Annotated in this window: 48 protein-coding genes and 1 tRNA gene (2 of these 49 cut by a window edge); 26 read left to right on the forward strand and 23 right to left on the reverse strand. The window is 66.8% G+C overall.

Annotation, left to right across the window (positions count from 1 at the left end):
- On the forward strand, window positions 1-436 hold the 3' portion of the coding sequence (locus ACFFF7_RS10860; protein ID WP_379481373.1) for a Fur family transcriptional regulator. Its footprint begins 32 nt before the window's first position; only the last 436 of its 468 coding nucleotides appear in the window; the start codon falls outside the window, past its left edge; the stop codon is at window positions 434-436.
- Between the two features lie 61 nt (window positions 437-497).
- Here ACFFF7_RS10860 and ACFFF7_RS10865 read toward each other — a convergent pair whose 3' ends face one another.
- Window positions 498-884, reverse strand: coding sequence for a VOC family protein (locus ACFFF7_RS10865; RefSeq protein ID WP_379481374.1), 387 nt, complete (start codon window positions 882-884; stop codon window positions 498-500).
- Window positions 885-970: 86 nt separating this feature from the next.
- Here ACFFF7_RS10865 and dxs point away from each other — a divergent pair, with 86 nt between their 5' ends.
- On the forward strand, window positions 971-2,893 hold the full coding sequence (gene dxs / locus ACFFF7_RS10870) for a 1-deoxy-D-xylulose-5-phosphate synthase (protein WP_379481375.1): 1,923 nt from the start codon (window positions 971-973) through the stop codon (window positions 2,891-2,893).
- A 1-nt stretch (window position 2,894) separates the two neighbouring features.
- Here dxs and ACFFF7_RS10875 read toward each other — a convergent pair whose 3' ends face one another.
- The 4 genes from ACFFF7_RS10875 to ACFFF7_RS10890 all read right to left on the reverse strand — a co-directional run bounded on the left by ACFFF7_RS10875 (window position 2,895) and on the right by ACFFF7_RS10890 (window position 8,016).
- On the reverse strand, window positions 2,895-3,578 hold the full coding sequence (locus ACFFF7_RS10875) for an NnrU family protein (protein WP_379481376.1): 684 nt from the start codon (window positions 3,576-3,578) through the stop codon (window positions 2,895-2,897).
- 81 nt (window positions 3,579-3,659) lie between these two features.
- The gene (locus ACFFF7_RS10880; protein WP_379481377.1) at window positions 3,660-4,961 is read right to left on the reverse strand and encodes an amidohydrolase family protein; all 1,302 of its coding nucleotides are present in this window, start codon (window positions 4,959-4,961) and stop codon (window positions 3,660-3,662) included.
- Complete coding sequence (locus tag ACFFF7_RS10885) at window positions 4,958-6,370, reverse strand: amidohydrolase (RefSeq protein ID WP_379481378.1); 1,413 nt, start codon at window positions 6,368-6,370, stop codon at window positions 4,958-4,960. Before ACFFF7_RS10885 ends, ACFFF7_RS10880 begins: the two co-directional genes overlap by 4 nt.
- Before the next feature lie 26 nt (window positions 6,371-6,396).
- The gene (locus ACFFF7_RS10890; protein WP_379481379.1) at window positions 6,397-8,016 is read right to left on the reverse strand and encodes a peptide MFS transporter; all 1,620 of its coding nucleotides are present in this window, start codon (window positions 8,014-8,016) and stop codon (window positions 6,397-6,399) included.
- Between the two features lie 177 nt (window positions 8,017-8,193).
- Here ACFFF7_RS10890 and ACFFF7_RS10895 point away from each other — a divergent pair, with 177 nt between their 5' ends.
- The 6 genes from ACFFF7_RS10895 to ACFFF7_RS10920 all read left to right on the forward strand — a co-directional run bounded on the left by ACFFF7_RS10895 (window position 8,194) and on the right by ACFFF7_RS10920 (window position 13,003).
- The gene (locus ACFFF7_RS10895; protein WP_379481380.1) at window positions 8,194-8,538 is read left to right on the forward strand and encodes a GntR family transcriptional regulator; all 345 of its coding nucleotides are present in this window, start codon (window positions 8,194-8,196) and stop codon (window positions 8,536-8,538) included.
- Window positions 8,539-8,678: 140 nt separating this feature from the next.
- Window positions 8,679-8,960 carry an integration host factor subunit beta gene (locus tag ACFFF7_RS10900; RefSeq protein WP_379481381.1) on the forward strand — a complete coding sequence of 94 codons (282 nt, stop codon included), beginning with the start codon at window positions 8,679-8,681 and terminating at the stop codon, window positions 8,958-8,960.
- A gap of 74 nt (window positions 8,961-9,034) precedes the next feature.
- Window positions 9,035-9,119 (forward strand) — tRNA-Leu (locus ACFFF7_RS10905).
- Between the two features lie 97 nt (window positions 9,120-9,216).
- Window positions 9,217-10,812, forward strand: a complete 1,596-nt coding sequence (locus tag ACFFF7_RS10910) for an NAD(P)/FAD-dependent oxidoreductase (protein WP_379481382.1) — start codon at window positions 9,217-9,219, stop codon at window positions 10,810-10,812.
- Window positions 10,813-10,826: 14 nt separating this feature from the next.
- Window positions 10,827-11,234, forward strand: coding sequence for a GtrA family protein (locus tag ACFFF7_RS10915; protein WP_379481383.1), 408 nt, complete (start codon window positions 10,827-10,829; stop codon window positions 11,232-11,234).
- Window positions 11,231-13,003, forward strand: a complete 1,773-nt coding sequence (locus ACFFF7_RS10920) for a hypothetical protein (RefSeq protein ID WP_379481384.1) — start codon at window positions 11,231-11,233, stop codon at window positions 13,001-13,003. The genes ACFFF7_RS10915 and ACFFF7_RS10920 overlap by 4 nt, the downstream gene beginning before the upstream one ends.
- Window positions 13,004-13,008: 5 nt before the next feature.
- On the opposite strand, the gene ACFFF7_RS10925 is transcribed toward ACFFF7_RS10920, so the two are convergent.
- The 3 genes from ACFFF7_RS10925 to ACFFF7_RS10935 all read right to left on the reverse strand — a co-directional run bounded on the left by ACFFF7_RS10925 (window position 13,009) and on the right by ACFFF7_RS10935 (window position 16,693).
- Window positions 13,009-14,346: a cytochrome P450 gene (locus ACFFF7_RS10925; RefSeq protein WP_379481385.1), complete on the reverse strand. Its 1,338-nt coding sequence runs from the start codon at window positions 14,344-14,346 to the stop codon at window positions 13,009-13,011.
- Between the two features lie 107 nt (window positions 14,347-14,453).
- Complete coding sequence (locus tag ACFFF7_RS10930) at window positions 14,454-15,728, reverse strand: ABC transporter permease (RefSeq protein ID WP_379481386.1); 1,275 nt, start codon at window positions 15,726-15,728, stop codon at window positions 14,454-14,456.
- Window positions 15,725-16,693: an ABC transporter ATP-binding protein gene (locus ACFFF7_RS10935; protein ID WP_379481387.1), complete on the reverse strand. Its 969-nt coding sequence runs from the start codon at window positions 16,691-16,693 to the stop codon at window positions 15,725-15,727. Before ACFFF7_RS10935 ends, ACFFF7_RS10930 begins: the two co-directional genes overlap by 4 nt.
- A 68-nt stretch (window positions 16,694-16,761) precedes the next feature.
- On the opposite strand from ACFFF7_RS10935, the gene queG reads away from it, so the two are divergent.
- Window positions 16,762-17,832, forward strand: a complete 1,071-nt coding sequence (queG, locus tag ACFFF7_RS10940) for a tRNA epoxyqueuosine(34) reductase QueG (protein ID WP_379481388.1) — start codon at window positions 16,762-16,764, stop codon at window positions 17,830-17,832.
- Here the strand turns inward: queG and ACFFF7_RS10945 are convergent.
- The 7 genes from ACFFF7_RS10945 to ACFFF7_RS10975 form a co-directional block, all read right to left on the reverse strand.
- Window positions 17,829-22,511 carry an NAD-glutamate dehydrogenase domain-containing protein gene (locus tag ACFFF7_RS10945; RefSeq protein ID WP_379481389.1) on the reverse strand — a complete coding sequence of 1,561 codons (4,683 nt, stop codon included), beginning with the start codon at window positions 22,509-22,511 and terminating at the stop codon, window positions 17,829-17,831. The genes queG and ACFFF7_RS10945 overlap by 4 nt on opposite strands.
- 131 nt (window positions 22,512-22,642) lie before the next feature.
- Window positions 22,643-23,632, reverse strand: a complete 990-nt coding sequence (locus ACFFF7_RS10950) for an LLM class flavin-dependent oxidoreductase (protein WP_379481390.1) — start codon at window positions 23,630-23,632, stop codon at window positions 22,643-22,645.
- Entirely contained in the window at window positions 23,629-24,477 is an 849-nt protein-coding gene (locus ACFFF7_RS10955; protein WP_379481391.1) for a tetratricopeptide repeat protein, read from the reverse strand. Before ACFFF7_RS10955 ends, ACFFF7_RS10950 begins: the two co-directional genes overlap by 4 nt.
- 11 nt (window positions 24,478-24,488) lie before the next feature.
- Window positions 24,489-25,220: an alpha/beta fold hydrolase gene (locus ACFFF7_RS10960; protein WP_379481392.1), complete on the reverse strand. Its 732-nt coding sequence runs from the start codon at window positions 25,218-25,220 to the stop codon at window positions 24,489-24,491.
- A 52-nt stretch (window positions 25,221-25,272) separates the two neighbouring features.
- Window positions 25,273-26,190 (reverse strand): alpha/beta fold hydrolase, encoded by a 918-nt coding sequence (locus ACFFF7_RS10965; RefSeq protein WP_379481393.1) that lies wholly within the window; start codon window positions 26,188-26,190, stop codon window positions 25,273-25,275.
- 25 nt (window positions 26,191-26,215) lie between these two features.
- Window positions 26,216-26,407: a helix-turn-helix transcriptional regulator gene (locus ACFFF7_RS10970; RefSeq protein ID WP_379481394.1), complete on the reverse strand. Its 192-nt coding sequence runs from the start codon at window positions 26,405-26,407 to the stop codon at window positions 26,216-26,218.
- Window positions 26,404-26,826 carry a hypothetical protein gene (locus ACFFF7_RS10975; RefSeq protein WP_379481395.1) on the reverse strand — a complete coding sequence of 141 codons (423 nt, stop codon included), beginning with the start codon at window positions 26,824-26,826 and terminating at the stop codon, window positions 26,404-26,406. Before ACFFF7_RS10975 ends, ACFFF7_RS10970 begins: the two co-directional genes overlap by 4 nt.
- A gap of 155 nt (window positions 26,827-26,981) precedes the next feature.
- Here ACFFF7_RS10975 and ACFFF7_RS10980 point away from each other — a divergent pair, with 155 nt between their 5' ends.
- The 4 genes from ACFFF7_RS10980 to ACFFF7_RS10995 all read left to right on the forward strand — a co-directional run bounded on the left by ACFFF7_RS10980 (window position 26,982) and on the right by ACFFF7_RS10995 (window position 32,024).
- Entirely contained in the window at window positions 26,982-28,628 is a 1,647-nt protein-coding gene (locus ACFFF7_RS10980; RefSeq protein WP_379481396.1) for an alkaline phosphatase D family protein, read from the forward strand.
- A 233-nt stretch (window positions 28,629-28,861) separates the two neighbouring features.
- On the forward strand, window positions 28,862-30,865 hold the full coding sequence (gene thrS / locus ACFFF7_RS10985) for a threonine--tRNA ligase (protein WP_379481397.1): 2,004 nt from the start codon (window positions 28,862-28,864) through the stop codon (window positions 30,863-30,865).
- Window positions 30,866-30,895: 30 nt separating this feature from the next.
- Entirely contained in the window at window positions 30,896-31,246 is a 351-nt protein-coding gene (locus ACFFF7_RS10990; protein ID WP_379481398.1) for a hypothetical protein, read from the forward strand.
- 82 nt (window positions 31,247-31,328) lie between these two features.
- Window positions 31,329-32,024, forward strand: a complete 696-nt coding sequence (locus tag ACFFF7_RS10995; RefSeq protein WP_379481850.1) for a TSUP family transporter — start codon at window positions 31,329-31,331, stop codon at window positions 32,022-32,024.
- On the opposite strand, the gene ACFFF7_RS11000 is transcribed toward ACFFF7_RS10995, so the two are convergent.
- Window positions 32,021-32,197 carry a hypothetical protein gene (locus ACFFF7_RS11000; RefSeq protein WP_379481399.1) on the reverse strand — a complete coding sequence of 59 codons (177 nt, stop codon included), beginning with the start codon at window positions 32,195-32,197 and terminating at the stop codon, window positions 32,021-32,023. The genes ACFFF7_RS10995 and ACFFF7_RS11000 overlap by 4 nt on opposite strands.
- A 110-nt stretch (window positions 32,198-32,307) precedes the next feature.
- Window positions 32,308-33,903, reverse strand: a complete 1,596-nt coding sequence (locus ACFFF7_RS11005) for an isocitrate lyase (protein WP_379481400.1) — start codon at window positions 33,901-33,903, stop codon at window positions 32,308-32,310.
- A 149-nt stretch (window positions 33,904-34,052) separates the two neighbouring features.
- Here ACFFF7_RS11005 and ACFFF7_RS11010 point away from each other — a divergent pair, with 149 nt between their 5' ends.
- The 9 genes from ACFFF7_RS11010 (at window position 34,053) to glgX (ending at window position 48,099) form a co-directional block, all read left to right on the forward strand.
- Entirely contained in the window at window positions 34,053-35,453 is a 1,401-nt protein-coding gene (locus ACFFF7_RS11010) for a helix-turn-helix domain-containing protein (protein WP_379481401.1), read from the forward strand.
- A 33-nt stretch (window positions 35,454-35,486) separates the two neighbouring features.
- A complete protein-coding gene (locus ACFFF7_RS11015; RefSeq protein WP_379481402.1) occupies window positions 35,487-36,023 on the forward strand; it encodes a molybdopterin-binding protein in 537 nt (178 codons plus the stop codon).
- Window positions 36,020-37,204, forward strand: a complete 1,185-nt coding sequence (locus tag ACFFF7_RS11020; protein ID WP_379481403.1) for a molybdopterin molybdotransferase MoeA — start codon at window positions 36,020-36,022, stop codon at window positions 37,202-37,204. Before ACFFF7_RS11015 ends, ACFFF7_RS11020 begins: the two co-directional genes overlap by 4 nt.
- A 161-nt stretch (window positions 37,205-37,365) precedes the next feature.
- Window positions 37,366-39,780, forward strand: coding sequence for a glycogen/starch/alpha-glucan phosphorylase (locus ACFFF7_RS11025; RefSeq protein WP_379481404.1), 2,415 nt, complete (start codon window positions 37,366-37,368; stop codon window positions 39,778-39,780).
- The gene (gene glgB, locus ACFFF7_RS11030; protein ID WP_379481405.1) at window positions 39,777-41,945 is read left to right on the forward strand and encodes a 1,4-alpha-glucan branching protein GlgB; all 2,169 of its coding nucleotides are present in this window, start codon (window positions 39,777-39,779) and stop codon (window positions 41,943-41,945) included. Before ACFFF7_RS11025 ends, glgB begins: the two co-directional genes overlap by 4 nt.
- Window positions 41,946-41,979: 34 nt before the next feature.
- Window positions 41,980-43,242, forward strand: coding sequence for a glucose-1-phosphate adenylyltransferase (gene glgC / locus ACFFF7_RS11035; RefSeq protein ID WP_379481406.1), 1,263 nt, complete (start codon window positions 41,980-41,982; stop codon window positions 43,240-43,242).
- On the forward strand, window positions 43,239-44,690 hold the full coding sequence (gene glgA, locus ACFFF7_RS11040; RefSeq protein ID WP_379481407.1) for a glycogen synthase GlgA: 1,452 nt from the start codon (window positions 43,239-43,241) through the stop codon (window positions 44,688-44,690). The genes glgC and glgA overlap by 4 nt, the downstream gene beginning before the upstream one ends.
- Complete coding sequence (locus ACFFF7_RS11045) at window positions 44,687-46,321, forward strand: alpha-D-glucose phosphate-specific phosphoglucomutase (protein WP_379481408.1); 1,635 nt, start codon at window positions 44,687-44,689, stop codon at window positions 46,319-46,321. The genes glgA and ACFFF7_RS11045 overlap by 4 nt, the downstream gene beginning before the upstream one ends.
- The gene (glgX, locus tag ACFFF7_RS11050) at window positions 46,318-48,099 is read left to right on the forward strand and encodes a glycogen debranching protein GlgX (RefSeq protein WP_379481409.1); all 1,782 of its coding nucleotides are present in this window, start codon (window positions 46,318-46,320) and stop codon (window positions 48,097-48,099) included. The genes ACFFF7_RS11045 and glgX overlap by 4 nt, the downstream gene beginning before the upstream one ends.
- Window positions 48,100-48,155: 56 nt before the next feature.
- Here glgX and ACFFF7_RS11055 read toward each other — a convergent pair whose 3' ends face one another.
- Window positions 48,156-48,935 carry a CsgG/HfaB family protein gene (locus ACFFF7_RS11055; protein WP_379481410.1) on the reverse strand — a complete coding sequence of 260 codons (780 nt, stop codon included), beginning with the start codon at window positions 48,933-48,935 and terminating at the stop codon, window positions 48,156-48,158.
- A gap of 128 nt (window positions 48,936-49,063) precedes the next feature.
- Entirely contained in the window at window positions 49,064-49,912 is an 849-nt protein-coding gene (panC, locus tag ACFFF7_RS11060) for a pantoate--beta-alanine ligase (RefSeq protein WP_379481851.1), read from the reverse strand.
- Between the two features lie 103 nt (window positions 49,913-50,015).
- Here panC and ACFFF7_RS11065 point away from each other — a divergent pair, with 103 nt between their 5' ends.
- From ACFFF7_RS11065 to pgmG, 3 genes are read left to right on the forward strand one after another with little or no spacing between them, the layout of a single operon-like run.
- Window positions 50,016-50,840 carry a division plane positioning ATPase MipZ gene (locus ACFFF7_RS11065; RefSeq protein ID WP_379481411.1) on the forward strand — a complete coding sequence of 275 codons (825 nt, stop codon included), beginning with the start codon at window positions 50,016-50,018 and terminating at the stop codon, window positions 50,838-50,840.
- A gap of 8 nt (window positions 50,841-50,848) precedes the next feature.
- Window positions 50,849-51,142 carry a molecular chaperone DnaJ gene (locus ACFFF7_RS11070; protein ID WP_379481412.1) on the forward strand — a complete coding sequence of 98 codons (294 nt, stop codon included), beginning with the start codon at window positions 50,849-50,851 and terminating at the stop codon, window positions 51,140-51,142.
- Window positions 51,139-52,530 (forward strand): phosphoglucomutase/phosphomannomutase PgmG, encoded by a 1,392-nt coding sequence (pgmG, locus tag ACFFF7_RS11075; RefSeq protein WP_379481413.1) that lies wholly within the window; start codon window positions 51,139-51,141, stop codon window positions 52,528-52,530. Before ACFFF7_RS11070 ends, pgmG begins: the two co-directional genes overlap by 4 nt.
- Here the strand turns inward: pgmG and ACFFF7_RS11080 are convergent.
- Both ACFFF7_RS11080 and ACFFF7_RS11085 read right to left on the reverse strand, forming a co-directional pair.
- Window positions 52,527-53,798: an MgtC/SapB family protein gene (locus ACFFF7_RS11080; RefSeq protein WP_379481414.1), complete on the reverse strand. Its 1,272-nt coding sequence runs from the start codon at window positions 53,796-53,798 to the stop codon at window positions 52,527-52,529. The two genes, pgmG and ACFFF7_RS11080, sit on opposite strands and share 4 nt — an antisense overlap.
- Window positions 53,799-53,841: 43 nt before the next feature.
- Complete coding sequence (locus ACFFF7_RS11085; RefSeq protein WP_379481415.1) at window positions 53,842-54,066, reverse strand: hypothetical protein; 225 nt, start codon at window positions 54,064-54,066, stop codon at window positions 53,842-53,844.
- A 156-nt stretch (window positions 54,067-54,222) separates the two neighbouring features.
- Between ACFFF7_RS11085 and ACFFF7_RS11090 the strand changes: the two genes are divergently transcribed.
- Window positions 54,223-56,679: a ligase-associated DNA damage response DEXH box helicase gene (locus ACFFF7_RS11090; RefSeq protein ID WP_379481852.1), complete on the forward strand. Its 2,457-nt coding sequence runs from the start codon at window positions 54,223-54,225 to the stop codon at window positions 56,677-56,679.
- Between the two features lie 62 nt (window positions 56,680-56,741).
- Here ACFFF7_RS11090 and ACFFF7_RS11095 read toward each other — a convergent pair whose 3' ends face one another.
- Complete coding sequence (locus ACFFF7_RS11095) at window positions 56,742-57,197, reverse strand: ExbD/TolR family protein (RefSeq protein WP_379481416.1); 456 nt, start codon at window positions 57,195-57,197, stop codon at window positions 56,742-56,744.
- A gap of 35 nt (window positions 57,198-57,232) precedes the next feature.
- A protein-coding gene (locus ACFFF7_RS11100) for an ExbD/TolR family protein (protein WP_379481417.1) crosses the window boundary here: on the reverse strand, window positions 57,233-57,671 show its 3' portion. The gene runs 98 nt beyond the window's last position; only the last 439 of its 537 coding nucleotides appear in the window; its start codon lies off the right edge, out of view; the stop codon is at window positions 57,233-57,235.

Consider the following 57,671-nt stretch of genomic DNA (forward strand, 5'->3'; position numbering starts at 1 on the left):
CGGCGAAAGCCTGATCGAGGCGGCGCGGTCCGAGCTTGTCGATGCGGGCGAGCAGTGGACCGACATGCGCGGCGAAGTCTTCCAGGTCCTGATGGACCAGCCGCGCCCCGCCTCGGCCTATGACATTGCCGAGGATGTGTCCAAGGCGCGGGGCAAGCGCGTTGCCGCCAATTCGGTTTACCGCATCCTCGACCTGTTCGTGAAAACCAATCTGGCCCGCCGGGTCGAAAGCGCCAATGCCTATGTCGCCAACCCGCATCCAGGCTGCCGCCACGATTGCATTTTCCTGATCTGCGACAGCTGCGGCAAGGCCACCCACATCGACGACGACAAGCTGACCGGCGCGCTGGTCGACGCCGCCCACAAGGCCGGCTTCGCCGACATCCGCCCGGTGGTCGAGCTGCGCGGTCTGTGTGGTGACTGTTCGGAGTCCTGATTGGTACGCGATCGCCTCCGCGATTGGCGTTGCTAGGACAGGCCGTGTGGCCTGTCCGCACTCAACCAAATTGCGTCAGACTGAGCAGGTTGCCGTCGGGGTCGGGAAACCAGGCCACGGCCGATCCGCCTTGGGGCGCGCGCCAGATGCCCGCGGCGTCCTGACTGTAACCTTCATAGATCTTGAATGCGACACCCTTGGCCCTCAGCGCAGCCACGGTGGCGGCAATGTCGGCGACGTGCCAGCCCAGCACCGTGTGCCCCGGCGCCTGATAGCCCTCGACCGTCGTCAGGCGCATGGGGGTGCGATTGCCAAGATCGAAAGTCACGGCATGGTCGTCCTCGCCCAGTACGCGCAGGCCCAGGACATCGGCGTAAAATGCTTTCGATTGCGCCCGGTCGGCGGTGATCACGAAGCAAAGCGGCGCGGCAGCGGCAGGCAGGCTCATCGGGCAAGTTCCTTTTGGTGCAGGAGGGTACGGGCGTGCGCCGGACTCAATCGACAGCGCTGTAGCAAGTGTGTAATGCACTGGCCATGAGCCAATCTCCGGCAACCCCGCTGCTCGATACGGTCGACACCCCCGAAGACCTCCGCCGCCTTGCCCCCGGACAGCTGCGCCAGCTGGCCGATGAACTGCGCGCCGAAACCATCGCCGCGGTCGGGCAGACCGGCGGCCACCTGGGATCGGGTCTGGGCGTGGTCGAACTGACGGTTGCGATCCACTATGTCTTCAACACCCCGGCGGACCGGCTGGTGTGGGACGTCGGCCATCAGGCCTATCCGCACAAGATCATCACCGGGCGGCGCAGCCGGATGACCACGCTGCGACAGGGCGGCGGCCTGTCGGGCTTCACCAAGCGCAGCGAAAGCGAATACGATCCGTTCGGCACCGCCCACAGTTCGACCTCGATCTCGGCGGCGCTGGGCTTTGCCGTGGCCAACCAGTTGGCAGGCACTCCGGGCAAGGGCATTGCCGTGATCGGCGACGGCGCGATGAGCGCGGGCATGGCCTATGAGGCGATGAACAACGCCAAGCAGGCGGGCAACCGCCTGGTCGTGATCCTCAACGACAATGACATGTCGATTGCCCCGCCGGTCGGCGGTCTGTCCGCCTATCTCGCCAAGCTGGTGTCCTCGCGGCCGTTCCTGAGCTTGCGCGACATTGCCCGGCGTCTGTCGCGCAAGTTGCCCGAGCCGCTGCACAAGGCAGCCAAGAAGACCGACGAATTTGCCCGCGGCATGGCGATGGGCGGGACTCTGTTCGAGGAGCTGGGCTTCTACTACGTCGGTCCGATCGACGGGCACAATCTGGATCAGCTGGTGCCGATCCTGGAAAACGTCCGCGACGCTGCCGAAGGCCCGTGCCTGATCCATGTCGTAACGCAAAAAGGCAAGGGTTACGGCCCAGCCGAAGCAGCGGCCGACAAGTACCACGGGGTACAGAAGTTCGACGTTATCACCGGCCAGCAGGTCAAGGCCGCACCCGGCGCTCCGTCCTACCAGAACGTCTTCGGCGAAACGCTGGCCAAATTGGCCGACAGCGACCCGACGATCTGCGCAATCACCGCGGCGATGCCGAGTGGCACCGGTGTCGACAAGTTCGCCAAGGCCCACCCCACCCGCGCCTTCGACGTCGGGATTGCCGAACAGCACGCGGTGACCTTTGCCGCCGGGCTGGCTGCGCAGGGGATGCGCCCGTTCTGCGCGATCTATTCGACTTTCCTCCAGCGCGCCTATGACCAGGTGGTCCACGACGTTGCGATCCAGAACCTGCCGGTCCGCTTCGCGATCGACCGCGCCGGGCTGGTCGGGGCCGACGGCGCGACCCATGCCGGCAGCTTCGACGTGACCTATCTGGCCAGCCTGCCCAATTTCGTGGTGATGGCCGCGGCGGACGAGGCCGAGCTGGTCCACATGACCTATACCGCCGCCTGCCACGACAGCGGCCCGATAGCCTTCCGTTATCCTCGCGGCAACGGCACCGGGGTAGCGCTGCCCGAAGTGCCGGAGCGGCTCGCGATCGGCAAGGGCCGGGTGGTCAGGCACGGCACCAAGGTCGCGATCCTGTCATTGGGCACGCGGCTGGCCGAAGCGCTCAAGGCCGCCGATCAGCTCGAGGCCAAGGGGCTGTCGACCACGGTCGCCGACCTGCGCTTCGTCAAGCCGCTCGACAACGATCTGATCCGCCAGTTGATGACTACCCACGAAGTCGTGCTGACGGTCGAGGAAGGCAGCATCGGCGGGCTCGGCGCCCATGTCCTGACCATGGCCAGCGACGAAGGCCTGACCGATGCCGGCCTCAAGATCCGCACCCTGCGCCTGCCCGACCGCTTCCAGGACCAGGACGCGCCGGACAAGCAGTACGATGCGGCTGGCCTAAACGCCCCGCACATCGTCGACGCCGTGCTGAAAGCGCTGCGGCACAACTCGGCGGGGGTTGAGGAAGCTAGGGCTTAGGTCAGCCCACCCACCGCCACACCCCCGCGGCCATGCCGATCAGCCAGCCGTGCGCCCAGGTTGCAGCCAGCCATAGGGCGAGGCCGCCCAGCCACGGCACCGCGCCGGCCTGGGCCAGCGCGCCAAGCCGGGGCCAGTAACTGGTCTTGCTTTCCCATTCGCGCCACGCCGGGCCCATCAGCGCTTCCTTCTTGCCGTCCTGCATCCGCGCGCCGACCAGCGCGAGCACGCCGATCGCGATGCTCAGCACGATTACCCGCGGGGTGGGGCTTACCGCCACGTGGGCAACGCTCCACAGCGCGAAGGACCACATCATCGGGTGGCGGGTGACGTGGAACACCCCGTGTGGGCCCTTGGCGGCAAGTTCTGCCGCGCCCGGCGCGGGCAGCGCGGGATTGCCCAGGAACGATCCGATCAGCAGAACCGAAGCGATCAGCATGATCAGCGTCGCCAGCGCACAGGCCAGGTCTGCTTGCCCGTTCCACGCGGGAACGCCCGGATCGGCGGCGCGGAACGCGAAAACGACCCACGCGAACGTGGCCAGGGCGACCAGCGAATAGAGACCCTGGAAGCCCATCGGCCCCGCCGCTTTGACCAGCGGCGCGCGCAAAGGATGCGACATTGCGAAATGCGTGCCGACGAACAGTGCATTCGCGGCGATCAGACAGCCGATGCTCGGGTCCATGCCAGATCTCCCCATGTTAACAACGTTAACACAAGTAGCAGATTGCAACCGGCTGGCAAGCGCCGGATTAAGGCCGGGCTGCTACCAGTCGTAGGCCTTGGGCAGCGATCCCTCCTGCGGTTCGGCATAACGCTCGCGCAGGCGGGTCTGGTGGCTGCGCAGCGGCTGTTCAGTCCCGTCGATCCACACCCTGACCACGCCGGAGCGCGCCTCGAGCGGGTCGCCGTCCCAGATCACCACGTCGCCGGCGCGCCCCGGACGCAGCGAACCCAACCGGTCGCCCATGCCCATCGCCTCGGCCGGGCCCGAGCTGATCGCGGCGAAGGCCTTGTCCCAGCTCAGCCCGCTGGCGCGCGGCAGGCGGGTCAGCGCAACCAGGTTGCCGGCATATTGCGTCACGACCGGTGAGTTTCCGCTGTAGGCGCCAAGCGCAACCTTGACCCCGGCGGCAGCCATCCGACCGACATTAGACTGGGTCGCGCCAAGCTGCTCGAAGCGCGCGGGCAGATCGTTCAGCGGGGTGGCCAGCACCGGGACGCCCGCGGCGGCGAGGTCCTGCGCTGCGAGCCAGCCTTCGCTCGCCCCGACGATGACCAGCCGCAGCAGCGGAAAGTCGCCCTTGAGACTCAGCGCCATGCGGATGTCGGCGGCACGCTCGACATGGACGTAGAGCGGCTGCTTGCCGGTGACGACCGGGATCAGCGCGGCCGCATCGCGGCGGGTCAGCAGCGCATCGTTGCGCCGCGCGCCGGCCGGGGCGGCGGCAATCTCGCGCGCTTCGTCGAGTGCATTTTTCAGCACGGCATAGGCCGCCACCCGGCTGCCGCCCGCAAGCCGCGCGCCATCCTCGCCCAGTTCGACGTACTGGAACGCGCGCGCCACGGTCACCGGCCGGGAATCGCTGCCAAGGTCGATCACCGCGCCCTGGCCCTCGAAGATCGCCCCGGTGCCAAGCGGCGCGACCGCGGCGCGGGTCACCCCATTGGCGCGGGCGTTGACTATCGGCTGGGCGGCAGGGTTGATCGCCGCCGAGACATCGAGCGCGGCGTTGAAAGTGGCCTTGTCGGCCTGGGTATCGTTGCTCTCGTCGACCGCGCTGACATCGACCAGGCCCAGATCGGTCACCGCGACGACCAGTCCCGGGGTGACCCATTTGCCAGCGGCATCGACAACCGGCACGCCCGGCGGCACGGCGACGCCGGCTCCGGCGGCCACAACCTTGCCGCCGCGGATCAGCACGGTGCCATTCTCGATCGGGGCGGAGCCATCGCCGATCACTACGCGGCCGCCGGTGATCGCCATGTCTTGCGCGTGGGCGGCAAGCGGGACATCGGTTCCGACGAGCAGCGCAGCCAGCGCGCGCAATGCGGTGCGGGCCGTCACTTGACCTCTCCTTCACCGGGCTGGCCCAGCTCGAAATCGCTGACAGGGCGGCGCTTGGGATCGTTCGCATCATAAAGCAGCGCGCCGTCGACCCAGACCTTTTCGGGACGGCTGTAAGTCGAGAGCGGATTGCCGTTCCACAGCACCACGTCGCCCATCTTGCCTGCTTCCAGGCTACCGGTGTCTTTATCGACGCCGATCGCCTTGGCGGCGTTGAGGGTGAACCAGCGCACCACTTCCTCATCGGGGATCGCAATTCCGGCACGGCGCGCCGAACCCTGCGCCTTGGCGGCTTCCTGGTTGAGCCGCTGGATGCCGTTCTCGTCATCCGAATGGATCACCACGCAGGCCCCGGCCTTGTACAGCAGCCCGGCGTTTTCGGGCACTGCGTCATAGCTTTCCATCTTGAAGCCCCACCAATCGGCCCAAATTGCCGCGCAGACGTCGTTCTCTTTGAGCAGTTCGCCAATCTTGTAAGCCTCGACCGCGTGGTGAAAGGCGGCGACCTTGTACCCGGCTTCCTTGGCCATATCGAGCACCTGGGCCATTTCGTCGGCGCGGTAGCAGTGGTTCTGGACCCTGATATCGCCGTCGAGCACCCCGGCGAGGGTTTCCATGGCGAGGTCGCGTTCCTCCAGCTTGCCGGCGTCGCGCTTGGCGCGGTATTCCTTGGCCTTGATCCAGATCGCGCGGTCGACCGCGAAGTTGCCCATCCGGGTCGAAGGCATCTGCCCCTTTTCGCCATAGACCCGCTTGGGGTTCTCGCCGCAGGCCATTTTCATGCCATAGGGCGCGCCGGGAAACTTCATCCCCTGGACGGTGCGGGCATAGACGTTCTTGAGCACCACCGAGCGTCCGCCGATCAGGTTGCCCGATCCGGGCAGGATCTGCAGGCTGGTCACCCCGCCGTTGGTCAGCGCGCGCGAAAAGCCGGGATCCTGCGGCCAGACTGAATGTTCGGCCCAGACCTCGGGCGTGGTCGGGCTGGTCATTTCGTTGCCGTCGCTGTGCGCCTCGACTGCCGGACTGGCATAGACGCCGAGGTGGCTGTGGACGTCGATCACTCCCGGGGTGACGAACTTGCCGCTACCATCGATCCGCACGGCATCCGGTGGCACGTCCATGTCGGCGAGCGCCCCGGACACCCCGGCCAGCTTGCCGTCCTTGATCAGAACATTGCCGCTCTCGATCCGGCCGCCCTTGCCGTCGAACACGGTGGCGCCGGTGATCAGCGTGGTACGACCGGGATAGGGCTTGTAGGTCGACGGGAAGGGGTTCTTGTCGAAATCGCGCGCGGCCTTCACCGCGGCGCTTTCGTCCTTCTTCTTGTCCTTGGCGATCAGCGGCGCGCCGCTCCCCAAAACAAGGGCCAGCGCCAGTCCGCCGGCCCCTATTGCCCTTAGCCCCATGTCGTTTTTCCCCTGTGGTGTGTGACCTATGCGCGCGGCAGCGACCCTGTCGCGGCTTCACCTTCGCCGCCGCCATAGGTGTGGTCTTCCGGCGGGGTGCGGTCTTCCAGAGTATCGAGGTGCATCCACTTCTTGACGAAGGGCGAAACCAGCAGGACCAGCACGCTGATGCCGATCGCCACCCAGCCGATCTTGGAATAGATCGCCAGGGTCACTTCCTTCGACATCTCGCCGCTTTCGCCGCCGGTCGCTTCGCCGATCTTGCCGGCGACGAAGTTGCCGACCGCGGTCATGTAGAACCACGCCCCCATGACGAAGCTGGCGAGGTGGAGCGGGGCGAGCCGCGCCATCGCCGACAGCCCGACCGGCGACAGGCACAGTTCCGCCGTGGTGTGGAGCAGGTAGATCAGGAACACGAACAGCACCGGGGTCATCGCCGCGGCACCGACCGAATTGGCCCCCCAAACGAAGACCAGGAAGCCCAGCCCGACCTGGGTCAGCGCCAGTCCGAACTTGGCCGGGGCCGATGGTTCCAGCCCCTTGCGGCCAAGCCATTGCCAAAGCGCGGCAAAGACCGGGGCGAACAGCACGATGTAGATCGGGTTGATCGACTGGAACAGGCTGGTCGGCACCCCGCCCTTGTCGACATACTTGTCGGTGAACAGGTTGAGGCTGCCCCCGGCCTGTTCGAACAGGCCCCAGAACAGCGGGTTGAGCGCGATCAGGAACAGCATCGCGAAAATCCGTTCGCGCGGCTCCTTTGGCAGCTTGAACGCCTCGAACAGGGTGTAGCCGAGCATGGCCAGACCGCTGACGATCAGCAGGTTCTGGATCACGTCCTGATACTGGATCAGCAGCCAGATCACCGCCACCGCGCCGACGCCGACGCCGTAGAGCGTGACTTCGCGCTGGCGGGTCAGCGGCTGGGGTGCTTCACCCCGGCCGCGCAGCGAGGGGCGCCCGGCGATGAAGATCAGGAGGCCGACGACCATGCCGATCCCCGCCAGCCCGAAGCCATAGGCCCAGCCCAGCGTCTCGCCCAGATAGCCGACCAGGATCGTCCCCAGCGCGGCCCCGACATTCACCCCCATGTAGAAGATCGTGTAGGCCGCATCGCGGCGCACGTCGGTCATCTTGTAGAGCTGGCCGACGATCACCGAGATATTGGCCTTGAGGAAGCCCGAGCCGACAATGATGAAGGCCAGCGCCGCCCAGAACACGTTGATCGTCGGATCGCCCTGCCCGCCGCTGCCTTCGACCGCCATCAGGCCGTGGCCAAGCGCGAGCAGCACGCCGCCGAAGATCACCGCTTTGCGCTGACCAAGGTAGCGGTCGGCGACAATCCCGCCGAGCACCGGGGTGATATAGACCAGCGCGCCGTAAGCGCCGTAGATCAGGTTGGCCTTGCCGTCGGAAAACAGCCAGTGCTTGGTCAGGTAGAGCACCAGCAGCGCGCGCATCCCGTAATAGGAAAAGCGTTCCCACATTTCGGCATAGAACAATACGAACAGGCCGCGCGGGTGGCCGACCACCTCTTCGCTGCGGCGCATGGCAATCATTCCGCCGATGGCCAGGAAGGCGAACAGCGCCAGCGCGCCGATTGCCGCGATCCAGTCGCCCTCGGTCCAGAGTGACATGTCTTTCATTTGCGATCCCTTGTCCCGGAAATGCGGCCCGCAGGCAGGCTGCAAATTATGACAAAACTCTACCGATGATTTTCCACCTGTGAAGCGAAATTTGCCGCGCCTTTTCGATTGTTGCGATTGTCGGGTCGCGGCGCGATGCAGCTTGCCTGCCGCGCTGTATTATGGCAGTCATTCACCATGGCACCCACCGGCAAACCCGTTTACCTCAAGCTGCGCGATCTGATCGCCGCCGCGATCATCGATGGCACCTATCCCGAAGGGGCGATGCTGCCGTCGGTGCGCGCCTTTGCCGCCGATCAGGGGGCCAATCCGCTGACCGTGGCCAAGGCCTATCAGCAATTCCAGCTTGACGGGCTGGTCGAAGTCCAGCGCGGGGTCGGGATGTACGTGGCGCGCGGTGCCGCCGAGCGCCTGCGCAGCAGCGAGCGCGAATCGTTCCTCGCGCAGGAATGGCCGGTTGTGCGGGCACGGATCGACAGACTGGGTCTGTCACTCGCCGAACTGCTTGGGGAAAACGCCTAGCCTTCAGGGTTATGGATTGCACACCTGGATATGCTCTGACATAGTCCTGCCCGCAGTGCCGCTTGCACCGGGTCGAAAGCTGTGCCGCGCTTTTGCGAACCAACAGGGCCGGGTCGTCAACGATCCGGGGAAGGCGTGCGATGATCAGATCCGAATTGCTCCAGGCACTTGCCAAGGAGAACCCCGGCCTTCGTGCCGAAGAAATCGAAAAAGTCGTGAACGTCTTCTTCGACGAGATCGCCCAGCGTCTCGCCAAAGGCGGGCGTGTTGAACTGCGCGGCTTCGGCTCGTTCTCGACCCGCCAGCGCGATCCGCGCAAGGGCCGCAACCCGCGTACCGGCGACAGTGTCGATGTGCCGGGCAAAAGCGTGCCCTATTTCAAGCCCGGCAAGGAAATGCGCGCGCGTTTGAATAGCGATTGATTGGTACGGACAGGCCATCCGGCCGGTGTTGCCAGCCAATCGCGGAGGCGATAGGCGCACCAGACACCCATCACGCGGACGTGGCGGAATGGTAGACGCCGGGGACTTAAAATCCCCTGAGCCTTGCTCGTGTGGGTTCGAGTCCCACCGTCCGCACCACGAAAGGCAGGCTGAAGCGCCAAATCGTGCGGTGTGTTAACCATCTGTTTGCCAATTTCCTTCACTCCTGCCCTCGATTACAGACGGGGGCACACGCGTGGTTACTTCATTTTCGGGTTCGGGCGCCGCAGGGCCGCAGGTTGACGTGGCGATCATCGGTGCCGGGCCGGCCGGCCTGACCGCCGGCTACTTGCTGACCAAGGCCGGATTGTCGGTGGCGATCATCGAAAAGGACGCCACCTATGTCGGCGGGATCAGCCGTACGGTTGAGCATGAGGGCTACCGCTTCGACATCGGCGGCCACCGCTTCTTTTCCAAGTCGCAGCAGGTCGTCGACCTTTGGAACGAGATTCTGCCCGACGACTTCATCCAGCGCCCACGGATGAGCCGCATCTATTACGAGGGCAAATTCTATTCGTACCCGCTGCGCGCCTTCGAGGCGCTGTGGAACCTCGGAATTATCCGCTCGACCCTGTGCATGGCGAGCTTCGCCAAGGCGCAGGTATTCCCCAACAAGCAGGTCAAGAGCTTTGAGGACTGGACCGTCAACCAGTTCGGCTGGAAGCTCTATTCGATCTTCTTCAAGACCTACACCGAGAAGGTCTGGGGCATGCCCTGCGACGAAATGAGCGCCGACTGGGCCGCCCAGCGGATCAAGGGCCTGTCACTGTGGGGCGCCGTCGTCGACGGGCTGAAGCGCAGCCTGGGGCTGAACAAGCGTCCCAACGACGGCCAGGAAGTAAAGACCCTGCTCGAAACCTTCCGCTATCCGCGCCAGGGCCCCGGGATGATGTGGGATGCTGCACGCGACAAGATCCTGGCCACTGGCAAGGGGCAAGTGCTGATGGGCCATGCGCTCAAGCAATTGGCCGGCGACGGACAGGGCGGCTGGCGCATGACCGCGACCGGGCCCGATGGCGACGTGGTGATCAATGCCCGCCACGCGATCAGCTCGGCCCCGATGCGCGAACTGGCCGCGCGGCTGCACCCGCTGCCCGACACCAGCCTCAACGCCAAGGAACTGCGCTACCGCGACTTCCTGACCGTGGCGCTCAAAATCCGGTCCGATGACCTGTTCCCCGACAACTGGATCTATATTCACGACAGCAAGGTCAAGGTCGGCCGGATTCAGAACTTCCGTTCGTGGTCGCCCGAAATGGTCCCCGATCCCTCGGTCGCCTGTGTCGGCCTCGAATATTTCTGCTTCGAAGGCGACGGCTTGTGGTCGATGTCCGATGACGATCTGATAGCGCTTGCCACCCGCGAAACCGCCCAGCTGGGTCTGGTTTCGGCCGATCAGGTGATCGGCGGCGCCGTCGTCCGCCAGGAAAAAGCCTATCCGGTCTATGACGAGGACTACGCCAGCCATGTCGCAGCAATGCGTCAGGAGCTGGAAGCAACCTATCCCACGCTGCATCTGGTCGGGCGCAATGGCATGCACCGTTATAACAACCAAGATCACGCGATGATGACCGCAATGCTGACGGTCGAGAACATCAAGGCGGGTTCGCGGATCTATGACACCTGGTGCGTCAACGAGGATGCCGAGTATCACGAAGCCGGCGACGAGGGAGCCGAGCGCGTGCTGCCCGCAACGCCGCGCCGCGAGGTGAGCGAGGATCAGGCTGCCGCGCTGGCATCGGTCCGCGACGTGCCCGAACGGATTGTCCCGGCCAAGCGCGACGCTGCCTGACCGGACAGACCGCCATGCTGCGCCGCGCCGCCGACATTGTCCTGGTCCGCTACTTCATCGCCAGCCTGCTGGCGTTGGGGGTGGACATGGTGACCTTCCTGACCCTGCTCCATTTCGGCACCGCGCCGACGCTGGCGGCAAGCGCCGGCTATTCGCTTGGCATTGTCGCGCACTGGTTGCTGTCAAGCCGCGCGGTGTTCACCGATGGCTTGGCAGCCCCCGGTCCTGAGCGGACCCGGCAAAAAGTGCTGTTCCTGCTTTCGGCGATGTTCGGGGTTGGCGTCACCACCGGCATCGTCGGCGCCGCCGATTTTCTGGGCGCCGACCCGCGCCTGGGCAAGTTGGTCGCGATTGCGGTTAGCTTCACGGTGAACTGGCTGCTGCGCCGCGGACTGGTGTTTCGCGCCAGCGCGCGGGCATGAGGGCGCCGACAGTGCCGGCACCGGCCGGGCTGCTGCGCCGCGTTCTGCCGTTCTGGCTGGGCTTTGCAGCGCTCTATCTGCTCTATCGCTGGCCCTATGTCGCGGCGCTGCGCCAGGGCGATCCCGATGATACCCTGCGCCTGGTCCAGGTCCGCGATCTGCTGGCAGGGCAAGGCTGGTTCGATTTGCACCAGTACCGAGTGAACCCGCCGCAGGGCGTGGTAATGCACTGGTCGAGGCTGGTCGACCTGCCGCTTGCGGCGGTGGAATTGCTGCTGCGCCCGCTGCTCGGCGCGGCGCTTGCCGAACAGGCGGCAACAGTGATCGTCCCGCTGCTGACCTTCGGCGCGATCCTCTATCTGCTGGCAGTGCTGTCCCGGCGTCTGTTCGATGACCGGCTGATCGGCTACGCGGCGCTGCTTGCCGGAACCTCGTTTCCGATTGTCACCCAGATCCTCCCGACCCGCGTCGACCACCATGGCTGGCAGATCGTCGCCGCGGTGGCGGCGCTGCTCGGCCTGACCGATCCCGACGCGCGGCGCGGCGGCTGGATCGCCGGCGTGGCACTGGCCCTGGGCATGACGATCAGCCTGGAACTGTTGCCGCTGGCCGCGCTGTTCGGCGCGGTGCTGGCGCTCGACTGGCTGCGCCGTCCGGGCGAAAGCGAACGCTTCCTCGGTTTCATGTCGGCCTTGGCGCTGACCGCGATCGCCTGCTTCGCGCTGACCCGCGGGCCCGATCTGACCAATTACTGCGATACGATTTCGCCCGCCTATCTGGCCAGCCTGGCCATCGCCGCGGTCGGCAGCGTGCTGACCGCGCGCTTCGCCGGGCAAAAGCCCTTTGCCATTGCTGCCGGACTGGGCGTGAGCAGCATCGTCGCCGGGATCACGCTGATCACAATTGCCCCGCTGTGCCGTGCAGGACCATTCGCCGCGCTCGATCCGCTGCTTCGGACGATGTGGGCGAGCAACGTGCTGGAAGCGATGCCGGTGTGGGCACTCGACAATCCGGCCAAGGCGCAGTGGATCGTCCCGCCGCTGGCCGGACTGGTCGCCACCTTTCTGCTGTGGCGCAGCGGCGGCGCGGAGGACCGGCGGCGCTGGTTTGCCTATGGGCTGGTGCTGTGCGGCAGTCTGGTGCTGGGATCGCTGGTGCTGCGTTCGATGGCCTTTGCCATCGCCTTTGCCCTGGTTCCGCTGGCGTGGCTGGTGCGCAAGCTGGCGGCGCAGCTGGAATCCGCGCCGGGCCTGCCGCGCAAGGCGGGCATCGCCGCGCTGCTGCTGGTTCTGGTCATGCCGGCCATGCCGGTCTATTTCGCCGACTCGCTGCTCGGCACCGCGGAGGAGGCGGACAGCGGTGAGGCCGGCGCCACCGGAACCGGCGGCGACAATGCCATGACCGCGGTCCGCGCGCTCGCCGCCTTGCCGCGCGGCACCGTCTTCGCCCCGCTCGACCAGGGGCCGCTGCTCTTGCTCAACACCCGTCACAGCGTCGTTGCCACCGGTCACCATCGCGGCGCTCCGGCGATGCATGACGTGATGACCGCATTCCTGGTCGATCCGCCGGTCGCCCGGACGATCCTCGCCCGGCACGGGGTGCGCTATGTGTTCATGGCGCCCGCCGGCAATGAGGTCGGCGTTTATCGCTCTATGGCGCCGCACGGCTTCGCCGCGCAGCTAAGCACTGGTCAGGTGCCCGACTGGCTGGTCCCGGTGGCTATGCCAAAGGACAGCGGTGTGCTGACCTTCGAAGTGCGGCAGCCTTAGCTGTCTCAGAACTTCTCGATCGTGGTTTCCAGCTTGCGGAAGCCGTGGACGAAATTGGCGCGCACACGCTGGACGTCACCGGTGACCCGCACCCGCATCCGCCGCTTGTGCATTTCTTCCATCAGGATCTTGAGCTGCAGTTCGGCCAGCCGCGCCCCGACGCAGCGATGGATGCCGTAACCGAAGGCCAGATGGCGGCGCGCGTTCTCGCGGTTGAGGATCAGCTTGTCGGGATTGTCGAACACCGTCTCGTCGCGGTTGGCCGAGATGTACCACAGGATCAGCTTGTCGCCCTGCTTGATCTGATGGCCGAACAGGTCGGCATCGGCGGTGGCGGTGCGGCGCATATGGGCCAGCGGCGTGGCATAGCGGATGCATTCCTGCACCCCGTTGGGGATCACCGAGGGATCCTTTTCGAACAGCTCGCGCTGGTCGGGGAACTTGTCGAGCGCGTGGACGATGCTCGACATGGTGTTGCGCGTGGTGTCGTTGCCGCCGACGATCAGCAGCACCAGGTTGCCCATGAACTCCTGCGGGCTCATCTGGTTCATCGCGTCGGAATGGATCATCATCGAGATCAGGTCGCGGCTGGGCGCGGCGTTCATCCGCTCACCCCACAGGCGGCTGAAATAGTGCGCCATCTGCTGCAGGTTCTCGAAGCGCATGTCTTCCAGCCCGCGGGCCAGGCCCAGTTCGACATCGCCGGCCCAGTCCGACCAGAAGGTCAGCAGGCGGCGGTCTTCCCACGGAAAGCCGAACAGGATCGCGAGCATGCCGGTGGTCAGCTCGATCGAGACCTTGTCGACCCAGTCGAACTGCTCGCCGAACGGCAAGCCGTCGAGCGTGGCGGCGGTGCGCGCGCGCACTTCCTTTTCGAGGAAGGAAATCTCCCCCGGGGTGAAAGCCGGGGCGACGGTGCGGCGCTGGCCGGTATGTTCGGGCCGGTCCATCGCGATGAACATCGGCAGGCGGCGTTCCTCAAGCTGTTCCTGGGTCGCCTCTGGCGGCGGATCGCCGATCGTGATGCCGCCGTGCTGCCATGACGAGGAGAACAGCTCGGGCAGCGATTCGACATGCTGGATCGTCTTGACCGTGGTCACGTTCCAGTAGGCGCCATAGGGGCTGTCGGTGACCTTGTTGATCGGCGCCTGCGCCCGCATCTCGGCAAAGATCGGCTGCCAGCGGTCCTCGACATAGATGTCGCTGCGGCTGACATCACACTTTTCCGTGTGTTTCGGCAGCTCCTGCCCGTGCTCCTTCAGCCAGGCTTCAAACGCCTCGGTCGCGGTGGGCGAACGGCGATAGGTGAAGGCTTGATCTGGCGCGGTTGCTTGGGTGGCCATGTTTGTTCCTCTCGGCACGCGTCGTGGCGCGATGCGTTTCTCCTAGAGACTTATCCCGCCGAACTTACCTTCGTGTCAATAGAAGTGCGAGCGTCGACGCGTAACGGTCAGCCGGGTAGCGCGCGATCCGCCACTCCGGCTACCGCAGCTGCCGGACGGTGCCACCAGCGGCGCCGCCCGCCGCTTCCCTGCGGACCGCTCTTCATTACCCAGGTGCGGAACAACCGCGCGCCGATGCGGACCAGAAGTGCGACGCACAGCACTTGCCAGCCAATCGCCAGGGCGTGGGTCCACAACCTCGGATCCTGTGCGGCGCGGGCGATCATGGTCAGCGGCGAGCTGAACGGAACGATCGCTGCCATCAGTTCGACCACGCTGCCCGGCTTGGCCACGGCATAGCTGGCGAAGAAGAAATTGAGGATCTGCAGCAGCGAGATCGGCATCGACCACATCTGCACTTCGCGGATCGTCGTGGCGATCGAACCGATCGTCAGGAACAAGGAGCCGAGCAGCAGATAGGCGAGCGAGAAATAGATCACGCCCAGCCCCAGGAACAGCGGCCAGCCAACCGCCGGGGGCGGGAAATCATTCAGCGAATGTCCGCCGCCGAACCAGATCACCCCGCCGAACAGCCCCCAGACCAGCAGTCCGGCCCATGACAGCGCCAGCATCGAGAACAGCTTGCCCAGAAACACCGCGTCGAGCGCGATCGCGGCGGCCAGCACTTCGATAATCTTGTTGCCCTTTTCCTCGACCAGGTTGGACAGGACCATCCCCGCCAGCAGCATGGTCAGCAGGAACAGCACGACCTGGCCCAGCTGCGCGGTGACCACGTGGCCTTGCCGGGTGTCGGCGGTGGTGGTCTGGGCCAGCTTGCCCAGCGTCACCGCCGGATAGGTTGTGGGCCCCTGGCCGGTCGCTTCGGCGGCGATCAGCTCGACCTGGCCTTGCCAGTTCTCGATCCGTCCGGGCGGACCGGTCAGCACCGGCGCCGCGGGCGTGCCGCTGACGATCGCGCCCAGGTTGGCCGAAGGATTGCGCATCGCCGCAGCCGGGTCGAAGCTTTCGCCGGGTTTGAGCCGCTTGACCTCAACCAGATCGGGGATGGCACCGCCCAGTTTCCCTGCCAGTTCGTGGCGGGCACGGGTCATCGCGATCACGTCGAATTCGCTCATCGCGATGCCTAGCTTGGGCCGCTCGACATTCTGCTGGACCCGCGCGCCGATCCCCCCGGCCAGGCCGCCGACCATCAGCGTGAACAGCGGACCGAGCAGGAAGAAGATGAAGCTGCGCGAAAACAGGCTGGCGACGAAATCGCGCCGCGCGATGATATAGGCGGCCGCCAGGGTCGAAAGGCGTCCGGTCTGGGGCGGGGTGCTCATCGGCCGGGCTCCTCGGGGCTGTCCTGTTCGAGCGCGCGCGCCGCCGCTTCGCCGGCAATGGCGACGAAGGCATCGTGCAGTCCGGCGCGTTCGATCGACAGTGAGAGGATCCCCGCCTCGCCCTCGATCAGCGCGCGCAGCAGCGGTTCGATCCCGCTTTCGGGCAGGCTGAAGTTCCAGAACGCACCCTCGTGCCGCGCATCGCCGGGCAGGGCGCTGCGCCACGGACCGTCGTTGGCCCGCGTCTCGAGCCGGACCTGCGGACGGATGCGGTCACGCGCCACGTCGACCGGCCCGGCGAAAGGCACCCGGCCTCCGGCGATGATCGCCACTTCGTCGCATAGTCGTTCGGCATGGGCGATGACGTGGGTCGAAAATATTACCGTCGTCCCCTGCGCCGCCAGGCCGCGGATCATCTTTTCCAGCTTGCCCTGGTTAAGCGCGTCGAGGCCTGAGAACGGCTCGTCGAACACCACCAGCCGCGGATTGTGGACCAGCGTGCCAAGCAGCTGGACCTGCTGAGCCATACCCTTGGACAGCTGGCGGATCTGACGGTCGACGGCATAGCCCAGCCCGTGTTCTTCCAGCAGCGCCTTGCCGCGCTTGCGCCCTTCGGCCAGCGGCAAGCCGCGCAGCGCGCCAAGAAAGGCGATCGCTTCATAGGCCTTCATCGCCGGGTAGAGCCCGCGCTCTTCGGGCAGATAGCCGATGGTATGGGCCACTTCGTGCGGGCGGTCATGGCCGAGCACGCGGCGCACGCCGGCGTCGGGATCGATGATCCCCAGCAGCATGCGCAGCGTCGTGGTCTTGCCCGCGCCATTGGGACCAAGGATGCCGTAGATCGCGCCTTCGGGCACAGCCAGGTCGACACCGTCGACTGCGGTGATCCCGTCGAACCGCTTGACCAGTCCGCGTGCTTCGATCGCGAGCGGACGCCCGGCAGCATCGCCCGCGTTGCTCGTCATCGGACCTTCCCCTAGCTTCATCATCACGGCGCACTATGGAGTGCAGGTGAACAGGAGCAACAGGAAGTTTGGTTAATTCCGCGTCAGCCACTGCGCTCAAGCATGATCTGGCGGCCGAAGCGGCCCGGCTGGGCTTTGCCGCGTGTGGCATCGCAGTCGCTAGCGAAGATCCGGAGCGCGCTGCGCGGCTGCAGACCTGGCTGGATGCCGGGATGCACGGCGACATGGCGTGGATGGAGGCGCGCGCCCATCACCGCCGCAGTCCCGAAGGCCTGTGGGACGAAGCAAGAAGCGTGATCGCCCTGGGGATGAGCTATGCCCCCGCGCTCGATCCGCTGGCGCTGGAGGGGCAGGGCGATCGCGCTCGCATCTCGGTCTACGCCCAGGGCCAGGACTATCACGACACGGTCAAGAAGGCGCTCAAGGCGCTGGCCCGCTGGCTGGTCGCCGCGGCGGCAATGCGCGGGCTGGGCGAGATCGGGGTCAAGGTCTTCGTCGATACCGCGCCGGTCATGGAAAAGCCGCTGGGCCAGGCGGCTGGGCTGGGCTGGCAGGGCAAGCACAGCAACCTGGTCAGCCGCGATCATGGCTCGTGGCTATTCCTCGGGTCGATTTATACGACGCTTGCACTTGATCCCGACGAGCCCGAGACCGACCACTGCGGTTCGTGCACCGCGTGCCAGCAGGCCTGCCCGACCGACGCCTTCCCCAGCCCCTACGTGGTCGATGCGCGGCGCTGCATTTCGTACCTGACAATCGAGCTGAAGGACGCGATACCGCCGGAATTCCGCAAAGCGCTGGGCAACCGCATCTATGGCTGCGACGATTGTCTGGCGGTGTGCCCGTGGAACAAGTTCGCCGATACCGCGCACCGGATGAAGGCGTTCCTTCCCCGCGCCGAGCTGACCGCGCCGCGCCTCGCCGAGCTGCTGACGCTCGACGATGCCGGGTTTCGCCGGCTGTTCTCGGGCTCCCCGATCAAGCGGATCGGCCGCAACCGGTTCGTGCGCAATTGCCTCTACGCTGCGGGCAACAGCGCGGAGGTGTCGCTTGTGCCACAAGTCACGGCCTTGATCGAAGACCCCGATCCCGTCGTGGCCGAAGCCGCAGCCTGGGCCTTGGCGGAGCTTTCCGCTTAGCGTGCCAGCAGGTTGCGCGCCTGGCTGGCGAGCTGGGCGAGCATCGCCGGAGACACCGGCGCGGCGGCTTGGGCGCGCGCGACGACGGTGCGGAACTGGCGGATGGCCCCGGCCTGCACCTCGGTCCAGCGCGCGACGGCACCGGCAGGATCGCCCTTGCGGCCCATCGCCCGGCGTAGGAAGTCGAGCCGCATCTGCTGGAAGTCGCGCGCCAGGCCATTGACCAGCAGGCGCTCCCACGGGTCCGATGGACTCATCCGCGCAGCGGTGACCTGCGCCCAGTCGAGCCCGAGATCGGCGCCAAGCCGGGTGAAGGCCTGGGTAATCGCGCGGGCGGCAACCCCGCAGTCGGCGGCGAGGCGGGCCAGGCCGATCGTCCCGTCAAGGTCGAACAGCTTGGCGACCATGGCGGCCACGGCTTCGGGCGCGCCGGCGGCGACCAGATCGGCGCGCATCCGGGCCGACTGGGTCTTGGCCTCGCTCGCCAACAGCGCCTCGGTATCGTGCGACAGCGCGGTGACTCCGCTGGCGAACTGGTGGATCAGCTTCGACGGCGCAGTCGTCCCGCCGCCGGCGCGCAGCATGTCGGCCATGTGATCGGTCATGATCGCTGCGGCGCGGTCGAACAGCAGGATCCGCGCGCCTTCGGGCATGGCGGTGGTTTCGATCGCCTGCCACACCGAGTCCATGCCAAACAACTGCTCGACCGCGACGAAGGCGGCGGTGACCTGGGCCAGGGTCGCGCCTTCCTCTTCGGCCAGCTCGAAGGGATGGACCAGCCCCAGGCGGTTGACCAGGCGGTTGCAGAGCCGCGTCGCGATGATCTCGCGGCGCAGGCGGTGGTGCAGGATATCGCGCTTGAACTTCGTGCGCATCGCCACCGGGAACTTGGCGATCACTTCGTCGGCCAGCCCCGGATCGTCGACGACGTTCGAATGCTCAAGCGCGTCCTGCAGCGCCAGCTTGGCGCTGGACAGCAGCACGGCGAGCTCGGGCCGGGTCAGTCCGTGGCCGTCCATCGCCCGGCGCAGCAGGGCGTCGTTCTCGGCCAGGCCTTCGGTCTTGCGATCGAGATGGCCCGAACTTTCCAGCGATTCGGTCAGCCGCAGGTGCGACCCCATCGCGCTGCTGCCCCCGGCCTGGGCGATCGACAGCGCCAATGCCTGCAGCCGGTTGTCCTCGAGCACGATGTCGGACACATCGTCGGTCATTGCTTCGAGCAGCTTGACCCGCGCCGCTTCGCTCAGCCGCCCGGCACGCTTGGCGCTGGCCAGTGCGATCTTGATGTTGACCTCATTGTCGCTGCAATCGACCCCGGCGGAATTGTCGATGAAGTCGGTGTTGATCCGGCCTCCGTTCAAGGCAAACTCGATCCGCCCGGCCTGGGTGCAGCCCAGATTGGCGCCCTCGCCGATCACCCGTGCGCGCAAATCCTCGCCGTTGATGCGTAAGGCATCGTTGGCGGGATCGCCGACCTGGACGTTGTTCTCGGCCGAGGATTTCACATAGGTGCCGATCCCGCCGAACCACAGCAGGTCGATCTCGGCCTTGAGGATCGCGGTGATCAGGCTGTCGGGATCGATGCTGGCCTGCTCGAGCCCGAGCATGGCCTGCACTTCCGGCGACAACGGAATGTCTTTCAGACTGCGGGCGAAGACTCCGCCGCCTTTCGAGATCAGCTTCTTGTTGTAATCGTCCCAGCTCGATCGCGGCAGCGCGAACATCCGCGCGCGTTCCTGCCAGCTCTTGGCCGCATCGGGCGCGGGATCGAGGAAGATGTGGCGGTGATCGAAGGCCGCAACCAACTTGATCGCCTTGGACAGCAGCATGCCGTTGCCGAAGACATCGCCCGACATGTCGCCGCAGCCGGCGACGCGGACCGGATCGGCCTGCACATCGACGCCCATTTCCAGGAAGTGGCGCTGCACCGAAAGCCACGCGCCCTTGGCGGTGATGCCCATCGCCTTGTGGTCATAGCCTTTGGACCCGCCGCTGGCGAAGGCGTCATCCAGCCAGAAATCGATGTCTTCGGCCAGGCCATTGGCGGTGTCGGAATAGGTCGCCGTGCCCTTGTCGGCGGCCACCACGAAATAAGGATCCTCGCCGTCGCGGATCACCACCTTGGCCGGGTGGACCACCTTGGTCCCGACGATGTTGTCGGTGATCGACAGCAGGGTGCGGATGAAGACCTTGTAGCTTTCCTTGCCTTCAGCCAGCCAGCCGTCGCGGTCGGCGCGCGGATCGGGCAGCTGCTTGGGATAGAACCCGCCCTTGGCTCCGGTGGGGACGATGACGGCGTTCTTGACGCGCTGGGCCTTCATCAGGCCGAGCACCTCGGTGCGGAAGTCGTCGCGCCGGTCGGACCAGCGCAGCCCGCCGCGGGCGACCGGCCCGGCGCGCAGGTGGATGCCTTCGACCCGGCGCGAATAGACGAAGATCTCGCGCCACGGCAGCGGTTTGGGCAGGCCCGGGATCAGCGCGGAATCGAGTTTGAAGGCCAGCGCTTCGGCCCCGGCGGGGGCGAAGGCATTGGTCCGCAGCGTGGCTTCGACCACGGCGCGGTACTGGCGCAGCAGGCGGTCGTCGTTGATTGCGGAGACCTGGGCCAGGCCGTCGCGAATCGTCGCCTGGGCATGGGTCTCACCCTTGGCGCGGTCGCCGCGGAAGGCGGGATCGTGGCGGGCGACGAACAGCTCGACCAGCCCCTTGGTGACCACCGGGGCGTGCTGCAAGGCATCGACAACCGTGGCGATCGAGAAGTTGACTCCGGCCTGGCGCAGATAGCGGTACAGTGCGCGCAGCCAGTTGGCTTCCTCGGCACGGAGCGGGACTGCGGTGATCAGCCGGTTGAACGGATCGTCCTCGGCGGCGCCATTGAGGACGTCGGCCACGGCGGCCTCGATCGCTTCGGACCGCGCCATCAGCGCGGCAGGTTCCAGTCCGCCAGGCAAGGCAAGGATGAAATCGTGGATCGTTCCCAGCCGTCCTTCGTCGAGATCGGTCGGGACGTCCTCGATCACCCGGAAGCCGAAGTTTTCCAGCGCCGGGACCACGTCGGACAGCGCCAGCGCTCCGTGCCGCTGGTACAGCTTCATCCGCAGCTGGCCCGGGCCATCGCCAGCCATCTGGTGCAGCCGCGTCGCGCGGTGCGGCCCGGCTTCACCGTCACCGGCGACCCGCCGCAGGCGCGCAATGTCGAGCGCGGCTTCGGCTGCGCCGTATTCGGTGCGATAGGCCAGCGGAAACGCCTCGGCATGACGTAGCGCGATGGCGGCGGCGCGGCTCGGCTCCTCGCTTGACGCGATCTCGCTCTCAACCGCTTCGGCCCAGCCGCGCAGCATGGCCTGCAATTCGGCATCCAGCCCGGACTCGTCGGGAATGTGCGCCACTTCGGGTAGGTCGAGCACGAAGCGCAGCAGCGCCAGGCTGCCTTCGATCTCGGTGCTCCAGTCCAGCACCGGGGCATTGCATGCCTCGACCAGGCGGGCCTGGATGCGCAGCCGGGTGCCGGTCGACATTGTATCGCGCGGCAACCAGACAAAGGCAAAGAGGTGCCGCATCAGCGGCGCCGAGACCAGTGCCAGCTTGGGCCGGGGGCGGTCGGTCAGGCTCATCGCCATGGTCGCGACGCGCTCGATATCGGCGTCGGTAAAGCTGATCAGGACATCATGTGGCAGCGCGGTGAGGGCATGGACCAGTGCCTTGCCGGCGTGGCCCTGCGGGGAAAAGCCGAAGCGCTTGCCCAGGTCGGCCAGCTGCGAGCGCAACCGCGGCACCTGCATCGGCGGCGCGGCCAGCGCGGCGCTGGTCCAGATCCCGGCGTGGACCGACAGCGCACTGACGCGGCCCTTTTCGATCACCGGCAGGATGAACAGATCGAGTGGGGTCTGGCGGTGTACCGTGCTGGTCACGTTGGACTTGACCACCAGCGGGACGTGGCCGCCCTTGCGGGCACTGTCGAACCAGGCGAAGGCGCGGTCATAGGACTTGGGGCCGAGCAGTGCCTTGGCGCTCTTGCGGCAGATTCCCAGGGCGTCGCTCTGGCTGCCATCGCGGTGGCGGGTGACGTGGCCCAGCTGGGTCAGCATGCCGTCCTTGAACCAGCGCAGCAGCGCCGCGCCTTCGCTATCGCTGCAGGCATCGGCATCGGCGGCCATCGCGTCCTGCAGGCGCGGCCAGTCGGCCACCGCAGCGCGGACATCGGCCAGGGTCGCGGACAGCGCCTGCTCGATCTGGCGGCGGAGCCGGGCATCGCCGCGCTGCACTTCCATATAGACCATCGATTCGCGCTTCTCGCCGGCGGCATCGCCGTCGATGATTGCGGTCAGACGCCCGTCGCCGTCGCGGCGGACCGGGACCACCGGGTGGATCAGGCGGTCGATCGCCAGGCCGTGAGCGGCAATCGCCGCGGCAATCGAATCGACCAGGAAGGGCATGTCGTCGTTGATCGCGGCGATCCGCATGAAGCGTTCGCTGGCACTGCCTGAAACCGATTCGAGCAGGATCGCCGGATCGCTGCCCTTGCGCTGCAATGCCGCGGTCAGGACGAAGTCGGCGGCGCGGTCAAGTTCGCCTGCGGCGAAGGGCGCATCGCCCGGCAACATCGACGCGGACAGGCGCTCCGCCATGGCCTTGGCAAGGCCAGCCGGGATGCCGTTGCTGGCGGTTTTCGATTGCATCGCAAGTGCTCCTCAGGCAGCCGCGGCCACCTCATCCTGCTTGTTAGATTGTTGCTGTCTTATGCAGCAATTTTACGTGACGTGCAATTCGACCCTAGGAGCAACTAGTCACCACTGCAACCGGTTAGCCCCTAGGGAATCATGCCCAGGGCTTTCGCAGTCAGCGCCAGCGACCGCCGTCTGGCGGCGGGATCGTAGGTCGCGCCCGAGACAATCAGCTCGTCGGCGCGGGTCCGTTCGATCACCTTGGCAATGCCATCGGCTACGGTTCGGGGGGCGCCGATCGCGCTGACCTGGCGCATGTGTTCCAGCATGGCGAGCGCGCTGGGCGGCAGGGTCTGGCGATAGCCCGGCACCGGCGGTTTGAACTTGCCCGGCGTCCCGCTGCGCAATGCGACAAAGCTCTGGTCCATCGACGTGCAGAGCAGCGCCGCCTCTTCGTCGCTGTCGGCGGCAATGACGTTCATCGCCACCATGACGTGCGGCTTGTCGAGCGTCGGCGAGGGGCGGAACTGGCGGCGGTAGACCTCCAGCGCCTGGTCAAGCAGGTCCGGCGCGAAGTGCGAGGCGAAGGCATAGGGCAGGCCTAGCGCAGCGGCGAGCTGCGCGCCGAAGGTGCTCGATCCCAGCATCCACAGCTCGGGCCGGGCGCCGTATCCCGGCGTGGCGCGCAGGCCGATGTCGGGCTCGCCGGTCAGCAGTGCGCGCAGCTCGACCACGTCCTGGGGGAACATCTCGGACACCCGGCCAAGATCGCGGCGCAGCGCCTGGCCAATGCGCGGGTCGGCACCCGGGGCACGGCCAAGGCCCAGGTCGACCCGCCCGGGAAACAGCGCGTCAAGCGTTCCGAACTGTTCGGCAATGACGAAGGGGTTGTGATTGGGCAGCATGATCCCGCCCGAACCGATGCGGATCGTCGCGGTGGCATGGCCGACATGGGCCAGCACCACGGCGGTCGCCCCGCCAGCCACCCCGTCCATCGCATGATGTTCGGCCACCCAGAACCGCTTGTAGCCCGCCGCTTCGGCCGCCCGGGCCAGCAGCGCGGTCTCGGCCAGCGCTTCGGCCGGGCCGGAGCCTTCGCGGACGGGAACCAGGTCGAGGACGGAAAGCGCGATCACCGGGACGATGGTGCGGCGTCAGGCCCCAGTTGGTCAAGGTATTGCTTGGCGGTTTTTGCACTGTCGCTGCCCGGCGCGGCGGCAATCACCGATTGCCAGCTGCGCCGCGCCGCGGCGTCGCGCCCGCCGAGCACGGCGATGACCCCCGCTTCAAGCCCGACCTCGGGGTCGAGCGGGGTGATCGCCGCGGCCTTTTCGATATAGCCCTGGGCCTCGCCCAGCTTGCCCTGGCGACGCAGCAGCGTGGCCGAGAGCAGCCAGCCGACCGCGTTCTCCGGCGCACCGGCGCGGGCTTCGGTCAGGGCGGCGGCGGCCTCGTTGTCGCGCTTGAGGGCGACCAGCGCGCGGGCCCGGTCGATTGCCACTTCGGCGGCGAGGTGGGCATCGCCCGCGCCCAGCGCTTCGCCGTGCGCGGTGTCGAGCAGGGCCAGGGCCCGGTCCGGTCCACCTTCGACCAGCGCAGCATTGGCGGCCATCGCCCCCAGCCGCGCGCGGTCGGCGCGCTCGTTCGCGGGGGTATCGTCACGGGCAGCCGTAAAGGCAGCCTCGGCGTCATTCCACCGCGCCAGCCCGGTCAGCGCCAGGCCCAGGCAGTGGCCCGGCGCGGCGCGCTGCGAGCCCTTCAGACTGTTGCGCCAGGCCTCGGCCACGTCAACAGCGGCAGTGGGCTCGTTCCGCGCCAGGGTCAGGCACTCGTTCAGCCGCGTCGCCGCTGGACTCGGCGGGGTGACAGGCTGGACCAGCACCGACTTGTGCTTGGGCATTTCCAGCGGAGCCTGGATCTGGGTTCCGGTCGGGCCGATCTGGGCGAGCAGCGGGAGCAGGGCGGCAAGGGGCAGCGGCATGGGCGGTTCCGTTATCTGGCCAGCGCGGACAGGGTGTCCAGCAGCACGGCGATGTCTGCGTCGCGCGACAGGCGATGGTCGCCGTCCTTGATCAGGGTCACCTGCACGTCGGCTGAACGCAGCGCCGCGGCGAGGTCGAGCGAAAGCTGCCACGGCACGTCGGGATCGCACTGGCCGTGGAGCAGCCGCACCGGGCATGTCAGCGCGATGTCGCGGCCCAGCAGCAGCTGGGCCTGGCCATCGTTCCAGAAGCGGGGAAAGGTCGGTGTCGGCTGGGGGCCATAGGCGTTTTCCTCGAACACGGTTTCGCCGGCGAGCAGTTCGGCTTGCTGCTCGTCGCTGAAGCCCCAGGCGGTAAAGTCCGGGGCGGCGGCGATGCCGACCAGCGCCGCAATCCGCTCGGGCATGGCCAGCGCCACGAGCAGCATCAGCCAGCCGCCCATCGAGGAGCCGATCAGCACCGCCTTGCCGGGGCACTGCGCCTCGATCAGCGCCGCCACCTCGTCGCGCCAGCGGGTCAAGGTGCCCTCGGCAAAATCGCCCGGGCTCTCGCCGCAGCCCGAATAGTCGAGCAGCAGGCAGGCCCGGCCCTGCGCCGCCGCCCAGTCGAACACCGCGCTCGCCTTGCTCCCCGCCATGTCGGACATGTAGCCGGGCAGGAACACCAGCGTCGGTTCGGTGCCGACCCTGTGGCGATAGGCGATGCGGCGGCCGTCGGGCAGGTCGTGAAAGGTCGTGGTCAAGCAGAGGCTCCCTTGCACCTGTCCTGCGCGCGGGAGCCTTTGCTTGCAACCGTCAGCGCAGGAAATCGGCCAGCGCTGCGACGAAGGCCTTGGGTTGGTCGAGCATCACGAAATGCGCGGAATCGCGCACCTCGACCGACTTGAAGGTACGCGCGCCGCGAAACTGCGCGGCATAGAACGCGGCGGTCTGCTCTGCGGTGAAGCGCCCCTGGGCCCACGGGTAGACCAGCGTGATCGGTGCGGAGATCCGCGGTAGATCGCCGCGCAGATCGGTGGTCATGTCCTCGTACATCGCCCGCGCGGTGACCCGCGCATCAGCCTTGGGCGCCCAGGCGCGGACCAGCGCGGTCGCGGCCGGATCGCGCGTCATCCCGGTGGTCTGGCGATCGATCACTGCCCGATCGGCGGGCTTGCCATAGGTTGCCGCAACCCCGTCGCGCATCGCCCGCGCCATCGGCTCGACGGCAGCGACGCTGGCCTCGCTGCCCGGCGGCACGGCGAGCACGCCGAAGAACGGCAAGGCATCGACGATCATCAGCCGTCCGGCATCCTTGGGGTGGTCCCGGCCGAGCAGCAGCGCGGTCAGCCCGCCCAGCGAATGACCGACCACCGCCGCGCCTTGCAGCTTCTCCCGTTCGATCAGCCGGTGCAGATCGGCGACCACGCCGTCAAGGACCGGCGCGTCGAGGTTCTTGCCGGGGGCGTCGCCGCCAAAGCCGTTGACCTGGATCAGATAGACGCGGTGCGTCCTGGCGAGGTCGCTCGCAACCCCGTCCCACACCGCGCGCGGCGTGGCGAGACCGGGGATCAGGATCACCGCGCTGCCGTTCTGGCCATGGCGCACCACTGAGATGTGATCAAAGCGCTGTTCGGCAGGTGCGGATACTGCGGGGCGGGCCTGGGTCGGCATGGCGGAGGTCAGCAGGGCGAGCGAAAGGGTGGCCGCGCAGGCGGCGATCAGGCGTTTCATGTCAGTGTCCTTTACGTGGGCGCGGTCAGTCGCGCTGAAAGATGTCTTCGATGCGAAGTTCAAACAGGTCGGCGATGCGGAAGGCGAGGGGAAGCGAGGGATCGTACTTGCCGGTCTCGATCGCGTTCACGCTCTGGCGCGACACTTCAAGGCGGTCGGCCAGATCCTGCTGGCTCCAGTTGCGCTCGGCGCGCAGCACCTTGAGCCGGTTGTTCATGCGCAGTCCCCGCTCGTGCCCAGGGTCAGCCGGTTGTACAGCGCGCCGACGCCCAGCCCGGCAAACCAGAAGAACGCCGCGCCGAACCCGCCGTTGCCGGGGGCGACAAGGTCGAAATTCTGGAGCCATTCCCATACCGTCATCACGGTCAGGCAGAAGCCGGTAGCGACCAACGCCTGACGGACGTGGAGCAGGCGGACGAATTCGTCCTTCTCTTCGACGATCAGCCGCATCACGGCCCAGAACACGCCGATGATCGGCAGGCCCGGCAGGATCGCCAGGGCATAGGCCAGCGCGCCGTGGGCCAGCTGATGCTTGAACATCCATTTGGCGAAGAACAGCGTGGCGACATAGATCGTCATCAGCACCGCAAGCCGCAGGGTATAGCGCCGGGCGGCTGGGGACATCTTGGTGGACATGGAAAGCTCCTTTGTCTGAATGACAAGGACACTTTACGAACGATTCGCGATTGTGTCAAGTACCATTGACATAATGACGCGCAAGCTTGTCGATGATCGCCATTGCAGTGTCATTTGCCTGCGTTAGTGTCCCGCGCACTTGCCAGGAGAACACCATGTCAGAATTGCCGCCTTCCACCGCCCGGATCACCGCCAGCCGGCGCCAGTTGCTGGCGGCGGGAACGCTCGGCGTGGCTGCGCTGGGTATGCCGCTGGCCGCGGCGGGCTTGCCGCGCGGGTTCACCCACGGGGTGGCGAGCGGCGAGCCGGGGGCGGACCGGGTGCTGCTGTGGACGCGCTTTGTAGCGCCGGCGGACACCGCGCTGCGCTGGGAAGTGTCGGACAGCGCCGACTTCACCCGTGTCGTCAGCGGCGGGACCGTTTCCGCTTCTCCGGCCAGCGACGGCTGTGCCAAGGCCTGGGCGACCGGGCTCAACCCCGGCACCTGGTACTTCTACCGCTTCATCGCGCCGGACGGTTCGTTGTCCGATGTCGGCCGCACCCGCACCCTGCCCAGCGGCAAAGTCGCGCGCTTTCGCATGGCGGTGTTCTCGTGCTCGAACATGGGGTTCGGCTTCTTCAACGCCTATGCCCATGCCGCCGAAGCGGGCGACTTCGACCTGGCGATGCACCTCGGTGACTATTTCTATGAATATCATCGCGGCGAATATCCCAGCGCCAAGCAGGTCATGCCCGGACGCGAATCGCCGCTCGACGAGGCGGTGACCCTGGCGGGGTACCGCGAACGTTTTGCCGCCTACCGCGCCGATCCCGATCTGCAGCGGATCCACCAGGTCCTGCCGATGATCGCGATGTGGGACGATCACGAAGTGGCCAACGACACCTGGCAGGGCGGGGCCGAGAACCACCAGCCGGGCGAAGGCGACTGGCAGACGCGCAAGCGGCTGGCCGAACAGGCTTACCGCGAATGGATGCCGGTGTCGGACGACTATTACGCCACGTATGAGATCGGCGATCTCGCCACGCTGTTTCGGCTCGAAAGCCGTCACCTTGCGCGCAGCCAGCAGCTCGACCTGGTGGGCGCGGCAAAGGCCGCGGCGCCCGGCGCGGTCGATGCGGCGCTGCGCACGTTCCGCGACGGGGCCTGGCAGGCGGCCGACCGGACCCTGCTCGGCGCGCAGCAGGAAGCCTGGCTGGGCGCGGCGCTCAAAGCCTCGGTCAAGGCGCGCAAGCCGTGGCAGGTGTTGGGCCAGGAAGTGGTGATGGGGTCGCTGGCCTTGCCCGACGGCGTGATCGACGGCCTGCCCGCGACCGCCGCCGACTGGCTGCGTCAGCGCCTGAACACCACGGTTACTGCGGCGCACGAGGGGCTGCCCTTCAACATGGACGCGTGGGACGGCTATCCCGCCGCGCGCGACCGGCTCTACAAAGCCAGCCTTGAAGCGGGGGCCAATCTGGTCGTGTTGTCGGGCGACAGCCACAACGCCTGGGCCTTCGATCTCGACCGCAAGGGCGCGCGGGTCGGGGTCGAAATGGGCGGCCATTCGGTCACCTCGCCGGGGGCCGAACAGTCCCTGCCGTGGAAGCAGCCCGCCGATCTGGCCGCCGAGCTGGTCGGGCTCAATCCGCAGCTCAAATGGTGCGACACCGCGCAGCGCGGCTACATGGCGGTCGAACTCACCCCGGCGGCGGCCAGCAGCGAGTGGCGCTTCATGTCCAATGTCCGGCAAAAGGGCACGGCTCTGGCGGGGACCAAGCGGATGACGGTGCTGGCCGGGCAGCGGAAGTATTCGACTTCGTAAGGTTTGCCTGCTAGCGGCGGAGGCGATGACACTGCGCTACGCCTTGCCGCTGACTACTACTACCACCCGGGCATTCCCGGGGCGGGTGGCTGCGGCCTGACGGCCAAGGCGCACCGCCGTCCGGGTTCGGGCGGCTGGCGTCTCCTTCCGAACCTGCCGAAACGATCGACGCCGCCCCTTCCGGTGCGTGACGGCTTGTGCCAAAGCGCGCCAAATCGTTCGAGAGTACTCCCATGTCCGAAGTCCTGAAGATCAGCCTGCCCGATGGTTCCGTCCGCGAAATGCCGGCTGGATCGACCCCGGCTGACGTCGCCGCGGCAATCGGCCCCGGCCTGGCCAAGGCGGCGATCGCCGCGCGTATCGATGGCGAACTGGTCGATCTGACCCGGCCGTTCAGCGGCGATGCCGCGCTGGCGCTGGTGACCAATCGCGACGAGGCCGACGCGCTGGAACTGGCGCGCCACGACTTCGCCCACGTTCTGGCCGAAGCGGTCCAGGCGCTCTGGCCCGGCACGCAGATCACCTTTGGTCCGGCGACCGACGACGGCTTCTATTACGACGTCATGGCCCCGGCCAGCCGCGCGCCGTTCAGCATGGAGGACCTGCCCGCTATCGAGGACAAGATGCGGGCGATCATCAAGGCCGACAAGCCGCTGCGCCGCGAGGTGTGGAGCCGCCAGCAACTGATCGACAAGTGGTCGGGCGAGGGCGAAAGCTTCAAGGCCGAATGGGCGCGCGAATTGCCCGAGGGCGAGGAGCTGACGGTCTACTGGTCGGGAGACGACTGGCTCGACATGTGCCGTGGGCCGCATCTGCCCAGCACCGGCAAGCTCGATCCGCAGGCGTTCAAGCTGATGCGCGTCGCCGGCGCCTATTGGCGCGGCGACCAGAAGAATGCGCAGCTGACGCGCATCTATGGCACCGGCTGGCTGAACAAGAAGCAGCTCGACGCGCACTTGCTGCGCCTGGAAGAAGCGGCCAAACGCGATCACCGCAAGCTGGGCCAGGAAATGGACTTGTTCCACCTTCAGGCCGAAGCGCATGGCAGCGTTTTCTGGCACCCTCAGGGCTATGTCATCTACCGCGAGTTGGAGGATTACATCCGCCGCGCGGTGCAGGGCGCCGGGTGCAAGGAAGTGAAGACGCCGCAGGTAATGGACGCCCGCCAGTGGGAACAGTCCGGCCACTGGGGCAAGTACCGCGCCAACATGTTCGTGATCCCCGACGAGGTTCCGAACACCGAGGACGACGGCCCGGTGATCAGCGGCGAGGGCGACTGGATGGCGCTCAAGCCAATGAACTGCCCGGCCCACGTGCTGATCTTCCGCCAGGGGATCAAGAGCTACCGTGATCTGCCGTTGCGCCTGGTCGAGAATGGCTGCTGCCACCGCAACGAACCGCACGGCGCGCTGCACGGGCTGATGCGGGTGCGCCAGTTCACCCAGGACGATGGCCACATTTTCTGCCGCGAAGACCAGATCGTCGGCGAAGTGCGCAGCTTTTGCGAACTGGCCGACCGCGTTTATCGCGACTTCGGCTTCACCTATGCGGTCAAGCTGGCGCTGCGCCCCGAGCAACGCTTCGGCAGCGATGCCGACTGGGACAAGGCCGAACAGGAACTGCGCCAGGCGGTGATCGACGCCGGCCTGGCGACCGAGGAGTATGGCTGGGAAGAACTGCCCGGCGAAGGCGCGTTCTATGCCCCCAAGCTGGAATGGCACCTGACCGATGCGATCGGGCGGACCTGGCAGGTCGGCACGATCCAGTCCGACCGGGTGCTGCCCGAACGGCTCGACGCCAGCTACATCGGCGAGGACGGCGAGAAGCACCGCCCGGTGATGCTCCACCGCGCGATCTTCGGCTCCTATGAGCGCTTCATCGGCATCCTGATCGAACACTACGCCGGCAAGCTGCCGGTGTGGCTCGCCCCGACCCAGGCGGTGGTGGCGACGATCGTCTCGGATGCCGATCCCTATGCTGCGGAGGTCACCCGCCAGCTGGCGGCAGCGAGTATCCGGGTCGAAACCGACATGCGCAACGAGAAGATCAACTACAAGGTCCGCGATCACAGCTTCAAGAAGGTCCCGCACCTTCTTGTTGTCGGAAAGCGCGAGGCCGATGAAGGCACCGTGGCCCTTCGGACACTTGGCGCCGAGCACCAGAAGGTTATGCCGCTGGCCGAGGCGATCGCCCTGCTGACCGCGGAGGCGACCCCGCCGGATTTGCGCGTCGGCTGAGCGGCCGGCACGCCGGACAAGGGGGGGACGATGGAAACGTTGATCAAGGCTTCGCTGGTCCTCAACATTGCCGTGCTGGTCCCGGTCTGCGGCAGCCTGCTGGCCGGCGCGGGGTGGACGGCCAGCGCCTATGGCCCGCCCAGCCCGGCGCGGGGGATCCTGCTGTCGATCTACCTGGCGATCCTGCTGGTTTCAGCCGGACTGCTGTTCCGACCGGTTCCGGCCATGGTCGCGGCACTGCTGGTCGTGCAGATCCTCTACAAGGTCACTACGCCGGTCACTGTCGGAACGCTGGCCAACCCTGTCGTGCTCAGCAATCTCGCGATCGCGGCGTTCCACATGGTGACGGTCCGGGCCATCGCGATGAAGGCCGGCCTGTGATCGCCATTTACGACCGGGAGTTTGCCTCATTCTTTTTGCCGGACTGACCCCCGCCCAGATTGCCATCGCACTGGCCGCGGCGCTGGCGGCGGCCTTCGTGCGCGGACTGGCCGGGTTCGGCATGGCTATCCTGCTGGTCCCGGTGCTGGGCCTGGCAGTACCTCCGCGCGAGGCGGTTGTTGTCGCCAACTGGCTTGGCCTGCTGATCGGGCTGGTCGGGCTCAAGACCATTATCGGACAGAGCGAGCGCAGTGCCTTCACCATTTCCGCGCTTGCTGTGCTGGCAACCCCGCTTGGCGTGTGGCTGCTGGCTGTGACCGATCCTGCTCTGGCGCGGCTGCTCATCGCACTGATCGCGCTGGGTTCGTTCGTGCTGGTGCTGTTGCCCAAGCGGCCCGCGCATCATTTGCCGGGCGTGGCGGAAACCGGAGCAACCGGTCTGGTTTCCGGCGTGCTGACCGGGTTTGCCGGAATGCCCGGCCCGCCGGTCGTTCCCTATTACCTGCGCCGGGCGATCCCGCCGGGGCTGGCCCGCGCATCGATGATGACGATCTTCCTGGCCACTTCGCTGGCCGGGGTCGTCTCGGCGCTGGTGCTGCGCGTTGCAACCTGGCGCGGGCCGCTGCTGGGCGCAGCGCTGTTTCCGGCCGTACTGCTGGGCAACTGGCTCGGCCACAAGGCCTTCGGCCGGATCGGCGAAACCGCGTGGCGCAGTTTCACTGGAGCAGTGCTGGGGCTGGCGGCGGCAGCGGCGCTGTGGCGCCTGCTGCAGACCTAGACTGAGGCGGCGAAGGCCTTGCTTGCAAGGCACGCGGTGCTGGCAGCCGCGGCCGGGGCGAAATAGCCGGCACCGATCAGCGCCAAGGCGCAGGTATAAAGCATCGCCCGGCGTGTCGCTTCGGGCGAAAGCTGGATTGCCTGACGGGCAGCGAGAGTGAGAGCCTGGGCCATGTCCCCGTTATGGCCGCGCTGCCCTTACCGAAGCGTAAACAGACTTGGCCCGCCACGCGAAAGGGGCGCGTGACGGGCCAAACTTCCTCCCCAGGAAGATGGTGTGCGGACTAAGCCGCGAACTGGTTCATCGTGTTCGCCGAACCACCGGCCTTCAGCGCGGCTTCGCCGGCGAAGTATTCCTTGTGATCGTCGCCGATGTCGCTGCCGCTCATGTTCTGGTGCTTGACGCAAGCGATGCCCTGACGGATTTCGGCGCGCTGGACGTTCTTGACGTAGCCCAGCATGCCCTGATCGCCGAAGTATTCGCGGGCCAGGTTGTCGGTGCTGAGCGCCGCGGTGTGATAGGTCGGCAAGGTGATCAGGTGGTGGAAGATCCCCGCCTGCGCCGCGGCATCGCGCTGGAAGGTGCGGATGCGTTCATCAGCCTCGTCAGCCAGCGCCGTGCCGTCATAGTCGACGCTCATCAGCTTCGCCCGGTCATAGGCACTCACATCCTTGCCGGCTTCGGCCCATGCATCGAACACCTGCTGGCGGAAATTGAGCGTCCAGTTGAAGCTGGGGCTGTTGTTGTAGACCAGCTTGGCATTGGGAATGACTTCGCGGATGCGGCTGACCATGCCGCCGATCTGGCCGATATGCGGCTTTTCGGTTTCGATCCACAGCAGGTCGGCGCCGTTCTGCAGGCTGTTGATGCAGTCCAGAACGCAGCGGTCTTCTCCGGTGCCGGCGCGGAACTGGAACAGGTTCGAGGCAAGCCGCTTGGGCTTCACCAGCTTGCCGTCGCGGCTGATCAGCACGTCGCCGTGGCCCAGGTTCGCCGCATCGACGTCTTCGCAATCGAGGAAGCTGTTGTACTGGTCGCCGATGTCGCCAGCTTCGCGGGTGAAGGCGATCTGCTTGGTCAGGCCGGCGCCGAGCGAGTCGGTGCGCGCGACGATCACGCCGTCTTCGACGCCGAGTTCCATGAAGGCGTAACGCACCGCGCGGATCTTGGCGATGAAGTCCTCGTGCGGCACGGTGACCTTGCCGTCCTGGTGGCCGCACTGCTTTTCGTCCGAGACCTGGTTCTCGATCTGGATGCAGCAGGCACCCGCTTCGATCATCTTCTTCGACAGCAGATAGGTCGCCTCGGCATTGCCGAAGCCGGCATCGATGTCGGCAACGATCGGGACGATGTGGGTTTCGTGATTGTCGATCGCGGTCTGGATCTGCTTGGCCTTGACCTCGTCCCCGGCATTGCGGGCGGCGTCGAGATCGCGGAACAGCATGCCCAGCTCGCGCGCATCGGCCTGCCGCAGGAAGGTGTAGAGCTCTTCGATCAGCGCCGGAACGCTGGTCTTTTCGTGCATCGACTGGTCGGGCAGCGGGCCGAATTCGCTGCGCAGCGCGGCGACCATCCAGCCCGACAGGTACAGGTAGCGGCCCTTGGTGGTGCCGAAGTGCTTCTTGATCGAAATCATCTTCTGCTGGCCGATGAAGCCGTGCCAGCAGCCCAGCGACTGGGTGTACTGGGCCGGATCGGCATCATAGGCGGCCATGTCGCGGCGCATGATCGCAGCGGTGTAGCGCGCGATGTCGAGCCCGGTCTGGAAGCGGTTCTGCAGGCGCATGCGGGCGACGCTGGTCGCATCGATCCCGCTCCAGTTGGCGGCATTGGGCGCGATCTGCTTGTCGGCGTCGGCGATGGTCTGCTGATAGGTCATGGTCTTCGTTCCCGTGAAAGCGGCCGCCGGGCCGCGTCATGGCCCGGGGATGGCGCTTTGCTGCACTGCGGTGAAGGGTCTGCAGAGTCGACTTGTCAAACCTTACAACTATTCCTTGTAAAGCTGTGCAGACATGACAAAAGGCGCAAATGAGCGAATCGCGCCCCCTTTACCTCGGCCCGCGGCTGCGCCGGCTGCGCCGCGAACTGGGACTGACCCAGCAGGCCATGGCCGGCGATCTGGGAATCTCGCCCAGCTATGTCGCGCTGCTCGAACGCAACCAGCGCCCGCTCACTGCCGACCTGCTGGTCCGCCTGACGCGCAGCTACCGGCTCGATCTGGGTGAGTTCGCCGGTGACGACAGCGAGGACTATGCCCGCCGCATCGGCCAGGTGCTGCGTGATCCGCTGTTTGCCGATATCGATCTGCCGGCGCTGGAAGTCGCCGATCTGGCGACCAGCTTTCCCGGAGTCAGCGAAGCGCTGCTGCGGCTCCACGGTGCCTACAACCGCGAACAGCGCGCACTCGCCGAACAGCGCGAGGCTCCGGGAGCGGAGCGGGCGAGCGACCCGGTGGCCGAAGCGCGCCGCTTCGTTGCCCAGCACCGCAACTATTTCCACGCGATCGACACCAAGGCCGAAGAGCTTGCCGCCGCCATTGCCCGGGCGGGATCGATGACCGAATGGCTGCGCGCCGAACACGGCCTCAGGGTGCGCTACCTGCCCCCCGATGTGATGATGGACGCGCTGCGCCGCCACGACCGCCACAACAGCCAACTGCTGATCGACGATACGTTGGACGGAGCCAGTCGCGCCTTTCAGGTCGCCAGCCATGTCGCCTACGTGTCACTGAAGCGCGAGATCGCCGCAACCATGGCCCAGGAGGCCTTTGCCAGCCCGACCGCGACCAGCCTGGTGCGGCGGGCACTGGCGGCCTATGGCGCGGCGGCAATCCTGATGCCTTACGACCGCTTCGCGCGCGCGGTCGAAGCGCGGGCCTATGACGTCGAAGCATTGAGCCGGCAGTTCGGGGCCAGCTTCGAACAGGTCGCGCACCGCCTGACCACCTTGGGCCGGCCGGGCCAGCTGCGCATTCCCTTCTTCTTCATCCGCGTCGATCCCGCCGGCAATGTATCCAAACGGCTCGACGGGGCGGGCTTTCCCTTCGCCGCGCATGGCGGCGGCTGTCCGTTGTGGTCAGTCCATTCGGTGTTTCGCACCCCCGGCGAGGTGGTGACCCAGTTCCTCGACCTGCCCGATGGCCAGCGCTTCTTCTCGATCGCCCGGACCGTATCGGCCGGCGGCGGCAGCTGGGACCGGCCGCGCGTGACCCGGGCGATTGCCCTGGCCTGTGCCGCCGAACACGCGCCGCAGCTCGTCTATGCGCGCGGCAGCGATCCTCGCACGGTGGAGGCAACCCCGATCGGGGTGACCTGCCGCCTGTGCAATCGCCCGGCCTGCGCCGCGCGGGCCGTGCCCCCGGTCGGGCGCGAGATCCTCGACGATGATACCCGGCGCACGATTGCGCCCTTTGCGTTCGACGAGGGCTAGAGCGGCAGCGCCTTTCGTGGCATCGCAGGAGTCATGCCCGGAATCGACCCAACGCTGACCTTCCATCCGCTCGGCATCGCCGTGCTGACCATTTCCGACACCCGCAACGCGGAGACCGATACCTCGGGTGCGTTGCTGTGCGAACGGCTGACCGGGGCGGGCCATATGCTCAAGGACCGGGCCATCGTCCGCGACGACATCGCGGCGATCCAGGCGCAGCTCAAGGCGTGGATCGCCGACCCCGCAATCGAGATCATCCTGACCACCGGCGGCACCGGCTTTTCCCCGCGCGACAACACCCCCGAAGCGGTGAGGCCCCTGCTGCGGCGCGAGATGGACGGCTTCGCCATCGCCTTCCAGAGCAAGAGCCTGACCACCGTCGGGGTCGCGGCGATGCAGTCGCGCGCCTTTGCCGGGCAGGCCGGGGACAGCTTCATCTTCTGCGTGCCGGGATCGACCGGCGCCTGCCGCGATGCCTGGGACGGCCTGCTCGAACTCGAACTCGACAGCCGCCACAAGCCCTGCTCGATCGCCGGCGCGCTGCCGCGCCTGCGCGACCTTTGCGCGTGATCACCTTCGATCAGGCCCAGGCGCTCCTCGCGGCCGCAGTCACGCCGCTGGGTATCGAGGAGCTGGCGATCGGCGAGGCTGCCGGACGCGTGCTGGCCGAGGACGTGCACGCCGCCTTGCCCAGCCCGCGCCGCGACGTCTCCAGCATGGACGGCTATGCCCTGCGCCTGGCCGATGCGGCAGTCAGCTCGACCCTGGCGCTGGTCGGGGAAAGTTTCGCCGGCGGCGCGCTGCCACCACCGGTCGGCCCAGGGCAGGCGGTGCGCATCTTTACGGGCGCTGCGGTGCCGCAGGGCGCCGACGTGGTAATCATTCAGGAGAACTGCGAGGCTGGTCCCGGCCAGGTGACGATCGAGCGCGCCTTCGGCTCCGGGCGGAACATCCGCAGCATGGCGGGCGACTTTGCCGCCGGGGACTTGCTGCTGCCCAAAGGACGGCGGCTGGATCCACTGGCTATGGTCACCCTGGCGGCGGCCGACCGCGCACAGGCAATGGTGTTCAATCGACCTCGCGTCGCCGTGATCGCGACCGGGGACGAACTGGCCGCGCCCGGAACCGCACGGGATCATCCGCTGGCGATCCCGGAATCGGTGTCGTTCGGCATTGCTGCGATGATTGGCGAACATGGCGGAGCGATCGTCCACCGCGCCACTGGGGGCGACAGTCTGCCCGCGCTTGAAGCCGCGGCTGGCGAAGCGCTCGGCCTTGCCGATCTGGTCGTCATCACTGGCGGCGCCTCGGTCGGAGAACGGGATTTCGCCAAGGCGATGTTCGCGCCGCACGGGCTTGATCTGGTTTTTGCCAAGGTGGCGATCAAGCCGGGCAAGCCGGTCTGGCTCGGCCGCGCGCAGGGCAAATGGGTGCTCGGGCTGCCGGGCAATCCGACCTCGGCGATGGTCACCGCGCGGCTGTTCCTCGTCCCGCTGCTGGCGGTACTGCAGGGGCAGCGCGGCGACGCGCTGCTCGATTGGACCGACCTGCCATTGGGCACGGACCTGCCGCCCGGCGGAGAGCGCGAAACCTTCGTGCGGATGATGGCATCACCCCGCGGCCTGGTTCCGCTGGGCAACCAGGATTCGGGGGTGCAGGGTGCGCTATCGTCGGCGCAGTGGCTGGTGCGGCGAGCCATCGCTGCCGGGGCGGCCCGTGCCGGCGAAACCGTCCCGGCGCTGCGTTTCTGAGCCTGCGCCCCGGCAAAATACGAATGCAGGCCCCCTTTGCCGGTTGCCGCCGGGTAGCAGTTCCGCCAAGGTTTGCGCCAAGGGGATGACCGGATTGGAAAAAGGCGCGCCGGCTGCACTGTGCGGCCCGGTCGTTTGCCCCTTCGGTGGAGACGCAACTGGTGGCCCGTTCCGATACTTCCGGCGCACTCGATCTCGATGCCGAAATCCTGGCGTCGCTGCGCTATCGCGTCGGCAAGAACGAGGCTGCGGCCAAACCCCACGACTGGTTCAACGCTGCGGTCAAGGCGCTGCGCGACAAGATCGTCGACGCGTGGATGGATTCGACCACGCGGACCTATGCCGCGGGCGGCAAGCGGGTCTATTACCTCAGCCTTGAATTCCTGATCGGGCGGCTGCTGCGCGACGCGCTGTCGAACCTGGGGCTGACCGCCGAAATGGAAGCGGCGCTGCGCAGCCACGGGCTCGACCTGGCCGAACTGGAAGAGCTGGAACCCGATGCGGCGCTGGGTAATGGCGGGCTCGGGCGGCTGGCGGCATGCTTCATGGAAAGCCTCGCCAGCCTCGATATCCCGGCTTACGGCTATGGCATCCGCTATGTGAACGGGATGTTCCGCCAGCGGATCAAGGACGGCTGGCAGATCGAGCTGCCCGAAACCTGGCTGGCCCACGGCAACCCGTGGGAGTTCGAACGCCGGGAAAGCTCGTACCGCATCGGTTTCGGCGGCGAGGTGGTGGCCGAGGGTGAGCGCGCGGTGTGGAAGCCGGCCGAACTGGTCGAGGCGACCGCGGTCGATACGCCCGTGGTCGGCTGGCGCGGCAAGCGGGTCAACACGCTGCGCCTGTGGACCGCCATCGCGCTCGATCCGATCCGGCTCGACGCCTTCAACGCCGGCGACCATTTCGGCGCGCTGGCCGATCAGGTGCGGGCCGATTCGCTGGTCCGGGTGCTCTATCCCGCCGACAGCAGCGCCGCCGGGCAGGAACTGCGGCTGCGCCAGGAATACTTCTTCACCGCGGCCTCGATCCAGGACATCGTCCGCCGCCAGGTGCAGTACCAGAAGGACGTCCGCACCCTGCCCGACGAAGCGGCGATCCAGCTTAACGACACCCACCCCGCGGTGGCCGTGGCCGAGCTGATGCGGCTGCTGATCGACGATCACGGGATCGATTTCGACGAAGCGCTCGACATCACCCGGCGGACCATTGCCTATACCAACCACACCCTGCTGCCCGAAGCGCTGGAAACCTGGCCGCTGCCGTTGTTCGAACGGCTGCTGCCGCGCCACATGCAGATCATTTATGCGATCAACAGCCGGGTGCTGAAGGAAGCGCGCAAGGCCGGGCTGGACGACGCCGCGGTTGCCGCGATCTCGCTGATCGCCGAAGGCGGCGAGCGGCGGGTGCGGATGGCCAACCTGGCCTTCACCGGGGCGCACAGCGTCAACGGGGTGGCGGCGCTGCATACCGAGCTGATGAAATCGACGGTCTTTGCCGATCTCCACGCGCTCTATCCGGCGCGGATCAACAACAAGACCAACGGGGTCACCCCGCGGCGCTGGCTGCAGCAGTGCAATCCGGGGCTGACCAGCCTGCTGCGCGAAGCGATCGGCGACGGCTTCCTCGACGATACCAACCAGCTCGAAAAGCTGAACGCGCTGGCGGGTGATGCCGCGCTGCAGGAGCGCGCCCACGCGGTCAAGCGGATGAACAAGGTCGCGCTGGCGGCGCATGTTGCCGACCTGACCGGGGTGCGGATCGATCCCGACGCGCTGTTCGACGTCCAGATCAAGCGGATCCACGAATACAAGCGCCAGCTGCTCAACCTGGTCGAGACGGTTGCGCTCTATGACCAGATCCGCAGCCATCCCGAGCGCGACTGGGTGCCGCGGGTCAAGATCTTCGGCGGCAAGGCCGCGGCGAGCTATCACAACGCCAAATTGATCATCAAACTGGCCGGCGACATCGCCCGGCGGGTCAACGCCGATCCCTCGGTCGGCGGGCTCTTGAAGGTGGTGTTCGTCCCCAATTACAACGTCACCCTGGCCGAACGGATCATTCCGGCGGCGGACCTGTCCGAACAGATCAGCACCGCGGGCATGGAAGCCAGCGGCACCGGCAACATGAAGTTCGCGCTCAACGGCGCGCTGACCATCGGCACGCTCGACGGGGCGAATATCGAGATCAAGGACCGGGTCGGCGACGACAATATCGTCATCTTCGGGCTGACCGCCGACGAGGTCGCGGCCAAGCGCGCCAATGGCTATGAGCCGCGCGCCGTGATCGAAGGCCACCGCGAACTGTGCCAGGCGGTCAACTCGATCGCCTCCGGCGTGTTCTCGCCCGACGATCCGGACCGCTACAAGGATCTGATGAACGGGCTTTACGACCACGACTGGTTCATGGTCGCGGCCGATTTCGAGGACTACACCGATGCCCAACGCAGCGTCGACCGGCGTTGGCTCGATCAGGCCGGGTGGCGCGCCGCGGCGCTGCGCAACGTTGCCAACATGGGCTGGTTCTCGTCCGACCGGACGATCGGCGAATATGCCCGCGACATCTGGGGCGTGCGGTGAAGCCCCCGGCGTCGGCGATGACCGCCCTGCTTGCGGGCACCCACGCCGACCCCTTTGCGCTGCTCGGCCTGCATGCCGGGCCCGAGGGCACCTTCGCCCGCGCGCTGCTGCCCGGTGCGGAACAGGCCAGCGCCTTTTCGCTGAAAGGTGCGGCGCTGGGCAAGCTGGCCCGGGTCGACGATCGCGGGCTGTTCGAAGGCAAGGTCAAGGGCAAGCCGCGACCGGTCAAATACCGCTGCCGCGCCGGAAGCCATGAGTGGTGGGTTACCGATCCTTATTCGTTCGGCCCGGTGCTGGGCCCGACCGACGATTTCCTGATCAACGAAGGCACCCACCTGCGCCTGTTCGACAAGCTGGGCGCGCATTGCCTCAACCATGAAGGGGCCGACGGGGTCCACTTCGCGGTCTGGGCACCCAATGCCGCGCTGGTCAGCCTTGTCGGCGACTTCAACGATTGGGATGGTGCCCGCCATCCGATGCGCAAGCGGCTCGACATCGGGGTGTGGGAATTGTTCGTCCCCGACCTGGGCGAGGGCCGCGCCTACAAGTACCGGATTGTCGGGGCCGACGGCACGGTCCAGCCGCTCAAGGCCGATCCCTATGCCTTCGCCAGCGAGCTGCGGCCCAAGACCGCATCGCTGACCACCCGCACCGGCAAGGGCGACTGGGGCGACGCCGCGCACCGCAAATTCTGGGCCTCTGTCGATCCGCGCCGCCAGCCGATTTCAATCTATGAAGTCCATCCCGGATCGTGGCAGCGCGACGACAATGGCTGGTTCCTGACCTGGGACGAGATGGCCGCCCGACTGATCCCCTACGTGGTCGACATGGGCTTTACCCATATCGAGTTCCTGCCGGTGAGCGAGCACCCCTACGATCCCTCATGGGGTTACCAGACCACCGGGCTTTATGCGCCATCGGCCCGGTTCGGCGATCCACAGGGCTTTGCCCGCTTCGTCGATGGCGCGCACCGCGCCGGCGTCGGCGTGCTGATCGACTGGGTCCCGGCGCACTTCCCGGTCGACGAACATGGCCTCGCCAGGTTCGACGGCACCGCGCTGTACGAGCATGAGGACCCCAAGCTGGGCTTCCATCCCGACTGGAATACCGCGATCTACAACTTCGGGCGGCGCGAGGTAGCGAGCTTCCTGGTCAACAACGCGCTGTTCTGGGCCGAGCGCTATCACGTCGACGGGATGCGGGTCGATGCCGTTGCCTCGATGCTCTACCGCGACTACTCACGCAAGGCCGGCGAATGGATCCCCAATGCTGAGGGCGGGCGCGAGAACTGGGAAGCGGTCGATTTCCTTCGCGCCACCAACCGCGCGCTCCACGCCAGCCACCCCGGCATCCTGACCATTGCCGAGGAAAGCACCGCCTGGCCCGGCGTCTCACTCCCCGCCTATGACGAAGGCCCGCGCACCGCGCTGGGTTTCGGCTTCAAGTGGAACATGGGCTTCATGCACGACACGCTGCAATACATGCAGCGCGATCCGGTCCACCGCCAGCACCACCATAACGAGATCACCTTCGGGCTGACCTATGCCTTCAGCGAAAACTTCGTCCTGCCGCTGAGCCATGACGAGGTGGTCCACGGCAAGGGCAGCCTGCTGACCAAGATGAGCGGCGCCGACGACTGGCAGAAGTTCGCTTCGCTGCGCGCCTATTACGGCCTGATGTGGGGCTATCCCGGCAAGAAGCTGCTGTTCATGGGGCAGGAGTTTGCCCAGCGCCGCGAATGGAGCGAGGAGCGCGGACTCGACTGGGATCTGATCGGTGCACCCGCACATGCCGGGGTGCAGGCCCTGGTCCGCGACCTCAACCGTGCCTACTGCGATTTGCCCGCGCTCCACGCCCGCGACTGCGAGGGCGACGGCTTCGAATGGCTGGTGGTCAACGACGCCGGGGCTTCGGTCTTTGCCTGGCTGCGCAAGTGCCCGGGCGAAGCGCCGGTGGCGGTGATCAGCAATCTGACACCGCAGCTGCACGGGTCTTACCGCCTGCCGCTGCCCCATGACGGACGCTGGCGCGAGGCGGTCAATTCGGACGCCGCAATCTATGGCGGCAGCGGACAGGGCAATGGCGGAACGGTGACCGCACAGGACGGTGCGGCGCTGATCGTGCTGCCGCCGCTGGCCACTTTGATACTGGTTTACGAAGGTTGAGACGCCCCCAAGGGCGCGGCAAGGAGAGAGAGCGATGACCAAGCAAAGGTTGCATGCCCCGCTGGCCCGCGATGCGATGGCCTATGTCCTAGCCGGTGGGCGCGGCTCGCGGCTGATGGAACTGACCGACCGCCGGGCCAAGCCGGCGGTCTATTTCGGCGGGATGAGCCGGATTATCGATTTCGCGCTGTCCAACGCGATCAATTCGGGGATCCGCCGGATCGGCGTGGCGACCCAGTACAAGGCCCACAGCCTGATCCGCCACATGCAGCGCGGCTGGAACTTCCTGCGCCCCGAACGCAACGAAAGCTTCGATATCCTCCCCGCCAGCCAGCGCGTGTCGGAATTGCAATGGTACGAAGGCACCGCCGACGCGGTGTTCCAGAACATCGACATCATCGAGAGCCACGCGCCCAAATACATGGTCATCCTGGCCGGCGATCACATCTACAAGATGGACTATGAATTGATGCTGCAGCAGCACGTCAATTCCGGCGCGGATGTCACTGTCGGCTGCCTGGTGGTGCCGCGCGCCGAAGCCAGCGGGTTCGGGGTCATGGCGGTCGACAAGACCAGCCGGATCACCGCCTTCGTCGAAAAGCCCAAGGATCCGCCGGCGATGCCGGACAACCCCGACATGGCGCTCGCCTCGATGGGCATCTACGTGTTCGAGACGAAGTTCCTGTTCGAACAATTGCGCCGCGATGCCGCCGATCCCGCCAGCAAGCGCGACTTCGGCGGGGACATCATCCCCTACATCGTCAAGCACGGCAAGGCGGTGGCGCACAAGTTCACCGACAGCTGCATCCGCGCCGCCGACGAGATCGAGGAATACTGGCGCGACGTCGGTACGCTCGACGCCTATTTCGAGGCCAACCTCGACCTCACCGACGTGGTTCCCAAGCTCAACATGTACGACCGCGACTGGCGCATCTGGACCGACCAGATCGTCTCCAGCCCGGCCAAGTTCGTCCACGACGAAGAGGGCCGCCGCGGCCAAGCGGTCGCGTCGCTGATCAGCCAGGACTGCATCGTCTCGGGCGCCACGGCGCATCGCAGCCTGCTGTTCACCGGGGTCAAGATGGGCAGCTTTTCCAGCGTCCACGAAGGCGTGATCCTGCCCCATTGCAACATCGGCCGCGGGGCGCGGCTGAGCCGGGTGATCGTCGATTCCGGTGTGCGCATTCCGGAAAACCTTGTGGTCGGGGAGGATCCCGAACTTGACGGCAAGCGCTTTCGCCGGACCGACAGCGGGGTCTGCCTGATCACCAAGGCGATGATCGAACGGCTGGGATGACTCTGCGCGTCCTCTCGGTCGCTTCGGAAGCGGTGCCGCTGGTCAAGACCGGAGGGCTGGCCGACGTCGCAGGGGCGCTGCCCGCGGCGCTGGCCCCGCACGGGGTCGCCCTGACGACGATCCTGCCAGGCTATCCCGCCGTTGTCGCGGCGCTGAAGCGGGCCAAGGCGGTGCACGCGTGGACCGATCTGCTGGGCGAAGAGGCGCGGCTGCTGGCGGGCAAGATCGCCGGGCATCCGCTGCTGGTGCTCGATGCGCCGCACCTGTTCCAGCGCGATGGTTCGCCATATGGCGATGCGCAGGGCAGGGACTGGGAAGACAACTGGCGCCGCTTTGCCGCTTTCGGCCGGGCGGCAGCCGATGTCGCCGGCGGGGCAGTCAAGGGCCTGGCCTTCGACTTGATTCATGCCCACGACTGGCAGGCCGGCATGGCGCTGGCCTACAACCGCTTCGCCCCCGTTTCGGCGCCGCTGCCCGGGGTGATGACGATCCACAACATGGCCTTCCAGGGCTATTACGACGCGCGCATTTTCCGCGGCCTGGGCCTGCCCAAGGCGGCCTGGGCGATGGACGGGGTGGAAAGCTATGGCGGGGTCGGGTTCCTCAAGGCCGGGCTGCAGGCCGCCGATGCGATCACCACGGTCAGCCCCAGCTATGCCGCCGAGATCCGCCTGCCCGAATTCGGCATGGGGCTGGAAGGGCTGATCGCCAACCGCGGCGGCGACGTGACCGGGATCCTCAACGGGATCGACGCGGCGGAATGGAACCCGGCGAGCGATCCGGCGCTGGCCAGGACATATTCGGCCAAGACGCTGGCCGCGCGCAAGGCCAACAAGCGCGCGCTCGAGGCCGAGTTCGGCCTGACCAAGGACGACGGCCCGCTGTTCATCGTGGTCAGCCGACTGACCTGGCAGAAGGGCATGGACGTGCTGCCCGAAGTGCTCGACCACCTGGTCGGGCTGGGCGGGCGGCTGGCGCTGCTGGGATCAGGCGACGGGGCGATCGAGCGCGAGCTGCACCGCGCCGCCGCGCGCCATCCCGGCCGGATCGGCGTGCGGATCGGCTATGACGAGGCGCTGTCGCACCGCATGCAGGGCGGCGGCGATGCGATCCTGGTACCCAGCCGGTTCGAACCCTGCGGGCTGACCCAGCTCTACGGTCTGGCCTATGGCTGCGTGCCGGTGGTGGCGCGGACCGGCGGGCTGGCCGATACGGTGATTGACGCCAATGTCGCGGCGCTGGCCGCAGGCGTGGCAACCGGCGTGCAGTTCTCTGGCGTCGACTATCCCGCGTTCGCCCAGGCGATCAGCCGCACCATCGCGCTTTATGCCGACAAGCCGGCGTGGAAGCGCGTGCAGGCCAATGGCATGGCCGGCGACTTTTCCTGGGGACCCAGCGGCAAGGCCTATGCCGCGCTGTACAAACGCCTGATCGAGGCCCGTTCATGACCGTCATCACTCATCCGACCACGCCCTTTACCGACCAGAAGCCGGGCACGTCGGGGCTGCGCAAGAAGGTGCGGCATTTCCAGCAGCCGAACTATGCGGAAAACTTCATCCAGGCGGTGTTCGACGTGGTCCAGGCCGATCCCAGCGCGACGCTGGTGATCGGCGGCGACGGGCGGTTCCACAACCGCGCGGTGATCCAGACGGCGATCCGCATGGCCGCGGCCAATGGCTATGGCCGGGTGCTGGTCGGGCAGGGCGGGATCCTCTCGACCCCGGCGGCCAGCTGCGTGATCCGCAAGCACGGGGCCAGCGGCGGGCTGATCCTGTCGGCCAGCCACAATCCCGGCGGCCCGGACGAGGATTTCGGGATCAAGTACAACGGCGCCAACGGCGGCCCCGCGCCGGAGAACGTGACCGAGGCAATCTTTGCCCGAACGCTGGAGATCGACCGCTGGCTGACGGTCGAGGCGGCGGATGTCGATCTCGATTCGATTGGCACGGTCACGGTGGCGGGCATGACGGTCGACGTGATCGATCCCGTCGCCGACTGGGCCGACCTGATGGAAAGCCTGTTTGACTTCGCCGCGATCCGCGCCGCGGTGGCGGACGGGCTGACCATGGCCTTCGATGCGATGCACGCGGTCACCGGGCCCTATGCCCATGAAGTGCTGGAGCGCCGCCTTGGCTTTGCCTCCGGCACCGTGCGCAACGGCGTGCCGCTCGAGGATTTCGGTGGGCACCATCCCGATCCCAACCTGGTTCATGCCAAGGTGCTCTATGACCTGATGATGGACCCGGAAATGGCCCCGGCCTTCGGCGCGGCCTCGGACGGCGACGGCGACCGCAACCTGATCGTGGGCAAGGGGATCTTCGTCACCCCGTCGGACTCGCTCGCGATGCTGGCCGCCAATGCGCACCTTGCCCCGGGCTATGCCGCCGGCCTCAAGGGCATCGCCCGCTCGATGCCGACCAGCGCCGCCGCCGACCGTGTCGCGCATGGTCTCGGCATCCCCTGCTTCGAGACACCCACCGGCTGGAAGTTCTTCGGCAACCTGCTCGACGCCGGCATGGCCACGCTGTGCGGCGAGGAAAGCGCCGGGACCGGCTCCGACCACGTCCGCGAAAAGGACGGGCTGTGGGCGGTGCTGCTGTGGCTCAACATTCTGGCCGCGCGCGGGGAAAGCGTGGCCGAAATCGCCCGTCAACACTGGGCGCGGTTCGGGCGCAACTACTATGCCCGCCACGATTACGAAGCGATCGAGAGCGCCCGCGCCGATGTGCTGATGGCGGCGCTGATGGCGGCCCTGCCGGGGCTTGCCGGGCAAAGCTATAGCGGACTTGAGGTTGAGGCCGCCGACAGCTTTTCCTACCGCGATCCGGTCGATGGCTCGACCAGCGCCAACCAGGGCGTGCGCGTGCTGTTCACGGGCGGCTCGCGGGTGGTCTTTCGTCTGTCGGGCACCGGAACCGAAGGCGCGACATTGCGCGTCTACCTTGAACGCTATGAACCGGTCGGCGGCAATCTTGCCGCCGAAACCCCGCACATGCTGGCCGACCTGATCGCCGCCGCCGAATCGATTGCCGGGATCGCGCAGCACACCGGACGGACCGCGCCCGACGTCGTGACATGACCGCATTGGGCGCGCGGGTTGCGCGCGGAAAGACTGCCTTCGTCGTCCGCGCCCCGCAAGCCGCAGCGCTTTGGCTGTGCCTGTTCGATGGCGAGTCCGAAACGCGCCACGCGATGGCCCGCCAGGGCGACACCTGGACTATTGCGCTGCCCGGCGATCTGGCCGGGACCCGCTATGGCTACCGCGCCGAGGGCGAATGCGCCCCCGAACGCGGGCAATGGTTCGACCCGGCCAAGCTGCTCGTCGATCCCTACGCTCTCGAACTCGACCGGCGCTTTCAGCAGGTTTCCGAATTGGCCACGTTTGGCGTCGATACCGCGGGCTTCGTCCCACGCGCCATCGTCCCCGGCGCGCTGCCCAAGGTTCGGCGCCGCAAGCCGCGGTTCGCGCGCGGCGGGCTGATCTACGAACTCAACGTCCGTGCGTTTACGATCCTGCATCCGGACGTGCCCGAGGCGATCCGCGGTACCGTTGCGGCGCTGGCCCATCCGGCGGTCATCGCGCATTTGCGCAAGCTGGCGGTCGGCGCGGTTGAGCTGATGCCGATCGTCGCGTGCATCGACGAGCGCCACCTGCCGCCGCTCGGGCTGACCAATGCCTGGGGCTACAACCCGGTCGCACCGATGGCGCTCGATCCGGGGCTGTGTCCGGGCGGCGTGGCCGAACTACGCGATACCGTGGCGGCGCTCCACGCGGCGGGGATCGGGGTGATCCTTGATCTGGTGCTCAACCATACCGGGGAAAGCGATATGCACGGCGGCGTGCTGTCGCTGCGCGGGCTGGACGACGCCGCCTATGCCCATGACGCGGCGGGGCAGCTGATCAACGACACCGGCTGCGGCAACACCCTGGATTTCGCGCAGCCCGCCGTGCGGGCGCTGGCGCGCGAAACCTTGCACCACTTCGTCCGTCATTGCGGCATCGATGGCTTCCGCTTCGATCTCGCCCCGGTGCTGGCGCGCGGTCCCGGGTTCGATCCGCAAGCGCCCTTCTTTGCCGAACTTGCCGCCGATCCCGATCTGGCCGACCGGGTGCTGATCGCCGAACCGTGGGACATTGGCCCCGGCGGTTATCAGCTGGGCAATTTTCCGCCCGAATGGCTCGAATGGAACGATCGCTTCCGCGACGATGTCCGGCGGTTCTGGCGGGGTGACGCCGCGGTGGGCGATCTTGCCACGCGGCTCGCCGGATCGTCTGACCTGTTCGGCAAGGACTGCCGCAGCGTCAATTTCCTCGCCGCGCACGACGGTTTCACCCTGGCCGATTGCGCAGCCTATGCCGCGCGCCACAACCATGCCAACGGCGAGGACAATCGCGACGGCCACGGCGAGAACTTCAGCTGGAACAACGGTGCCGAGGGGCCGAGCGCCGATGCGGACGTGATCGCCCGCCGCCAGGCCGATCAGCGCGCCCTCCTCGCCACGCTGTTCGCTTCGACCGGCACGATCATGCTCACCGCGGGCGACGAATTCGGCCGCACCCAGCAGGGCAACAACAACGCCTATTGCCAGGACAATGCGATCGGCTGGATCGACTGGGAGAGCCGCGATGTTGCGCTGGAGGATTACATCGCCGCGCTGGCCCAGGCCCGCGCCGGACGGCTGGCGGGCTATTGCAGTTTTCCCGAGGGCGGCGTGTGGAACCACCCCGATGGGCAGGAAATGACGCCGGGCCAATGGCAGGACCCGGCAACCGACGGGTTCGACTTCATCCCGCCCGCTGGATCGGATCGCCCGCCACTCCGCGTGCGCCGCGCTGCGCGGGTCGTCGCAGGATAGCAGAGCGGCGGGCCAGCCTGTCGCTAACCCGCCGCTAAGCCGTCGCTATCGCAACGCTATTTGGCCGGCGGTGCCGCTGCTGCGGCATTGGCGGGAAGGCCGCCAAGCTGGGTGACCATCTTGGTATAGGCGTCGAGATAGGCCAACACGATGATCTGGCCGATCTCGGTGTTCTGGTAGCCGCCGCCGCCGGCCGCGCCGAAGGTGCCGCCGCCAAACAGGCCGCCACCGGCTCCGAAGCTCAGATCCGATTTGCGGTAATAGCCTTCGGTCAGGGCCATTTCCTCAGTCGTGCGGGCATTGACCGCCGACAGGGTGACGCTGGCCTCGCCCTTCTTGACGCTGATCCCGCCGAGGATCGCCCCGGCGCCGCGGCCGAACAGCCCGCCGCCGATCCCGCCGAGAATCCCGCCGATGGCATTGCCGCCCGAATTCTTGTTGGTGGTGACGATGTCGGGCTGGAGGAAATAGTCCGCCGCCTTGACCTGGCCCTTGCCCAGGTTCGATCCCGACTGCAGTTCGCCGTTGTCGGCCATGGCGCGTTCCATCGCCCGGCTCTGCATCGCCCGTCCGCGGTTGACCAGGCTGAAGCAGCCCGATTGCTGGACGAAGATCTTGATGATCGCCTCGGGGCTGCCCAGGCTCAGTTCGCGCCACCACTGGTTGTCGGGCTCGACGATCGCCACGGTCCCGAGGTTGCGGGTGCAGTGCGGGATCTCGCGAGTACCCTTGGTCTGGGCCTGGCGCCCCGACGATCCCTTGTCCCCGGCCATGGCCGGTGCGGCGGTGGTTGCCACGAGTGCCAGCGCGAGCGCGCCGGAAATAGACTTGCGCATTTCAAACTCCCTGTTCGAACTGCGGCCCCTTTGCGGGATACCGCTTCCCTGCGCGACCCGGGAATGCCTTGGTTTACTGCGTCACTGCTACACCCGCTTGGCGATTTGCGCCATCGCCGCAGGAATAATCACACCGGCTTGTTGTCGATCAGTCGGGTTCCGCCGATCCTGGCAGCGACAAACAGACGGGTCGGCACGGCGGCCAGGGGCGTTGCCGGGGCCAGGCTTTCCGCCTCGCGCAGCTCGGCGTAATCGACCGACGCAAAGCCGGCGGCGATCAGCCCGCCCACCAAACCTGCCAACACGACCGCCTGTTCCGCGCCGCTGCGCAAAGCTGCGATGGCCCGGTCCATTTCGCGCGGCAATGCGGCAGCCTGGGCGCGCTGCTCGGGAGAGAGATAGGCGTTGCGCGATGACAGGGCCAGGCCATCGACCTCGCGCACGGTCGCCACCCCGATGATCGCGTCTGCCGCCGGGGCGACAAGATCGAGATCGCGGGCCATGCGGCGGATCACCGCCAGCTGCTGCCAGTCCTTCTCGCCGAACAGCGCCGTGTCCGGCCGGACCTGGTTGAACAGCTTGGCGACGACTGTCGCGACCCCGTCGAAATGGCCCGGCCGCGCTGCGCCGCACAGCCCCTCGCTGACCCCGGCGACGCTGATTTCGGTACCATAGCCGGTGGGATACATCGCCTCGACCGAAGGGGCCCACAGCAGGCTCACGCCTTCTGCCGCCAGCAGGGCGCTGTCGCGTTCGAGCTGGCGGGGATAGCGCGACAGATCCTCGTTCACCCCGAACTGGCGCGGATTGACGAAGATCGACACGATCACGTGGCGCGCGCGGTCCCGGGCGGCGCGGACCAGGGCCAGGTGGCCCTCGTGCAGCGCGCCCATGGTTGGAACCAGGGCGAGGGTGCCGTCGCGGCGCAATGCCTCCAGGGCACTGCGCAGTGGATCAAGCGATGTCACCGTTTGCACGGCCAAATCCCCTCCTGTAGAAAGCGCGGGCGGCTTTCGTGCCGATCCCTATGCTGCATTGCGGTATGGGGCAACCCGTTTAATCGATCAGTTAAGGTATCCCGTGTCAGCGCAATCCGTCCCGCACCGCATCGTCTTCGCCAACGAAAAGGGCGGCACCGGCAAATCGACCACGGCAGTCCACGTCGCGATCGCGCTGGCCTACCAGGGCGCCAGCGTCGCCGCGATCGATCTCGATCCGCGCCAGCGCACCCTGCATCGCTATCTGGAAAACCGCGCCGAAACGGCACGCCGGCGCGAGATCGACCTGCCCACTGCGCGCTTCGACGTGTTCGGCGGCGAAACCACCGAGGATCTGGACGACCTGTCGGCGCGGGTCGGTGAAGGCGCGGACTTCATCATCTATGACACCCCGGGGCGCGACGATCCCTTTGCCCGCCATGTTGCGACCGGTGCCGACACGCTGATTACCCCGCTCAACGACAGTTTCGTCGACTTCGATCTGATCGGCCAGGTCGATGCCGAAACCTTCAAGGTCCGCAAACTGTCGTTCTATGCCGAACTGATCTGGGAAGCGCGCAAGAAGCGGGCGATGGCGACAATCGAGCAGAATCGCCGCGAGATGGACTGGGTGGTGGTGCGCAACCGCACCCAGCACGTCGAAGCGCGCAACATGCGCCGGCTCGACCAGGCCCTGACTGAACTGTCGAAGCGCGTCGGTTTTCGCATCGCCAGCGGCCTGTCCGAACGCGTGATCTATCGTGAGCTGTTTCCCTCCGGCCTGACCCTGCTCGACAAGGGGCACCTGGGCGAGCTGGGTACCAGTCACCTGGTCGCGCGGCAGGAATTGCGCGCGCTGGTTGCCTCGCTCCGCTTGCCCATGCCCGCCGCGCGCGAACCGCAGCTGGCCCTGACCGCCCAGGGCTGAGCCCGCCGGTGGGCAAACTGATTACACTGCTGCTGCTTGGTACGCTGGCGTGCCGGCTGCTGACCGGCCGCTGGCCGTGGCAGTTGTGGGCGCAGTCCGAACGCGCCCAGGACGAGGCGCAGGCGCGCGCCTTGCTGGGGGTCGGCCGCGATGCCGGGCGCGAGCAGGTCCTTGAGGCGCATCGCCGGCTGCTGATGACGGCGCACCCGGATCGCGGCGGCACCTCGGACCAGGTCCATGCCGCGGCGCGCGCTCGCGACCTGCTGCTCGCCCGGATCGAACGGAGCGGAGCTGCACGGTGAAATCGCACCGGTTCGACCCCGCGATCCTGCGCGAATATGATGTGCGGGGTGAAGTTGGGCGTCAGCTTGGCATTGCCGATGCCGAGGCTCTTGGCCGCGGTTTTGCCACGGTGCTGCGCGAAGCGGGCGGCAGCACGGTCGTGGTCGGCCGCGACGGCCGGGTCAGTTCGCCCGGACTTGAAGAAGCGTTGGTTGGCGGCCTGCGCGCGGGCGGTGTGGACGTCGTGCGGATCGGGCTGGGGCCAACCCCGATGCTCTACTTCGCCGAAGCCTCAATGGAACAGGTGCAGGGCGGCATTCAGGTAACTGGCAGCCACAATCCCGCCGATCACAATGGCTTCAAGATAGTATTTGGTGGCCGGCCGTTCTGCGGGGAAGACCTGCGCGAACTCGGCCGCCGGGCCGCCCTTGGAGACTGGTCTGCCGGACAGGGTGGCTGCGAGGAAGTCCAGATCCTCGGCACCTATGTCGAGCGGCTGCTCAGTGCGCTGCATGGCCTCGACCCGGATGCCCTCGCCAGCCTGCGGATCGGCTGGGACGCCGGCAACGGGGCCGCCGGCCCCGCGCTGGAGCGATTGATCGAAAATCTTCCCGGCGAACATCTCGCGCTCTACACCCATGTCGATGGGACGTTCCCGCACCATCATCCTGACCCCACGGTCGAGGCGAACCTTGCCGATCTGAAGGCGCTGGTCGCGGCCAAGTCGCTCGACTTCGGAGTGGCTTTCGACGGCGATGGCGACCGGATCGTGGTGGTCGATGCCAGGGGGCGGGTGCTGTGGGGCGACCAGCTGCTCATGATCCTGGCCGAAGACCTCCTGCTGCGCAGCCCCGGATCCACGGTAATCGCGGACGTGAAGGCCTCGCAGGTTCTATTCGACCGGGTGACAGCGCTGGGTGGACGTGCGGTTATGGGAAAAACCGGACACAGCCTGATCAAATCCGAAATGAAGCGAATTGGCGCGCCGCTGGGCGGGGAAATGACCGGCCACCTGATGTTTGCCGATGACTGGTACGGTTTTGACGATGCGCTGTACGCCGCGCTTCGGCTGATTGCCGCGACCCGGCGGCTCGGCAAGTCTGTCACCCAGCTGCGCGATGCCATGACCGAGCCTTTCAACACGCCGGAACTGCGTCTTCCCGTCGCCGATGCGCGCAAGTTTTCCGTGGTCGAAGAGGTCGCAGCGCGGCTTGCCCAAAGCGGTGCCAAGGTGATCACAATCGATGGGGTGCGGGTTTCGACGCCCGATGGCTGGTGGCTGCTGCGCGCCTCGAACACCCAGGACGCGGTGACCCTGCGTGCGGAAAGCGCGTCGGAAGCAGGGCTGGCACGGCTGCTGGCGCTGGCCGATGCGCAGTTGGCCCAGTCCGGTGTTTCGCGCGGCTAGAGCAGGAAGACCAACGGCACGGACGCTCCGACCGCTGCCGCAACCAGCGTCGCTGCCCCCGGCCCGACCTTGCGCCAGCCCGCCAGGCTTACCGCGGCACCGGCCTTGAACAGGGTATTGAGCACCACTGGCGGCAAAAGCACCAGTCCGGCGATTTTCGGGGCCAGCGTCGCTTCGGGCAGGTTGCCCAGGGTGATGATGGCCGAATCGACATCGACCACCCCCGATATCGCCAGGACAGTCGCCAGTCCGGCATCGCCAAAGCGCGCCAGCACCCAGCGGGCGACCACGGTCAGGACCATGGTCAGCACCATCAACAGCACGGCGGGCTTGAGATCGAACGGATTGCGCGGAACCGGAGCCGCATCGCCCGTGGCGGTGCTCCGCCCCCGCCGGAAGATCAGCGCGAAACCGGTCAGGCTGACCAGCATACCGGGCACTGCCAGCATGGCAAAGGTGGGTAACGCGCGTGGGGCGAGCGCTGCTGTCAGGATCATCACCCGCACGAACATTACCGCCGATGCCAGCGCGATCCCGGCATTGGCCACGGTCCGGTCCCCGCTATCATCGCGCAGCTTGCCGGCCAGGGCTGCGGTTATGGCGGTCGACGAGACCATTGATCCGGCCGCTGCCGTTGCCAGTACGCCGCGGGTCGCGCCCAGCCATTTGGCGCCGACATAGCCGGCAAAGGAGAAGCCCGAGACCAGGACCACCACCAGCCACAACTGGCGCGGACGCCAGGCGCCATAGGGTCCCATCGGGGTGTCGGGCAGCAAGGGCAGGATCACCAGCGCGATCAGGGCAAAGCGCGCAATTGCGGCAATTTCCTGTTCGTCGATATGGCGCAAGATGTGATGCAATTGGCGGCGCAAGGCGAGTAGCAGCACGGTCATGCCCGCGACAGCACTGGCCAGGGCGAAGGCGCCGAGCCCTGCCATATAGCCCGCCGCCAGGGTGATCAGCCCGGCAATGCTGGCCGTTCCGCTGATCGAGGGGCGCAGCTGGGTCGATCGCCAGTAGCCGAGCACGACCAGCGCGGCTGCGGCGAGCAGCAGCATGGCGGCCACCGGCGCGGCAATGGCTTGCAGCGCGCCGGCCATGCCCCCGGCCAGGCCAAGCAGCCCATAGGTGCGGATCCCGGCAAAGCGGCTGCCTGCCGGTTCGCTGCGCTGGACCCAGCCGCGCTGCACGCCGACCAGCAGGCCCAGTGCCAGGGCCAGGCCGACACCTTGCAACTGACCCCAGGAAAATGGCTCTCCAACGTTCATCGCTGCATTGATGGCACCGCTGAAGCCCGGCGCAAAGCACCAATCAGGTGCGTGCTGGCTCCGTCGCGGAGATCAGATAGCTGTCGCTGCCGCCGCCTTCGGTCAGCCGCTGCGCGATATCGTCGATATCGCCGTGGCAGATCACGTATTCACCTGAAGCGAAATGGATCGAGGTGCCGTAGAGTCCTTCGGCGATATAGGCGACCTGCTGGGGATTGATCAGCGCGGTCTGGCTTTCGCCCTGGGTTTCGAACTTGACGAGGTGCATGGCTGCGTCACTCCTGCCGGGACAATCCCGGGGCTGGTTGCAACCCGATGCGCGCGTTATTCGTTTCCGCGTGTATGACGTGTTTACCATGATCCGGGCCTTTCTGACCAGAGATGACAGCATCGGTACCCGCCGGTGACGAAGGCGAACCTCACTATCGAGCTTGCTCAATGGTTTGCGCAGCGCGGTTGGCGCGTGCGGCGGCATCAGACGGACATGCTGGATGTTGCTGCCAGTGGCCGGCACGCCCTGCTCGTCGCCGATACCGGCGCGGGCAAGACCCTGGCCGGGTTTCTGCCGACGCTGGCCGATTTCTGCCCGTCACGCCTGGCTGGTCAGCTGCCGCCAGAGGGGCTCCACACGCTTTACGTGTCGCCGCTCAAGGCGCTGGCCCATGACGTTCAGCGCAACCTGCTGACCCCGGTGGAAGAACTGGGCCTGCCGATCCGGATCGAGACGCGCAGCGGCGATACGCCATCGGACCGCAAGGCGCGGCAGCGCGCGCGTCCGCCGCACATCCTGCTGACTACGCCCGAATCGCTCGCGCTGCTGTTGTCCTATCCCGAAGCAGAGACGCTGTTCGGCACGCTCAAGCGGATCGTGATCGACGAAGTCCACGCCTTTGCCACCGGCAAGCGGGGGGACCTGCTGGCACTGTCGCTGACCCGGCTGCAGGCGCTGGCGCCAACCCTGCAGCGTGTTGCCTTGTCGGCAACGGTGGCCGATCCGGATGACTTCCGGGCATGGCTGGCACCGTGGGGCGATCTCGACACGGTTGCCCTGGTCGAGGGAGAAAGCGGCGCACCGCCCGACCTGGCGGTGCTGCTGCCCGAAGATGCCCGGGTGCCGTGGGGCGGCCACGCTGCGACCTGGGCAGTACCACAGCTCTATGACGCGATCCGCGCCAACCGCACCACGCTGGTGTTCTGCAACACGCGCTTCCTGGCCGAGCTGATTTTCCAGCAGCTGTGGGACGTCAATGCCGATCACCTGCCGATCGGGATTCATCACGGCTCGCTGTCGAAAGAGGCGCGGCGCAAGGTCGAAGGCGCGATGGCGCGGGGCGAGTTGCGCGCACTCGTTGCGACTGCCAGCCTCGACCTGGGGGTCGACTGGGGTGACATCGATCTGGTCGTGCAGATGGGCGCGCCCAAGGGATCGTCGCGCCTTTTGCAACGCATCGGGCGGGCCAATCACCGGCTCGACCAGTCCAGTCGCGCCTTGCTGGTGCCCGGAAATCGCTTCGAATACCTCGAGGCTTTGGCGGCGCTCCAGGCCGTCGAAGAGGGCCAGCGCGATGGGGAGGATTTCCGTCCCGGCGGGCTCGATGTGCTGGCCCAGCACGTCATGGGCCGAGCCTGCGCTGGACCTTTCGACGGTGACGCCTTGCTGCACGAGGTGCAATCGGCGCTCCCCTATGCCGGGGTCGATGCGGCGACGTGGGACCGGGTGCTGCACTTCGTCGCCACTGGCGGCTATGCGCTCAAGGCCTATGACCGGTTCCAGCGCATCGTGCGCGATCGTGATGGCCAAGGCGGGCATGGACTCTGGCGGTTGACCCATCCCGAACACGCCGCGCGCTACCGGCTCAATGCCGGGATCATCGTCGACAGCGAGATGATCGATGTGCGTTTCCGCAACGGACGCTCGCTCGGCCGGGTCGAAGAGGGTTTTGCCGCCAGCCTCGCCCCCGGCGCGACGTTTCGCTTTGCCGGGCTCGATCTGGAGGTCGAGGCGCTGCGCGAGACCGAAATGCTGGTGCGGGCGGCGAAGAAGACCGGCCAGATCCCCAGCTACATGGGCCAGCGTTTGCCGCTGACCACGCATCTGTCGCAGCGGGTCCAGGGGTTGCTCGCCGACCGTGCGGGGTGGGCGCGATTCCCCGATGACGTGCGCGAATGGCTGGAAGTCCAGGACTGGCGGTCACAGCTGCCCGCACCTGGCACGCTGCTGGTCGAAAGCTTCCCGCACGACAAGCGCCACTATGCGGTGATCTATACCTTCGAAGGGTGGCCGGCGAACCAGTCGCTGGGGATGCTGGTGACGCGGCGGATGGAGGAGCAGGGACTGGGGCCGCTTGGCTTTGTCGCGAATGACTATGCACTAGCCGTGTGGGGCCTGCGTCCGGTGACCGATCCGGCGCGGCTGCTTTCGCCCGAAATTCTGCAGGACGAATTCATTCAGTGGGTCGAGGGAAGCTATCTGCTGCGCCGGGCATTCAAGGAAGTGGCCGTGATCGCCGGGCTGGTCGAACGACAGCAACCGGGCAAGCGCAAGACCGGCAAGCAGGTCACCTTCTCGACTGACCTGATTTACGACGTGTTGCGCAAGTACGAACCCGATCACGTGCTGCTGCGCGCGGCCTGGGCCGATGCCCGGGCGCGGATGACCGACATCGACCGGCTGGCGGGCGTGTTGGAACGGGCCCAGTCCGCCCTGGTCCACGTGACGCTTGATCGGGTCAGCCCGCTGGCCGTTCCGGTTCTGGTCATGATCGGACGCGAATCCCTGCCGCAAGGCGCAGCCGACGACGAACTGCTGCTGGAAGCGGAAGGACTCGCCGGGGCCGCGATGCGGATCGACACGCCCGAATTTCCCGGCGAAGCGGATTAGGCTGCAAAGAAAAGGGGGCGGATTGCTCCGCCCCCTCGTCATGTCTGGAATGATTTGCCAGCTCAGTTCGGCTTGGCAGTGCCCGGTGCTCTGGTGAATTCCGAGTACTGTTCGTTGCCGACGAAACCGAATGCCGTCACGCCCGAACCCTTGATGATGTTCAGCACCTTGGCTGTAGTATCATATGGTGCCTGCGGATCCGGCTGGAACTGCAGTTCGGGTTCCGGCTTGATCGCCAGGGTCGATTGCAGCGCGCCGAGCAACTGGCCTTCGTTCATCGGGGTCGCATTCCACAGGATCGAGCTGTCGGGCATCACGACAACCTTGTTCTTGTCGCGCTTGATGATCGTGTCCGGCGGCGGAGCCGACGGGTTGGGCAGGTCGATATTGACCGCGTGGGTGGCCACCGGGATGGTGATGATGAACATGATGAGCAGAACGAGCATGACGTCGATAAGCGGCGTCGTGTTCATTTCCATCATCGGCGAGCCATCATCCTTGCCGCCTGACATTGCCATGGTGGGTTACTCCTGAATCTAGGGGCCGAGCGGCGTTAGCCGTTCGGATCGACCGGGGTCGAGATGAAGCCAACAGTCGGGTAGCCCGAAATCTGCACGTTGTAGACTGCGCCAGCGACGCAGCGCCACGGCGCGGACTGATCGCCGCGGATGTGGACCTGGGGCACCATTTCGGGGTTGTCTCGCAGCGCTTCCGGCCCGCCTGCACGCTTGACGATGTTGTCAAGGCGCTTGAACGCCATATCGCGCAGTTCGTTCGAATCGACCGGCGTAATGTTGTTGAAATAGATCCGGCATTCACCGCCCAGCGACGCACCCTCGAAACCCGGATCGCCGGCCGAGCGTCCGGCCGAATCGGTCGTGCTGACCGTAAGCAGCAAGTTTTCGACCTTGTCCTTCGATTCCTGCGACACCATGATCGGGATCTTCAGCTTCTGGATCGTCTGGATAGCGATCGGAACCGCAATCAGGAAG

Source organism: Novosphingobium aquiterrae (assembly GCF_042434435.1).
Lineage (GTDB): Bacteria > Pseudomonadota > Alphaproteobacteria > Sphingomonadales > Sphingomonadaceae > Novosphingobium > Novosphingobium aquiterrae.

What these genes read in the sequence shown, in the direction of transcription:
- ACFFF7_RS11015 (WP_379481402.1), top strand. Translation starts at nt 35,487, where the DNA reads ATGCCCGGAATCGACCCAACGCTGACCTTCCATCCGCTCGGCATCGCC.
- ACFFF7_RS10865 (WP_379481374.1), bottom strand. Translation starts at nt 884, where the DNA reads ATGAGCCTGCCTGCCGCTGCCGCGCCGCTTTGCTTCGTGATCACCGCC.
- ACFFF7_RS10900 (WP_379481381.1), top strand. Translation starts at nt 8,679, where the DNA reads ATGATCAGATCCGAATTGCTCCAGGCACTTGCCAAGGAGAACCCCGGC.
- ACFFF7_RS11010 (WP_379481401.1), top strand. Translation starts at nt 34,053, where the DNA reads ATGAGCGAATCGCGCCCCCTTTACCTCGGCCCGCGGCTGCGCCGGCTG.
- dxs (WP_379481375.1), top strand. Translation starts at nt 971, where the DNA reads ATGAGCCAATCTCCGGCAACCCCGCTGCTCGATACGGTCGACACCCCC.
- ACFFF7_RS11055 (WP_379481410.1), bottom strand. Translation starts at nt 48,935, where the DNA reads ATGCGCAAGTCTATTTCCGGCGCGCTCGCGCTGGCACTCGTGGCAACC.
- glgX (WP_379481409.1), top strand. Translation starts at nt 46,318, where the DNA reads ATGACCGCATTGGGCGCGCGGGTTGCGCGCGGAAAGACTGCCTTCGTC.
- ACFFF7_RS10965 (WP_379481393.1), bottom strand. Translation starts at nt 26,190, where the DNA reads ATGAAACGCCTGATCGCCGCCTGCGCGGCCACCCTTTCGCTCGCCCTG.
- ACFFF7_RS10945 (WP_379481389.1), bottom strand. Translation starts at nt 22,511, where the DNA reads ATGCAATCGAAAACCGCCAGCAACGGCATCCCGGCTGGCCTTGCCAAG.
- ACFFF7_RS10990 (WP_379481398.1), top strand. Translation starts at nt 30,896, where the DNA reads ATGGAAACGTTGATCAAGGCTTCGCTGGTCCTCAACATTGCCGTGCTG.
- ACFFF7_RS11080 (WP_379481414.1), bottom strand. Translation starts at nt 53,798, where the DNA reads ATGAACGTTGGAGAGCCATTTTCCTGGGGTCAGTTGCAAGGTGTCGGC.
- ACFFF7_RS11000 (WP_379481399.1), bottom strand. Translation starts at nt 32,197, where the DNA reads ATGGCCCAGGCTCTCACTCTCGCTGCCCGTCAGGCAATCCAGCTTTCG.
- ACFFF7_RS11045 (WP_379481408.1), top strand. Translation starts at nt 44,687, where the DNA reads ATGACCGTCATCACTCATCCGACCACGCCCTTTACCGACCAGAAGCCG.
- ACFFF7_RS10980 (WP_379481396.1), top strand. Translation starts at nt 26,982, where the DNA reads ATGTCAGAATTGCCGCCTTCCACCGCCCGGATCACCGCCAGCCGGCGC.
- glgC (WP_379481406.1), top strand. Translation starts at nt 41,980, where the DNA reads ATGACCAAGCAAAGGTTGCATGCCCCGCTGGCCCGCGATGCGATGGCC.
- glgA (WP_379481407.1), top strand. Translation starts at nt 43,239, where the DNA reads ATGACTCTGCGCGTCCTCTCGGTCGCTTCGGAAGCGGTGCCGCTGGTC.
- ACFFF7_RS10925 (WP_379481385.1), bottom strand. Translation starts at nt 14,346, where the DNA reads ATGGCCACCCAAGCAACCGCGCCAGATCAAGCCTTCACCTATCGCCGT.
- ACFFF7_RS10885 (WP_379481378.1), bottom strand. Translation starts at nt 6,370, where the DNA reads ATGGGGCTAAGGGCAATAGGGGCCGGCGGACTGGCGCTGGCCCTTGTT.
- ACFFF7_RS11005 (WP_379481400.1), bottom strand. Translation starts at nt 33,903, where the DNA reads ATGACCTATCAGCAGACCATCGCCGACGCCGACAAGCAGATCGCGCCC.
- ACFFF7_RS10920 (WP_379481384.1), top strand. Translation starts at nt 11,231, where the DNA reads ATGAGGGCGCCGACAGTGCCGGCACCGGCCGGGCTGCTGCGCCGCGTT.
- ACFFF7_RS10935 (WP_379481387.1), bottom strand. Translation starts at nt 16,693, where the DNA reads ATGACGAGCAACGCGGGCGATGCTGCCGGGCGTCCGCTCGCGATCGAA.
- thrS (WP_379481397.1), top strand. Translation starts at nt 28,862, where the DNA reads ATGTCCGAAGTCCTGAAGATCAGCCTGCCCGATGGTTCCGTCCGCGAA.
- ACFFF7_RS10975 (WP_379481395.1), bottom strand. Translation starts at nt 26,826, where the DNA reads ATGTCCACCAAGATGTCCCCAGCCGCCCGGCGCTATACCCTGCGGCTT.
- ACFFF7_RS10915 (WP_379481383.1), top strand. Translation starts at nt 10,827, where the DNA reads ATGCTGCGCCGCGCCGCCGACATTGTCCTGGTCCGCTACTTCATCGCC.
- ACFFF7_RS10970 (WP_379481394.1), bottom strand. Translation starts at nt 26,407, where the DNA reads ATGAACAACCGGCTCAAGGTGCTGCGCGCCGAGCGCAACTGGAGCCAG.
- ACFFF7_RS10930 (WP_379481386.1), bottom strand. Translation starts at nt 15,728, where the DNA reads ATGAGCACCCCGCCCCAGACCGGACGCCTTTCGACCCTGGCGGCCGCC.
- ACFFF7_RS10890 (WP_379481379.1), bottom strand. Translation starts at nt 8,016, where the DNA reads ATGAAAGACATGTCACTCTGGACCGAGGGCGACTGGATCGCGGCAATC.
- ACFFF7_RS10895 (WP_379481380.1), top strand. Translation starts at nt 8,194, where the DNA reads ATGGCACCCACCGGCAAACCCGTTTACCTCAAGCTGCGCGATCTGATC.
- ACFFF7_RS10955 (WP_379481391.1), bottom strand. Translation starts at nt 24,477, where the DNA reads ATGCCGCTGCCCCTTGCCGCCCTGCTCCCGCTGCTCGCCCAGATCGGC.
- ACFFF7_RS11095 (WP_379481416.1), bottom strand. Translation starts at nt 57,197, where the DNA reads ATGGCAATGTCAGGCGGCAAGGATGATGGCTCGCCGATGATGGAAATG.
- ACFFF7_RS11085 (WP_379481415.1), bottom strand. Translation starts at nt 54,066, where the DNA reads ATGCACCTCGTCAAGTTCGAAACCCAGGGCGAAAGCCAGACCGCGCTG.
- ACFFF7_RS10875 (WP_379481376.1), bottom strand. Translation starts at nt 3,578, where the DNA reads ATGGACCCGAGCATCGGCTGTCTGATCGCCGCGAATGCACTGTTCGTC.